Here is a 57,671-nt window from a genome sequence, read left to right as displayed (position 1 = left end):
TTTATAGCTTTTGGTTAAGCCTGAAACATAAATGCCTGCGCCTGCATTTAGGGCAATCATATTCGCGGCTTTATCACCGAGTGCAGATTTGTTTTTACCTAAAGCATCTTTGATCAATTTTAGACTTTCAGCAGCACTATCTACAGATAGACCCGTTAAGGTTTGCGACTCGATATCTACGGCTTCCGGCTGAATTTCCCATTCAGTGACTTCGCCATCTTTGAGTTCAGCAACATAAGTACTTGATGCAAGGCTAATTTCATCTAAACCGTCTTTTGAATGCACCACCAAGACATGTTCTGCACCGAGTTGTTTTAAAACTTCAGCCATAGGACGACATAATTCTGTAGAGAAAACACCAATCACAAAACGTTTTACGCCGGCCGGATTCGTAAGCGGGCCAAGTAGGTTGAAAATACTACGGAAGCCCAATTCTTTACGTGGACCAGCAGCATATTTCATGGCTTTATGATGATTAGGTGCAAAGAGGAAACCAACGCCCATTTCACGAATACAACGTTCAGTTTGCTGCATGTTCAGGTCAAGGTTAATTCCAGCTTGTTCTAAAAGATCAGAAGAGCCTGATTTTGATGAAACACCACGACCGCCATGTTTAGCAATGGTTGCACCTGCTGCTGCAATGACAAAACTAGACGCAGTAGAAACGTTAAATAAGTTTTGACCATCACCACCTGTACCAACGATATCCACCAAATGTGGCAGATCACTGACATCGATTTTGATCGCAAACTCACGCATTACACGTGCTGCGGCAGTGATTTCATCAATACTTTCACCTTTTTGGCGTAAGCCCATCATGAGTGCGCCAATTTGCGCATCGGTCGCTTCACCTTGCATGATGGTACGCATCACTTCTTCCATTTGAGGTTGAGTGAGTTCAATATTTTTAGTGATGTTATTTAAAGCTTGTTGAATATTCATAATATTTTTTGCACTCGATTAAGCGTAAATTTCTAAGAAGTTTTTAAAGATTTGATGGCCATGTTCACTAAGAATTGATTCAGGGTGAAACTGCACGCCTTCGACAGGCAATGTCTTATGTTTTACGCCCATGATTTCTTCCATCGTGCCATCTTCTTCATTGGTCCAGCAGGTCACTTCTAAACATTCAGGCAAAGTCGCTTGATCAATCACCAAAGAGTGATAACGCGTTGCTGAAAATGGCGAAGGGAGGTTGCTGAAAATGCCTTGATCGCTGTGATACATGTCAGATAAACGACCGTGCATCACTTTTTTAGCGCGAATAATATCGCCGCCAAAAGCTTGTCCTATGGCTTGGTGGCCTAAACACACACCGAGTAAAGGAATTTTTCCCGCAAAGTGTTGAATCGCAGGAATTGAAATACCTGCTTCACTTGGCGAACAAGGGCCAGGACCAATGACTAAATACTTCGGTTGCCATCGCTCGATATCTTCCAATGTCACGGCATCGTTACGTACAACTTTTACTTCCTGATTTAACTCGCCAAAATATTGGACGATGTTGTAGGTAAAAGAGTCATAATTGTCGATCATCAAAAGCATGAGCGTATTAACCTTTGAAATTTATGCACTTAACTGTGCTTAGAATAGTCCGAAATGATTCTAAATAGTTGTATATTGACCCAAATATCGTGTGGATATTTTAAATAGAAAAATAGTGAAATATTTAGAATGCAGCCAATCATAGCAAATATTATTCAATTTCTGCTGAACAATTTCGCCAAAGTTCATCGCAACTGAAATCATTTCAGCAAATTATCGACTTATAAATTTAGGATTTAAGTTGAACAAAGCAATAGGCTGAATTTAAGTGTTTAAAATGTGTTCAATTGATATTTTAAAAAGATCTGCTTACTGTCGTTAAAAATTGCAATTCAGGCTCTAGCTGGAAAAATATGAACCGTTTTGAAGCAAAATCACCAAAATGGAGCACAATTAATGCAAAGGTAGATTGATCAAAATTAAAACAAAATGGTTAAATCTACTTCAAAAAAAGAGTGCTTTAAGGGCTCAAAAAACCTAAATATCGATCATGAATATAGTTATCACGCTGGTATTTTTCCATCTAGAACTAGCTAAACCATTAGTTTCTATCGTATTTAAATTCGACCTTAAAGCTTGAATAAAATCCTAATAATTTTATCGTTGAAAGCGATTAATCATTTTGGTGCATACTGGTGCAAAACCAAGTTGCACTATTTTGATACACCTGCGAGAAGTTTTTAAACAAAAGTGATGAAGAGTGGCTGAATATGGTGCATTTACTGTTACACACAGTATAATAGTCGAAAAGCAAGGAGCTAAAATCTTCTATTCTGATAAGGAATTCAGTATTTTAGCTTAGCTTTTAAAAGTTGGTACGGTAATTGCTTAATAACTACCAACTACTAACACGCACTTCAGTGTGCACAAAAAAATCATCGGAGCAAAATGAGCATGGCGAACAAGGTCCTTCAACTCATCCAAGAAAGTGGCGCAAAATGGGTCGATTTTCGCTTTACTGATACTAAGGGTAAAGAACAACACGTAACTTACCCAGCAGATTCAATCGACGAAGATACGTTTGAAGATGGCAAAATGTTTGATGGTTCTTCAATTGCTGGTTGGAAAGGCATTGAAGCATCTGACATGATCTTACGTCCAGATGCAGAAACTGGTTTTATCGACCCGTTCTTTGCAGAAGCTACAGTTGTTGTGACTTGTGACGTTATCGAACCTTCAACTGGTCAAGGTTATGAACGTGACCCACGCTCTATTGCTCGCCGTGCGGAAGAATACCTAAAATCAACTGGTATTGGTGATACTGCTTTCTTTGGTCCAGAACCAGAATTCTTCGTTTTTGACGAAGTAAAATGGGACATCGATATGTCTGGCGCGCGCCACACATTAATCGCTGAAGAAGCTGCTTGGTCTACTGGTAAAGATTACGAAGCGGGTAACTCTGGTCACCGTCCACGTGTGAAAGGTGGTTACTTCCCAGTTCCTCCTGTAGATTCTTCACAAGATATGCGTGCAGATATGTGTGCAAAAATTGAAGACATCATGGGCCCAGGTCGTGTAGAAGTACATCACCACGAAGTTGCATCTTGCCAGCTTGAAATCGGTGTAAGCTTCAACACTATGGTTCGCAAAGCGGACGAAGTTCAACAGTTCAAATATGCTGTTTGGAACGTTGCTCACCAATATGCTAAAACTGCTACGTTTATGCCTAAACCAATGGTTGGTGATAACGGTTCAGGTATGCACGTTCACATGTCGATCTCTAAAGATGGCAAGAACTTGTTTGCTGGTGATGAATACGCTGGTCTTTCAGAAATGGCGTTGTACTTCATTGGTGGTGTGATCAAACACGCTCGTTCATTGAACGCAATCACAAACCCATCAACTAACTCGTACAAACGTTTAGTTCCACATTTCGAAGCACCGATTATGCTTGCTTACTCAGCACGTAACCGTTCAGCTTCTATCCGTATTCCTTACGTTTCTAGCCCTAAAGGCAAACGTATCGAAGCACGTTTCCCAGATCCAATGATGAACCCGTACTTAGGTTTCGCTGCGCTTCTTATGGCTGGTCTTGACGGTATTCAAAACAAGATCCACCCAGGTGAAGCTGCTGACAAGAACTTGTACGACCTTCCTCCTGAAGAAGAAGCTAAAATCCCTACAGTGGCTCATAGCTTAGATATGGCGCTTGAAGCTCTTGCAGCTGACCATGATTACCTTCTTAAAGGTGGCGTGTTCACTAAAGAAATGCTTGATGCCTACATCGAACTTAAAACTGAAGAAGTTCGTCGTCTTAACACGACTACTCACCCAGTTGAATTCGACATGTACTACAGCTTGTAATTCTGTACAGAATTTCACTGTAAAAAGACCCGCCTTGTGCGGGTTTTTTTATGGGATGGATTAAGATAAGGCAAAGAGTTGAATGAATATCTAAACATGGCAAAACCACGTAAAAAACATACCGGTTTTTTCCCTTGGATTGATCCAGCAGATCAGGCAAAGGGATTTAAACTTAACTTCTCAGAAGTGACTTATTTGGAAGTGGGGCGGACCGTTGAAGGTTATAAGCAGGCTCAATTTATCGAGCTGAAAAACCCAGAGCTGGCATTGGAGTTTCATTACCCTGAAAGTTTTTATATTACAACCGAAGGGTTGGTTTTAATAAAAACGCCGCAAGGCAAGTTTGAAGCCATTGCCAAGACAGATAACTTTTAATCCAACACTAAAACTTGATCTAAAAATTGACCTGAAACACAGCAGGTCATTTTTTATAGTGCTTTAAGTGATTTGCTAACCGTCATTGCAAACCATGCTGTTTTAAATTGTCACCTTCATAAGGCGCATCTTCGGCGGGGTAGCGCAGCTGTGTAATTCCTTGAGTTTTGGCAATGGACCAAATTACACTTTCACCCGCAGGGATATTTTGGCTGTGCTGCGTATATAAGGGATCTTGCAGGGCGTCTGCTGCTGAAATAAAAGTCCAGCCATGCTGCTGAAAAGCAGTAATGACATCCTTTAAAAATGCGGCATTAATAGCATTCACATGTAAAAGTAAAACATGCTGTGGCGAACGATTTATGGTGGGCTGGGCAAGTTGGTCATAATAATCTGCTCGGTGAAGCAGGTGAGCAATATATGCTTGTTTCAGACGTTCTAATTTGTCCTGATCTTGCTGTTTGGCATAGTCGAGATATTTTTGGTTATAAAACCAGTCACTGGCATCTATACTGACTCCGCCAATGCTGTATTTATGCTGTGCTAGCCATAGATAGACAGCATCACGCTTTTTAGCGCTATTACCTTCTTTTAAAAAAGGATACCGGTAAATACGTGTGTAATTCGGCAGCGTTTTTAGCACTGTATCCGCCTGTTCAATGCTGTGCAGATAATCTTTTAATGTGACATTTTCTTTATTCAGGTTTTGGTGCAGTGCACTATGTTTGCCAATCAGATGGCCGGATTGTCCCCACGCTTGAATTAGTTGCTTACCTTGATAATCACCAATTTTAATCAGGCTCGGAAAAACAATACTTTTGATTTTTTGATCATGCAGATGCTTTAAAATTTGAGCATTGATTTGTTCCGCTTGTGCGTTAAACGCTGGATTTAATCCATCATCAAAACTGAGTGCAATAGATTTTGCTTGAACCGTGATATTGGCACAAAGTAAAACGAAAAAAATAAAAACATGTAGCGGGTAAAATGGAAACATTATGCTTGTGTAATTTAGTGGTTATCCACGACATCATACTGTGTATGTGAGGTTTGTGTTGATTGCATATGTAATGAAGTGCTTAAGCTGTTTTGGTTTTGCTCATTTTACTTAAAACAAGCTATTGGTCATGAAAAACGATGTTGAGTTGGTTACACTAATGATTCGCTATACTCAGCAAATGGTTAAAGGGAAATGAAATATGCAGCGTCAAGCATGCGAAATGCGGGATAAAAGGATGTCTCCTGAATTAAGAACATGGTTGTATGCTTCGGGTTCATTAACCCAACAATTAACAGATTTTGCCCAAGGTGTATTTAAAGTTGAGCCGAGTATTGAGCAATTTCAACGTATGACGCTTCAAGATGCACGGTGGCTACAAATGCCAATACAGCACACAGCTTGGGTACGTGAAAGTTATTTATATGGCTGTGAAGCTGAGCCGTGGGTCAAGGCAAAAAGTATATTTCCAATCCTTAGCATACAAGGGCGTGCGCGGATTTTTCAGCATATTGGTAAAAAACCCATCGGACATTTTTTATTTCAGCGTACCAATCCGAAGTGTGAGCGGCGTGTATTGTGGCTAGACGATGGTTGGACACGTCAGAGCTGTTATACTTGGCATGGTTGTAAATTTATAGTTCAGGAAACTTTTTTAGCGAGTTTTGAGCAATATTTGCAGAAATAACATTACCAGATGAAGGATAGTCATGGCCGTGGTGCAACAGATTACTTGGCAGCAGCGTTTAGAAGCTTATTACTATTTATGTCGCTTCGATAAGCCAATTGGCACGGAACTGGTTTTTTGGCCAACCATGTGGGCACTGTGGATTGCCAATCAAGGAACACCGCAATTCAGTATTTTGATTCCCATGATTTTGGGCACGATATTTATGCGTGCAGCAGGTTGTGCGATTAATGACTTTGCTGACCGTAAAGTCGATGGTGCTGTGGAAAGAACCAAACATCGTCCTTTAGCCACTGGAGTGATTAGTGCTAAAGAAGCCATATATGTGTTCTTGATCTTGGTACTTGCTAGCGCATGTATGTTGTTCTTTTTACCGATAGAAACTTTTTATTGGTCCTTTGGTGCATTGTTTTTAGCGTTCATTTATCCCTTTATGAAACGCTACACGCATCTGCCACAAGTATTTTTAGGCGCGGCATTTTCATGGTCGATTCCTATGGCTTACACCGCTGTGGGGCAAACACCTGATTTGACTTGCTGGTTATTGTACTTTGGTAATTTGGCGTGGACCGTTGCATATGACACACAATATGCCATTACTGACCGTGAATATGATTTGAAAATTGGTGTGAAATCAACTGCGATTTTATTTGGTAAATATGATATAGAAATCATTTCTTTATTACAGGCGCTAAGCAGTGTACTGATTGGTTCTGCGTTGTATTTAGAAGATCTCTTGATGCCATTTGGTTTAGTTGCAATGTTGGCTGTGGCTGCCGATTTTATTTACCAGTGGGCTAAAACCAAAGGCCGTGATCCTCAGTTATGTTTTTGGGCGTTTCGCCATAACCGTTGGGTAGGGCTTATGATTTTTATTGGAATTTTCATGGCACTGACGCTTTAATGTCATTGATCTGAAACTGTTTAAAATGAGCTAAAGCATCCTATTTGGGTGCTTTTTTTTATGCATTAATAAAAAGGCATGTAGTTTCATGCTTAAAGAATAATGATTAAAAAGGATATTTTATGAAACGTTCAAAAATAGCATTAGCTCTGACAGTTGCAGTTTCTATGCTGTCTTTAACCGCGTGTAATGACGATGATAATGACTCATCATCTTCGAATCAAAAATCAACATTTGTATCTGAAGCAAATTATGCTTTAGATACTGTAGACAATACATCGTCCATTAAAGTCATGACGTATAACATGACCAATGTGCAGGGGAAAGCCGCAACAGCAACGGCCTTAGTATTATTTCCAAAAGCTACACAACCTAAAGATGGGTATCGTGTTGTGGTATGGGAGCATGGAACAGTCGGGGCGGGAGATGAATGTGCGCCAAGTAAAAATGTAATTCATCCACGTTTTAAAATTCTGGCTAACACGCTTATGGCGGCAGGTTATGTAATTGTGGCACCAGACTATGAAGGTTTAGGTACGAAGGGGGTGCATCCATACCTCAATTTATCGAGTGCGGCAAATTCGGCACTTACTGCGGTTAAAGCGGCAAAAGAACATTATGGTAATCAACTCAATGGTCAGTGGATGTCGATCGGTCAATCGCAAGGTGGTCATGCATCCTTAGGGACGGCGGAATTTGCAAATACGGATGCAAACTATAAAGGGGCAGTGGCAGCCGCACCTGCATCGAGTTTGGGCACGATTATTAAGATTTATTTAGATCCAAAACTAAATGTTGATGCAAATGGTCAACCTAAAGCCCATGGAATGAATAGATTGGATGAAAAATTAGCACAAGTGCGTTATGCACTCAGTATAGGGCAGCTTTCAGAGGTTCAAGCACAAGTGTTAATCAGTCAAATTGCAGATGGTTATGCTGAGCTTTTGGCATATGCTGCATTGACCAGTTCGGGTATTAAGGCCTATGAGCCAAATTATGATTTAAAAAATATCTTTACTGCTGATGCAGGTATTATTGCAGAAAAAGCCTATGGACGTACAGGGGATGATGGTGCATGTTTAAGTTATGCCGATCCAAATGGTGCAGATGGTTTGCAAGAACAGTTTAAAGCAGCTGTGATTGAATTCTTAAGAGATCCAACGCATACGGTTTCACAGTACGGCATTGATTTGAATAAAATCGATACCGACCCAGTTGTTCAGAAATTTTTAAATGATAATCAGCCAGCGACAAATATAACTGCAGCTAAAGTGATTAAAGCCCCTGTTTATATTATTCAAGGTGCAAATGATCAGGCAGTTATTCCTGTGGTTACGCAAGCGCTATTTGCAAATATGAAAACGCAAGCGACGAAGTATTTTCCAGAGGCAAATTATGCTGAAGGTTATCAATTAGACGTTGTACCAAATGCAAGTCATACACAGGCGATTATCTGTAGAAATGCGCAAGCGGTCGAATTTATTCAAGCTAAAATGTCTGCAGGTACAGGTATCGATTTAACCAATGAACAAAAAGATGCGAGCCAGAGTCCACATTGTACAGGTGTAGCCGCTTCAAGCTAAGTTTTTCAATAATAAAAAAGGAGCATGTCTCCTTTTTTATTGCATATTGGATTGTTAATCATTAAATCCTTGAAAATGAGAGGCATAGTTAGTTCGAGCAAAGAATGTTATGAAGACTTGAGCGAAATTTGTTTTTTGCTATATTGGGCGTCGAATTATTTATGTAAATGAAAGAATCGTTATGTCTGAAGTTAAGCCAAAACCCAATACCAAAAAGATGATCATTCTGATGGCACTCGGGCTGTTGATTCCTATATTTTTGGTTAGTATGGCTTTTCTTGCAGTCAATAGTGATGCCAAAAACCAAGAAAAATATAAGCAACAACAAGCTGAAATGATTGAACGCATTAAAGCAAAAGAAGCACAAGATGAGGCTTTGGCTGCCGAGGCGGACCAAGCAGTATCAGAAGTGTTGGTTACTCAAGAGTCAAATGCTCAATAAAATTCAGCTTACATTGTGGATGTGAATGTAATGCGCATTCACTCACCGTAATAGTTTTAATGAAGTATTTATAACTATTTGCTTACATCATGCCTGAGCGTATGAACTGTTGGAATGCTGGTGTAGCGGATGACACGGTAGCCAGCTTCTTCAAGCATTGCATCTCGTTCAGCATCTTCTTGCTCTTTACCTATATGGCTTGGGTCATCCAGTTCGATAATCACTAGTACATTGTAAGTTTGGTCGAGTATGACAAAATCAGTGACTTTTCGATTAAATCTATTCCTAATTTTATAATTTTGATTGGTGATCAGTGCGCTAAAAGCCACTTGGGCTAAAATGTGGTCGTTCGGAAATGCTTCATTTAAACGATGAAACATCTTACTTTCAAAGGCAGTGATTACACGACGTGGGAAAAACTTTTGTTTGCTTTTAAACAGTCTGGGAAAGACTAAGCAGACAAGGGCAAAAGTTGCCATGCAACCAATAATAAAAAATATGAACTGACTGAGATCTAGCACGGAATAAACTACATATATGAAAAAAGCCCACGTCATAATGCGTGGGCTTTTTAGAATTTGGCTCTCCAACCTGGGCTCGAACCAGGGACCTGCGGATTAACAGTCCGTCGCTCTACCGACTGAGCTATTGGAGAATCTGCACGCATTCTATGGGGCAAATGCAGTGAGGTCAAGTCAGAATTGCAAAAAATAAGGAAATTTAGGCTGAATGTATTAAATATAAACACCTTTAATATAAAGCGTTTTTAAAACTTAAGCTTTGACTATTCTTTCTAATGTAGATGGAGAGGTGGGTGAATAGTTTTTGTTATTGAGTAAGTTATTCTTATTTTAAAAAGAAAAGTCAGAGCGTAAAAAAAGCCCACGACATAATGCGTGGGCTTTTAGAATTTGGCTCTCCAACCTGGGCTCGAACCAGGGACCTGCGGATTAACAGTCCGTCGCTCTACCGACTGAGCTATTGGAGAATCTGAAACGGATTCTAAAGATGTATGGCAGGGTGGTCAAGCCTGATTTAAATAAAATACAGAAAAATCAAATTAAGTGTTTTAAAAATAGCCTAATCAGACAACTTGGTACATATACGGATACTTTTAGGAAAGCAAAAACAAAAAAGTATGTATGCTTTGCTTAAACAGTAGGCAATAAAAAACCCACTTCGTAATGAGTGGGTTTTTAGAATCTGGCTCTTCCACCTGGGCTCGAACCAGGGACCTGCGGATTAACAGTCCGTCGCTCTACCGACTGAGCTATGGAAGAATAGATGGCTCTCCAACCTGGGCTCGAACCAGGGACCTGCGGATTAACAGTCCGTCGCTCTACCGACTGAGCTATTGGAGAATCTGATGCGCATTTTAGGGATGAATTTTAAAGTGGTCAAGCAGATTTGATGAAATGACTATTTGAATGTTTTTTTATTGTTCAAGTCTAGAAATTTTTTCTTAAATAGCGGTTATTTTTGAAGTTTTTTATATCATCTAGGTTGCTGATTTGCTTTATCGTCAAATTTTGTAGATTTAAATTTTTAAGCGTAGTTATACGTTTCTCTTGATCTAAAGGAATTATAATTTGGAATAATAAATATATTTCTAAAATTTGATGGTTTGCGAAGGTATCTAAATGAAATTTAGAAAAAGACATAACAGGTTTAATGGTGTTTTGGAGTAGATTAAAAAGATTTTGATTGTGTTTGAATACAATCCTTAATAAATATTCATTACCGACAGGTAATAGTTTGTAGTGACTTTTTGTGTTGTTAATGGATATGCTTTCTAGTTGATCATAGTTAAACTGAATTTTCATTATATAAAGTTGAATTATACAATGACTTTCGAAAAATCTAATTTGTGGCAGTCCATTTTTGATGATAAGTAAAATTAAGACGAATTCCATAATTGATAATCCAGTCAATATTAGTGCTGAATTAAAGCTATATTTAATAGATTCTTGAACATAAGAGTAACTCACATACTGGATTATAGTGATAAAGATAAACATCACTAATATTTTGGTATATTTTGCTTTTATGATTAGTAATGGCTCTTGATTCATTCTTTTGTGTAGTATTGTTTGTTGTGGCAGTATGATATTTAAAGCATAAAAAATCACCCTAAAAGGGTGATTTTTTTGACTTTTGAATAAGTTTTAAAACTTATTTTTCAACGCCAGCAGCTTGACCTGCATATTTAGCGTTTGCATAGTCCCAGTTCACTAGGCTTTCTAAGAAAGTAGAGATGTATTTAGGACGAGCGTTACGGAAGTCGATGTAGTAAGCATGTTCCCAAACGTCGATAGTCAACACTGCAACTTTACCGTGAGCAAGTGGAGTGTCAGCATTTGAAGTTTTAAGGATAGAAAGGTTGCCGTTTACTTCGTCAGCAACTAACCAAGCCCAACCTGAACCGAACTGAGTTGCAGCAGCATTTGCAAATTCTTCAGCGAATTTTTCGTAAGAACCGAAAGCTTCGTCAATTTTAGCAGCCAATGCGCCAGTAGCTTTACCACCACCGTTTTTAGCCATACAGTTCCAGTAGAACGTGTGGTTCCAAACTTGAGCTGCATTGTTGAATACGCCTGCTTTAGAAGCATCGCCTTTAACTGCAGTGATGATTTCTTCTAAAGATTTGCCTTCAAGATCAGTACCAGCGATTAGGTTGTTAAGATTAACAACATAAGTATTGTGGTGTTTGTCGTGATGGTATTCTAAAGTTTCTTTACTGATGTGCGGAGCAAGATCTTCGTAACCGTAAGGTAACGCTGGTAAAGTAATCGTTGTCATGTTTTCAATTCCTTGCATTTTGCTGGGTTTTGACATTAAGTGCCGTTATTGTAATAGATTCTTGCAGTAAAATGCGCATTGCTTATAAATAACAATACAGAATAAAGCCTGAAAATATACGTATAAGGACTGAGCCAAAGACCAGGACGATTTAAATTAAATCGGGTTGTTTAATTCGAAATAACTATACTCAATATTGAACTGTTCTGAAATAGCTTTTGCGAGTCGTTGTACACCATATCTTTCAGTTGCATGATGTCCGCAGGCATAATAATGCACATTTAATTCTTCAGCTTCGTAAAAAGTACGTTCACTCACTTCACCTGAAATGTACGCATCACAATCTAATGCAGCGGCTTTGCCAATAAAGTCTTGTGCGCCACCCGTACACAAACCAATTTTTTGAATAGAGGGTTTATCTGCCGGTAGGTGAATGACATTAAATCCTAATTTTTCAGAAACAAAGTCTTTAAACGCCGCTGGAGTCATTGCTTGTTTTAAATAGCCAACATTGCCAATAGGATTGCGTTCAGTAGGACCTAAAGCTTCAATATTTTCCAATTCGAGCAAATCAGCTATCGCTGCATTATTACCTAAAGTAGGGTGACTATCTAAAGGTAAGTGATAACCAACGAGTGAAATATCGTTTTTGATCAGGCTTTTGATGCGTTTGCCGCGCATACCAGTGATTGGGTAAGCTTCACCTTTCCAAAAATAACCATGGTGTACCAATAGCAAATCAGCTTTTGCTGCGATTGCGGCTTCAATCGCTGTTTGTGACGCGGTAACTGCACATAAAATTTTATGCACTTCTGCTGAGCCTTCAATTTGCAAGCCATTGGGAGCATAGTCCTTAAATTCATGTGCTTTGAGTGTGCTGTCACACCACTGAATAATTTCACTTAACTGAGCCATATACTGTCCAAAATCTCAAAAAGATGCATCAAAATTTACGATTGTTTAAATTGTAACTAAAGAATCACAAATCTCTGTGTTTATTTTTAAGTTTGTTGAAAATATTACATTACAATACGATATAAATTATTTAGCCATCAATGAATTATAAAATTTAGAGGATATAGACGTGCGTCGGACCTTTACATGGTTACCTTGGGTATTATTAATACTTGTGATCATCGGTTTCTTTACATGGCAACAGGTTCAAAAACCTAAAGCACCCATTGCCCCAGATGGGGTTAAAATGCCTGCAGAAAAGGTTGAGCCCCTCATTGATACGTCGCGTACAGGCGGTGTAGTTTCGTATAGTGCTGCGGTAAAAGTTGCTGCGCCAGCGGTTGTCAATATTTTCACTACGCAAAAAGTGAAACAATTGGATCATCCTTTATTAAATGATCCGGTTTACCGTGAGTTTTTTGGTAATCAACTTCCAGATCAAACTAATCAAAACGAAAATAGTTTAGGTTCAGGTGTGATTGTTCGTCCAGATGGCTATATTTTGACGAATAACCACGTGATCGCACAGGCCGATCAGATCGTTGTGGCTTTACATGATGGTCGTCGTGCTGAAGCGAAAGTTGTGGGTACAGACCCAGATACAGACCTAGCTGTGATTAAGATTGAAATGAGTCAATTACCGGTTTTGCCATTTAAGCTAAGTGGCAATGAAGTCGGTGATGTCGTCCTAGCGATTGGTAACCCTTTTGGCGTAGGTCAGACGGTTACACAAGGGATTATCTCAGCTACAGGTCGTTCAGATTTGGGAATCAACACTTACGAAGACTTTATTCAAACAGATGCGGCGATCAACCCCGGTAACTCTGGTGGTGCTTTAATTGATGTTGCAGGGAACTTAATTGGTGTAAATACCGCGATCTTCTCGCAGTCAGGTGGCTCTTTGGGGATTGGTTTTGCCATTCCTGCAAAAGTGTGCCAACAAGTGCTGAACGCTATTTTAAAAGATGGGCGAGTGGTACGTGGTTGGTTAGGTATTAGTTTACTTCCAATTAAACAAGAAAATATTTTAGATCCACGTGTGAATGGTGTGATTGTTGCAGATGTCATTCGTAATGGACCTGCAGCACAAGCAGGTTTAAAACGTGGTGATAAAATCATGAAAGTGAATAATGAGCTGATTACCTCGACCTCACATTTAATCAATTACGTTGCACAGCAAGCGCCATTGAGCACTATGCAAATTGATATTGAGCGAGATGGTAAGGCGATGACATTGCCGGTACAAGTAGGAGAGCGTAAACCGCAAACTCAAAACAGTGACTCGCAATATATTCCATTACCACGTTAGTATAGAAAATCCCTCTTCCTGAGGGATTTTTTTTGAGTTCCTTTTTTGCACATCGCTTTTAAGTGCATCGTTTGGGCCAAACAATGCGCTTTGAAATTGAAATATCAATTACAAAAATGCATTGCACGCTTTGCTGAATTTGGCTTAATTTATAAGCAATAATAATTAGATAAGCGTATAAGAATATGAGCTTTTTACCCGCAGAATATGCCAAAGTTTTATCCAGTCAAGCCAATTTAGATATCGCCTTATATAAGACACGTTTGGCTTTGCTGATTGAGGAAAATGCCAAACAGGGGAATACCGCCGTATTTACGGTTTTACCCAAGCATTTAGCTTTAGAAGAGATTCGAAGTTTATCTGCTGAGCTTACAGAATTGGGATATCAAGTTCGATTTGAAGTGAATGAATTCTTCTATAATTTTAATGTCTACTGGATTTGATTCGGGATTCACTGCATTTAAGGTCGTAAGTTAAAAACAAGATGAAACCCTTTAGAAAACCACGATAATCGCAGTTTTCTAAAGCCGTTTTATAACGCAGTATCTTATTCAGATTTTTGATAGTCGTTAATCACTTCAAGCGCTGCACGAAAGGCTTCTTGAGTTGCTGGTGCGCCACAATATGGCAAACTATGAAGTAACACTTCCTGAATTTCATCTACAGTCGCCCCATTATTTAAAGCCCCTCGGACATGACCTTTGAGTTCTGTCGGACTTTTTTGTGCAGTTAAAAAGGCAATGGTAATCAGTGAGCGATATTTGCGGGGTAAAACACCTTCGCGTTGCCAAGTTGAACCCCATGCATGCTCATTAATCCAATCTTGCAAAGGTTGAGTAAATGGCACGGTATTATCTTGCGCACGTTTGACGAAACTTTCACCCATAACTTCAGTACGAACTTTTAAGCCATTTTCATAATCTTGTTGTGACATGTAGCAAACCCTCTGTGATGTAATTTTGCAATACAGCCTATACCTTTGACTCTGCGATACCATTGGCTGATGGTCGTATAAAAAAGCCATCCCATTGTTTAACAGTGGAATGGCTTTTATTTTGAGAAATAAAGCTTAAAAGCGATGCAGAAGCTGATTAATAACGCAGGAAGGCTTCTGGTTCATCATCGGTGTGTTGTTGCTTTTTCACTTCTGGTGTAACGGTTAAATGTGGATTGGATAACTCAAGTTCGTGGATGAGCTGCATGTCAAATACATCTGTGAGCATGCTGTCATAACGTTGAATGTTGTAAGTGCTGAGCTGTTCAGCTTCAGAGGCTGTAATGAATTTTTGTGCAATTGCATCGGCTATATGTGCTTCAAAAGTTAAACCTTTGAATTGGCCTTTAGATTCAGCTTTTTTAAATTGGTTCCACAGCGGTTCAATTTTCAACAATTGTAAAAAGGCATTTTCCATACGACCAGAAACTTCATCTGCTGCTGTGCTGTAATACACGTGCTTTTTCAGTTCTTGGCGGAAAGTATTGTCTAGCATCATTTGAGTGGCAACTTCACGTTTTAAGCGGTCTGTCGGTTTAGCAACAACTCGTCCAAACGGAAAGCAGATGATTTTTACTACACTTGCCGCTAGTCGCATTGGGAAGTTATCAAATAAGCCATGGAATGCTTCTTCGACATTGTACAAAGCTTTATCTAATGCAAGTTGCGCATGTAATTGTTCAGCTTCACTTCTTTGACCTTGTTCATAATATTTAAGAATAGCCGTTGCTATAAATAAATAAGAGTGAATGTCTGCAAGTCGGCCCGAAAGCATTTCTTTACGTTTAATATCGCCGGCTAAAAGGCCAAGACACATATCTCCAGTCAGCGCGAAATCGGCACTGAATCGATTAATTTTTTTATAGTAGGGGCGGCTAAATTCATCTGCTGAAGCAGGTGAGTCTGATGGGCCACCTGTGAACGCATAAGCAAAGGCGCGTGCAGTTCGGTTAAAGGTATAGCCTAAGTGCTTAAAGAGCATTTCATTGAATGTATTGAGTGCAGCGTTTTTATCTTCGGCTTGAAGTAATTGTAGCTCTTCAAATAAATATGGATGGCACCGCATGGAGCCTTGTCCAAAAATCATCAGAGAGCGACTTAGAATATTGGCACCTTCGACAGTAATTGACACAGGAATGGCCTGATAATTCAAAGCTAAAAAATTACGAGGTCCCATTTGCACGGCACGTCCACCGACGATGTCCATGCCATGATTCACCACTTTCCGCATGGTTTCAGTGGCATAGTATTTGGCCATTGCAGTCATTACAGCAGGTTTGCCGCCTTGGTTTAAACCACAAGTCACCAAATAGCGAAATGCTTCAAGCATATAAGCATCTGATGCGATATCACTCGAAGCTTCTTGTACACCTTCAAAATTACCTACAGAAATTTTAAACTGCTGACGAACTTTGGCAAATGCACCAACATTTAAATATGCCATTTCTCCGGCTGCCGTTGACAAAGCTGGGAGTGAAATGCCACGACCAACCGCTAAACATTCCATCAGCATACGCCAGCCTTTGCCGGCATTTTCAATCCCACCAATGATCCAGTCTAAGGGAATAAAGACATCTTTACCTTCAACTGTCCCATTCATAAATGGTGAGCCTGGATTATGACGAGGGCCTGTAATGACACCGTCATGACTCGCCGGTAGCAGCGCGCAGGTGATGCCATATTCCGTTTTATTTTTATCTCTCAATAAGCCATCTGGATCGTAAAGTTTAAATGCCAGACCAATGACGGTAGCAATTGGTGCAAGAGTAATCCAGCGTTTGGAGAAGTTCATGTTTAAGCCGAGCACCTGTTGTCCCTCAAAAGTGCCATAACAGACGACACCTGTATCTGGAATAGCGCCTGCATCTGAACCGGCTTCAGGGCTGGTGAGTCCAAAACATGGAATTTCTTCACCTTTGGCAAGGCCAGGGAGGTATCGATCTTTTTGTGCTTCGGTACCATAGTGTAGAAGCAATTCCCCTGGTCCAAGCGAGTTGGGCACCATACAACTGACTGCGGCAGTCAGTGAGCGGGATGCAATCTTGCTCATGACACGGCTTTGTGCAAATGAACTAAATTCACGTCCTCCATACGATTTTGGAATCACCAGTCCTAAGAAACCATTATCTTTAATGAATTGCCAAGCTTCTGGTGGGAGGTCTTTATGTTTATGGTGAATATCCCACTCGTTGAGCATGCTACAAAGTTGCTCAACTTCATTATCAATGAAAGATTGTTCTTCAGCACTGAGCTGAGGATAGGGATAAGCCTCAAATTTTTTCCAATCAGGCGCGCCCATAAATAGCTCTTTTTCCCACCAACTGGTTCCTGCATCCAATGCTTCACGTTCCGTAGTACTCATACTCGGCATCGCATTTGCTAAGGATTTATAGGCAGGTTTGGTGAGCAGATTGAGTCTCAGTGGGTCAATCAGCACGATTAAACTTAAAGCAATTAGAGGGATGCCAAGTATTAATGACCATGGGCTTAAAAAGGCGAGTGCAATTGAAACGAATATCAGTGTTATTGCGCCTACAGCTCGTGAAAGTTCAAAGAAAAAAACGGCCCAAAGAGCAAAAATAAAGAGTACGGCACTGAGTATAAATAGCATTTGTTATGGCTCCAGTGACAAGGGCCAGAGCGTTATGCGTTTAAAACAGCCTACATGCGTTTAAAATGATCTCATCTTTTGTCTTTCTGATTTTAAAGTGCATGAGACTGTCAAAATGGCATCACTCGGCTGGTGAGTATGATTGGACAATTGCGCGAATATAATGAAAGCGCAAATAAAGTGTTATCAATAGATTGATTAATAAATGATCACAACACAATCCCTATCGGGCAAAGAAATGTCACATTACGTAAACTTGGATAATTCGATATATTGGATGAATATTGGATACTGTTTAAGGAACACACAATTTTCGAAAGATGTTATATTGGGAAACGAATTGGGCTTAGTGTGAAAGCCACAAAAAAAGCCCTCAATCAATGAGGGCTTTTAATTTGCGATGTTTTAAATCTTAGTGTAATTAGGCTTCAATCGCTTGAACTGCAATTTTCTTTGCAGGATCAGTTTTACGACGTACCGCAGGCACTGGCTCACCATAGTATTGACGGTCAGCAAAGTAACTTGAACGGACCATTGGTGCAGCCCAAATGTTTTTGAAACCAAGCTTTTGGCCATGTGCAGTGTAACGCTCAAATTCTTCTGGGCTTACAAAACGGTCAATAGGGGCATGTTCTTTAGAGGGCTGTAAGTACTGACCAATGGTGACATAGTCAACATCATGTGCTTTTAAGTCGTCTAATAACGCGATCACTTCTTCTTCAGTTTCACCAATACCGACCATCAAACCACATTTAGTTGGTACATCTGGGCAGTATTCTTTAAACATTTTTAATAAGTTTAGAGAGTGTTGGTAGTCAGAACCTGGACGCATTGCTTTATACAAACGTGGCACAGTTTCAATGTTGTGGTTAAACACATCAGGAGGGCACTCCGTCATGATACGAAGGGCAACATCCATACGACCACGGAAGTCAGGAACTAGAATTTCCAAAAGTGTTTTTGGGCTCAAGTTTCGAGCTTCTTTAATACAGTCAACAAAGTGCTGTGCGCCGCCATCAACTAGGTCATCACGGTCGACCGACGTAATTACGGCATATTTCAAACCTAGATTGGCAATGGTTTCTGCCATGTGACGTGGTTCATCTGGGTCAAGAGCATTGGGACGACCATGCGCAACGTCGCAGAATGGGCAACGACGAGTACAGATATCGCCCATAATCATAAAGGTTGCAGTACCGCCACCGAAACATTCAGGTAAGTTCGGGCAAGCCGCTTCTTCACACACGGTATGTAATTTTTGTGCGCGTAAAGTTGTTTTAATACGTTGAACTTCATCAGGGGCAGCCATTTTGACCCGAATCCAGTCAGGCTTACGAGGCGTTTCAACCGTTGGCACGACCTTCACAGGTATGCGAGCGACTTTTTCTGCGCCACGAAGTTTTACACCCTGTACAGGTTTACGGTTCTCAGACATATTCAACTTTTCCACTGTTTTTGACGAGGAGATATTCAAAAAATTAGCTCGATCATTATAGCGGACTTGAGCTTAAATAGGGGGAAAACGATATTCATATAATAAATGTGGTTATCACATAATATATGTGAGCTAAATATCCAAAAAAGTTAGGATATACGTCATAATACAGCCTAGATTAAAGAATATTTGTAAAGGAGCGTTGAATGCCACGTAAGAAAGAGGTCGTTAGTGGAACTTTCGTGAAATACGATGCGGTAGTTCTGGGTTCTGGCCCTGCGGGTGAAGGCGCTGCAATGAAACTTGCTAAATCAGGTAAGCGAGTTGCAATTGTAGATATGCGTGAACAGCTTGGTGGTAACTGTACCCATGTAGGAACAATTCCAAGTAAAGCATTACGTCAGACCGTTTCAAGCATTTTACGTTACCAACGTGACCCTATGTTCCAAAAAGTCGGTGAATGGAAACAGTTCACGATGAAACAGGTGTTACGTAATGCGCATAAAGTGATTCAACAACAAGTTGAAACGCATTCACGTTTTTATGACCGTAATAAAATTGATATTTTCCACGGCCGTGCGTATATCCAAGATCAAAACACTGTTTTGATTTTTAGCAATGAAGGTATGACGGAAACTTTAGTATTCCAGCAATTAGTGATTGCGACAGGTTCACGTCCTTACCGTCCTGCTGCTTTAGACTTTAATCATCCTCGCGTATTTGATTCAGACAAAATTTTGGATCTGGATTATTCAATCCAAAAAATCATCATTTATGGTGCAGGTGTGATTGGTTGTGAATATGCGTCTATCTTTATTGGTTTAGACCATAAAGTAGACTTGATCAATACACAGCACAAATTACTCAGCTATTTAGACGATGAAATCTCAGATGCATTGTCATATCGTTTACGTGAGCAGGGTGTACTGATTCGCCACAACGAGCAGATTGATCATCTTGAAACACATGATGATCACGTGGTTCTTCACTTGCAAAGTGGTAAGAAAATTAAAGCGGATGCGATTTTGTGGTGTAACGGCCGTTCTGGTAATACCGATGGTTTAGGCCTAGAAAATGTAGGTATCAAACCAAACAGCCGTGGTCAATTAACTGTGAATGATCAATATCAAACTGAAGTAGAGAATATCTTTGCTGCGGGTGATGTAATCGGTTGGCCTTCACTTGCATCTGCTGCATATGACCAAGGTCGTTGTGCCGGTTCTAACATGAGCGGTGAAGAAGGAATTGCACCTGTAACGGATATTCCTACGGGTATTTATACCATTCCTGAAATTTCTTCGATTGGTAAAACTGAACAACAGTTAACAGAAGAAAAAATTCCGTATGAAGTGGGTCAGGCATCTTTCCGTCATTTGGCACGTGCGCAAATTACGGGCGACACCGTGGGTGAGCTTAAAATCTTGTTCCATCGTGATACTTTAGAAATTTTAGGTGTTCATTGCTTCGGTAATAATGCTGCGGAAATTATCCACATTGGTCAGGCCGTGATGAATAGCCCGAACAATACGATTAAATATTTCGTAGAAACCACATTTAACTATCCGACTATGGCGGAAGCGTACCGTGTTGCAACATTGAATGGTATGAACCGCTTATTCTAAGGTTGAATTGAACTTAGAATGTGCAATAAAAAACCCGTGAGTTTCGGCTTGCGGGTTTTTTATTGGTAGAATAAAGTGCATACAAAATATACAGTCAATAAACTCATTATCATCAGCATTTCCAACTCATTTTAGGTAGCTTATGACGATCCGTTCAGTGACCATTCAAGGTTTTCGATCTATTCATCATATGAATCTGACCTTATCGCGTCTGAATATTGTCAGTGGTCCGAATGGTTGTGGTAAATCCAATCTATATAAAGCTGTACGTCTCCTGCATGAAGCTGCAAATGGCCAATTATCCCAAGCTATTGCAAATGAGGGCGGGATTCAAAAAATCATGTGGGCAGGTGGTCACCGTGCGGGTGATCGATCGAAAGACCCTAAGCGCATGAAGCTTGCAGTGGAGATGGAGCATTATGAATATCAACTTGAAATAGGTTTTCCTGAACCGCTCATCACCTTGTTTGCACTCGATCCTTTGGTCAAAGTAGAAGGGATTTGGTTAAGCGGCTATCAACGTCGAAAAATGAGTGAGTTGTTGGAAAGAACCAACCAAGCGGCATTTCTTAAAAATGTTGATGAAGAACGGATTGCTTATCCGATGGCATTAACACCAGAAGAGTCGGTGTTTGGACAATTGTCCGATCCACACTTATATCCCGAAGTTTCACAAGTGCGTGAGACCATGAAAAACTGGCGTTTTTATCATGAGTTTTCTGTCAGTGGAAATTCACCGATCCGTGTCCCACAGGTGGGCATTCGTTCGCCAGTTTTAGCGCATGATGGTACAAATTTAGCTGCGGCTTTTGAAACCTTGCGTGAGCGTGGTAACAGTGAAACCTTGTTTGAAGTACTAGAAAAAGCCTTTCCGCAGACCCAATTTTATGTGCAGGAAATGGGTGGGCGCTTTCAAATGATGATGCAAAAGCAAGGGATCTTAAGACCTTTGGAAAGTGCCGAATTTTCAGATGGGACTTTACGGTTTTTGTGTTTAGCTGTGGCTTTATTGAGTCCAAGACCCCCAAATTTTATGGCACTGAATGAGCCAGAAAATAGCTTACATCCCGATTTATTACCTGCCTTGGCGATGCTGATTGCCGAAGCAAGTCGCTATACGCAGCTTTGGTTGACCACACATTCCAATGAACTGGTTGAAATGATCAAACAGTATAGTGATGTGCAGCATTATCAACTGGATCAGGTCGAGGGGAAAACTGTGGTCAAGGGCGCAAGCTTAATCGATGAGGATTAATTTACTCCTTGAGTTCTAGTTTTTTTTGCTTAAGTTTAAAAAGGCAGAAAAGTTAAAAAAGCGTAATAGCCGATAAAACTGCTTATTAAGCTGAACCAAACTGGCAGTTTGCTGCGAAGTAAAGCAATAACGACGGCAACAAATATAAAGTCTGTCCATTGAATGATGTATTTTTGGCTCATTTGAAATAGTAGACACAGTAATAAACCAACGACAGCCGCATTGATTATTTTTAAGGTGCCAAAAAGCATCGGGTATTTCATCAATTTATTCCAAAACGGTAATAAGCCAAACAATAATAAAAATGATGGTAAAAATATCGCTAACGTCGCGAGTGCGGCATTCAAGATTGGCACATCGGTCATGGGTAAAAGTGTGCCGAGATAGGCGGCGAAACTAAACAAAGGTCCCGGCATGAGTTGTGCAAGGGCATAGCCTAAGTCAAAATTTTCATTACTGATCAGTCCTGTAGAGACAAAGTCCTGATGTAAAAATGGCAAAATAATATGTCCACCACCAAAGACGAGGGATGCTGTGCGGTAGAAGCTTTCTAAGCTGAAAGCCAATATATTGCTATGTTGTATATCGAAGAATGGCAGAACGAAAAAAGGGCTGATAAAGGCGAGAAGCCATAGCCAAGAGGTGCAAGTATTTTCATGTGCATTCCGGCTAAAATTATCATGTTTGGGTGGAAATGTTTCGGCGATATTTGGCTTTTGGCTGTGTAATTGATTTGACGATAAAACTAAACCGATAATTGCAGCGCATAAAATCACCAAAACTTGATTTAAAGAAAATTGAAAGAAATAAATAAAAAATGCAGCTAAAAGCATGACTAGATACTGAAATTTTGTTTTACAGAAGCTTCGCATCATTTGCCAAAATGCCCATGCAACAACGGCTAGTACAATTAACTGAATAACATGAAAGAATAAAGTTGAGAGTTGATTACTGAGTTTTATACTTAAAGTGGCCGCGGCACACATCAGCAGGGCTGAAGGTAAAGTAAATCCTAACCATGCAAAACAAGCACCTTGATAGCGGTTGAGTTGAAATCCAATTGCCATGCCGAGCTGGCTACTGGTTGGGCCTGGAAGGACTTGAGTCAAGGCAAGCAAATGCGCATATTCATGCTCCGTTATCCATTTTTCTTGTTTCACAAAATATTGAAAAAACAACACTAAATGCGCAGCAGGTCCACCAAATGCAATACACCCTAATCTTAAAAAGGTGAGAAAGATGACAAGGTTTCGTTGTGGTATGGACTGGCTCATGCGTTACCAATATTAAAAATCGAAATAAGGTTATGAATTTCTAAAGGATAAAATCTTGAATGTTAAAAGATTTTAAAGGTCGATTATTGCAGGAGCATGTAAGTCCTGCTTCAAATATATTCTGAAGCACTTTGCAGAGAAAACGATAATTGGATAAAGTGACATAGTACTGTCCCACATACACATGGCATCGGTTTCTGCCGCTGATTAGCATCAGCATTTACACATAAAATATTTTGTCTAAAAATGACTTCTCCAAAATCAGACACCTTATCAGAAATTTTGAGTGCCTTATTTAAGTGGTTGATGAGTGGCATTGCATCGTTACTTTCAATCATGGCATTTGCAGATGATCAGCTACCTGCTACACAACCATTAGCAAGTTATGCAGATCAAAACAGTTGGCAGGACATTCAGCCCTATCTACCTAAAGAATACCATTTAACCGAAACGCAGCGCCCTAAAGAAGAGTGGTGGAATTGGCAGGGTCATACTGTTCACTTAGATACCTATCGAAATCCACAGGCAAAAGTGAAGGTGATTCTGTTTCATGGTGTAGGAACAAATGGTCGACAAATGTCGATGATTTTGGGGCATCCTTTGGCACAGCGTGGCTATGAAACTATCGCTATTGATATGCCCGGTTATGGCCTCACCCAAGTCAAAAAGGGCTCAAAAATTCGTTATGATGATTGGGTTCAAGCAGGCAATGACCTCATTGAAGCTGAGCTACAAAAAGATCATCGTCCTATCGTTTTGTATGGGCTCAGTGCTGGTGGTATGTTGACCTATCACGTGGCGGCAAAGAATAAAAAGGTCAAAGGCATCGTCGGGATGACCTTTTTAGACACTTCAAATCAAACCGTGCGTGATCAAGTCTCTTTAAATAAATTTATGAGCCGCGTGGGCAGTCCAATGACTCATGTGACAGCACATACACCATTATCAGCATTGCCAATGCCGATGCGTTGGGTAAGTAAAATGCACCGTTTGGTGAATAATGAGGCGGCATTGCAGGTCTTTATAAAAGATAAAACGTCAGCTGGGAATAGTGTATCGGTTAAATTTCTAGATTCGTATTTATATTATAAAAATGATACGCCACCGGAGCAGTTTAATGTCTGCCCAATTCTACTGACGCAGCCTGAACAAGACCGCTGGACACCTTTGGCTTTAAGCCAGCCATTTTTAGCACGGATTCATCAAGTTCCAGTCGATGTCGTCATGTTAAAAAACGCAGGACATTATCCTTTGGAACAACCGGGACTTGATCAAATGGTCAATGCAATCGATGCGTTTTATCAAAAAGTCACGCAATAATCTGTTGAAAGCGTGATGCGTAATTCATACCAACATAGATATAAAAAACCGCTAGAAGGCGGTTTTTTTATTGGGACTTTATCGTGGAAATATTTAAGCAAAATGACCATGTTGAAAATCATAAAATGCCTGACGTATTTCATCTTCAGTATTCATTACGAATGGTCCATGTGCCGCAATAGGTTCATTTAAAGCTTCGCCACTTAAAATAAGCAGTTTGGTTGCTTCAAAAGATTTAAGTTTCAAGGACGATACTTGGTCACTGACATATAAAGTCTGTTTCGCATCAAAGCGTTGACCTTCAATTTCGATCGCGCCACTTAATACAAAAATCATGTTATTCCACTGTGGGTTGAATGAAAATTCCTGTTCAGCATTTGCATTCAAGCGCACATCCAACACATTCATCGGGCTAAAGGTTTCAGCTGCACCCATTGTGTCTTCAAATTGGCCAGCAATGACGCGTACCACGCCTGCATTTTGTGCAAGCTTTACTTCAGCAATATTGGCTGTAGTCAGTTCTTGATAGCGAGGTTCAGTCATTTTGGCATGACTAGGTAAATTGACCCAAAGTTGTACCATGTCTAAATTTCCGCCTGTTTTGGCAAAATCTTTAGAATGGTGCTCTTCATGCATAATGCCTCGACCTGCGGTCATCCATTGCACTTCGTCTTTGGCAATACTGCCGTGATTTCCTTTAGAGTCAAAATGCTCCAATTCACCTTCATAAACAATGGTCACTGTTTCAAAGCCACGGTGTGGATGTGATCCAACACCACGTTGATAGTGACTTGGAGAGAAATGATATTGGCCGGTATAGCCCATAACGAGGAATGGACTGGTTTGATTGCCCATTTCTTGCATAGGGAGCATAGAGTTTGTTGGGAAGCCATCGCCCACCCAAGTCCTACGATCACTATGATAAACACGTTTGATTGAATTCATAATTCAGCCCTCAATTTAATGCTTCTGTGATCTATTATTGAGGTATAGTGAGGGAATGACTGGGCGAAAAACTCAACAGATTATTCTAAAAATGAAACAATCATGCAAAATTTAAATGACTATTACTACTTGGTGCAAGTGGTGAAATACCAAGGTTATACCAAAGCCAGTGAAGCATTGGGTATTACAAAGTCTAAGCTATCACGCCGTATTACAGAGTTAGAGACCCGTTTGGGTGTACGTCTGATTCAACGTAATACGCGAAAATTTACAGTAACTGAAATAGGACAACAGTTCTATTTGCATTGCTTAAAAATTTTAGAGGAAGTCAGCGAAACGGAAAACTTTGTGCTTAGTACGTTGAATGACCAACTCTGTGGCCAAATTAAAATCTCTTGTCCTGTGGCTTTGGTGGAAATGCCTGTTGCCAAAATGGTCACTGATTTTATGCAGCAATATCCAGACATTAGTGTGCATCTGATGGCGACCAATCATCGGGTTGATGTGATTGAGGAAGGCGTAGATTTAGCCATTCGTGTGCGTAATATGCCTTTATTGGATAGTGATTTGATCGTTCGAGATTTAGATGCTTGGGATCATGTTTTGGTGGCATCGCCACAACTTTTCTTCGAGCGTGAAATTCCACAGCAATTGGCTGAGATTCAAAATTTTCCGTGTATTGGTTTTGACCGACCTAAACATTTTTGGGATTTCCGACATCGTGAAAAAAGTGAAACCCAACAAATTGAATTTCATCCACGCTTAAGAACTGACAGTTTTAGTGCGATGATTTCTGCTGCTCTTTCTGGCGTAGGAATCGCATCTTTGCCCAAAGTGTTTGTACGTGATGCTTTAAAAAGTGGTGAGTTAATAGGGCTATTTCCTGAATGGCAATTGCCGCAAGGGGCCATCCATGTTGCCTACGCGACACGACAAGGCATGCTGCCGGGTGTGCGTGCGATGTTAGACCATTTGATTTCAGGTTTTAAGGCCTTAGATATAGATCATCCGTAATTTGAGCAGTGTTCTTATTGTTTTCATATTCTAATTATTTTGGGTTATTGCTCAAACACGGATTTTGCTGTTTTATTTATTTTTTATTGTTGGCATGAAGTTCAACATTAGTATGGTCGTCCTCCTGCTAAGCTAATTCGCTTTAATAAGCGGCGTTGGTCTGAAGGGAAAGGGCGGCGTGAGTGTAATGTCGCTTGGTTATCCCAAAATACAATGTCACCTTCTTCCCATTGATGTTCATATCGAAACTCAGGTTTCAATAAATGTTCACGTAAAGATGCAATCAATTCACTGCCTGACTGATCATCGTAGTGAACCAATTCCACTTCAGATCGTTCATTTAACCACAGCCCTTTACGGCCACTTTCTGGATGGGTACGTACAAGCGGATGTGGATAAGCATGTCCAACAATCGGGTGGTCTTTGAAACGATATAGCGGTGTAGCGCCATATCCCGTTGTGCCTTTATTATTTTTGGCACGGACAAATGGGTTATAGGTAATGAGTTGAAGTTGGTCTAAATGTTTTTGTGTCGCTTCATCTAAAGCTTCATAGGCTTTAATAGTGTTATACCATGAGGTTTGTCCACCGTCTTGTGGCAGTTCAATGGCATAGAGTAATGAACCAAATGATGGCAGTGGAGTCCACTGATGGTCTGCATGCGCAGCCAATTCACCATGTCCAGTATAGTCTCCTTTACCGACTGCATTTGACACAGGTACGACGTCTGGTGGTGTACCGGTATCATCTTGTGACGCCAGCACAGGAATATCTGCATCGGGACGGAAGATTGAACCGAAGTAACTTGCAAACGCGAGATACTGTAAATCATCTAGACTTTGATGTTTGAAAATTAAAATCAAGTGTTCTGCCAACGCTTGTTTTAAACGGTAGATGGTTTCCCCAGACTGTGCTTTACGCGCATCTAAACCATAAACCACAGCCCCCAAAGCTTGGTCATGTTGCGCTTCAATACGAATTTCATTGCCATCTTGAAATTGTTCTGCTTGATGCCAACGTGGAGCATCATGGATGGCTTGTGAAAGTTGAGTTAATGCGGTCATTTCATAAGTTCTCAAATTGTTCTTTATTGAGACTTAATCTATGGAAGAAAGCGCAGGATGGAAAATTAAAAAATAAGCTAAGTTTATGAAAAAACGTATGATTAATACTAATATGCTGAAAATGCAGCTTTTATTGAATCGTGTAGAAAATAGCTAAAAAACTGCTGTTGTAGTGTTGATAAAACAGCAGTTTGAATTGGAATTATTGCTTCAATACGTCTTTAATGTGCACAAAACGCTTGGTTAAAGTATTCGAATAATTCAGGCGTTTGGCTCCATAAGCCGATGGACAATGCCAACAAGGCCAGAATACTGATGCCAATACTGAGCCGGAACCACAGTGTTGAATTAGTCATGAATGACACTTTCCTCATTAACCATGAAATGTACCAATACTCCAAAAATACTCAGGACAATCGAAAAAATCCAAATGGCATTATAGTTACCGGTTATATCGTGGTTCACACCACCCAACCAACCACCAAAAAATGAACCGACTTGATGAGTAAAGAATACGATACCACTTAGCATACTGAGATATTTAACGCCAAACATATTGGCTACAATACCGTTGGTGAGCGGTACGGTAGAAAGCCATAGTAGACCCATAATGACGCCAAATGCATAGATTGTCCATGTGCTTAAAGGCAGCAAAAGAAAGGCAATAATGGCAATGCCACGTAAACCATACAGTCCCATTAACAGCTTTGGTTTGGAATATTTGCCACCGAGCCAACCTGCTGTGTAGGTGCCGACAATATTAAACAGTCCAACGAGCGCTAGGAAAATAGTGCCTGTAGTGGCATTAAAGCCATGATCGATTAAATATCCCGGAAGATGGATGCCAATAAACACCACTTGGAAGCCACAGACAAAGAAACCGAGTGCTAGAAACCAAAAGGGTTTATGCTCCCAAGCCAATTGCAAAATTTGTTTAAAAGTCAGAGAGGCTTCATGCGTATTGGTTGCATTTGGTGCAACATACATTGGTGCTTTTAGCATCCAAGCTAAAGGAATAATAAGTGCAATTAAAATGGCGCTGACCACCAAAGCTGAAGACCAACCAAATTTTTGCAGTAACAGTAACGTAGAGGGCAGCATAATGAACTGACCAAAAGAACCTGCGGCACTGGCAATACCCATGGCTAAACTACGTTTGTCTGGATGCGCTGCACGACCTACGGCAGAAAGTAATACTGGAAATGAAGTGGCTGAGAGAGCCAAACCCAGGATTAAACCTGCGCTTAAATTAAGCAGTAAACCGGTAGAGCTGACGGCCATGAGTAATAGTCCGAGGGCATATAATGCACCCCCGACGGCGACCACGATCTTACTGCCATATTTATCTGCAAAAGCCCCAGTAATCGGCTGCACAGCACCCCAAATTAAGTTTTGCATGGCAATGGCAAGGCTAAATACGTTATGTCCCCAACCAAATTCATCACTCATCGGCACGAGATAGAGGCCAAATGCATGACGCACCCCTAAAGACAATGCCAAAATAATTGCACTGCCAATGAGCATGTAAATCAGGGGCTTCGAGAAACGAGTATCAGACATACAGCAGTCTACATTCTTTAAATTTAATCCAATGGTATTCGAATAAACGCAGAGTTGCGATTAAATTTAATTCACCAAACAATAAATTTTTTTTATAGGTAACTATGGATGAATAAAGGAAATTGACACAGCGGAAATTCAAAAGTGTCTAAAAGAGTTAGAAAAGGTATCTCAGAATAAAAGACCATATAAAAGCCAATAAAAAAGACGACCGTAGTCGTCTTTTATATATGTTATTTATTAGAAACGCATACCGATACCTGCATACGCAAGAATTGGATTTACTTCAATATCAGCTTTAGATTTGATCAGTTCACCATGTGTGGCATCTGTAACGGTAATGGTGGTTTCATTTTGTAGGTGTGCATAGCTAACAGAACCTACAGCAAACCATTTGTCATTGAAGTCATAAGTAAAACCAGCTGTCACAACAGGAGCAAAAGCATCAGAAGCTTCTAACTCAACTTTTGGCTTAGCTTTACTTGGTTTACCGTCAAGTGCGGCACCAGCATTGCCTTCTTTAATATTGGCAATCATATGTCCAGCAGCAATCAGGTCTTTTTCTGTACGTGGATTAATTTCTAGTTCATTAAAGTATGCATACATTACGCCTAGACCCACATAGGGACGGAATTTATTGACGCCAGTTTTACCGAAGTGATATTGGATTTCTGCAGCGGGGGTCCATGCACGAGCAGATGCCGCTGGGCCGTAGGCTTCTAAATCTGTAATCAGCAAACTATTCTTCATTGCGATTTCAGGTAGGTCGATAATACCTAACTCAGGTGTCGCAATAGCTGCAAATGGCGCATAAATTTTTCCTTTGCCGTTTAGGTCTACCTCAGGTGGGATACCGGCTTTCATTTCTAAAGAAATGTTATCAGTAAAGAAATAGTTGGTCATGATGCCTAGTGTGGTTACATCATCGGCTTCAAGGCCAGTACCTTGGTTATCCCAACTTTGTAGGCCATTAATTTCAGCAGTACCGCTTAGCCCTGCTGGTAAGGTACTCGTACCTAATTTATCGAGCAAACCGACAAACCAAGTAGAAATGTTTGGATCCATAGCAGGATCCATATTGGCTTTTACTGCGTCAATTGAAATATCACCAACTTTGGCTGTTTCACCATTTTTTACTGATGTATCAACATGGAATGGCTGTGCTTTACCTTGTGGCATAACATGTAGAGCACCAACAGAGACAGAAAAACGTTTGAAGCCATCGCCATCTTTTAAACTAAAATATGGTGAGTCTGCATGACTGAGCATAGGTAGGGCAGCCATAGAAGCAGCAATGCACAATACACTTTTTTTCATTTTAAAGGACTCCATGTCCGTAAATTGATAATAATTTTTCTAAGTGCCCATTATTCAAAATTAGTGCGTAAAAAATGTTATAGAAAACAAGAATAAACGTAATAATCCTGTAACATTCTTGATGATTTGTATTATTTGAAGGCTTTAATTAGGTATTTGTGTAAAAAAATCGAACATTTTTGAAATTTAGAAATGGTTCTATCTATTTGTAAATATTCAATATTTATTGACATAATTGACAGTGTGTTGGTTGATTTGGGTCAGTAAAATAGTTTAAAACAACCATATTCAAAGCACTTTTTTGTGCTGTTGTCCTATATAGATATAAGTCATAGTTCATCGTTGAGTCGTTATATGTCAATCGTGGTTAATCTCTCAAAGCCTTTTACACCAAAACCATTTTTTTTGTACAATAGCGCCAGATTCAATTGAGTTATTCGTATGAGTACGCAAAACCCTCCCAAGAAAAAGGCTTTAGTCAATTTGCCTTTTCCGATTAAAAAAGCTGAAGATAATGCTTCGGATGAAATCTTTGAAGATATGCGTCCAAAACCTCAGCGTTATGCTGACCGTACTTGGATGCCACCACGCGGTACACGTCGTTCGATGGGTAAGCGTTAAAAGATTTAAATAAAAAAGCCATGGTTCAAACCATGGCTTTTTTATTGCAAATTATTGATGTTAATTGCGTATTTCAGACTGAATTCTTCGGTCTTTATTGAGATAATACTTTTTCTTCTGACGATACATGTCTAGATCGGCACGTTTGAGCATATCTTCCATTCGCTCATTCAGCTCATTGGTGGCAAAGCCAATTGATATACTCATCGGTTGATTTGAATAAAATTGGTTATCGACCAATAACAACTCATTCAAACTTTGTAAGCAGTTTTGCAGCGCTGCATCATCTGCACCCGGTAATAGAATGACAAATTCATCACCGCCAATGCGCGAAGCAGAATAGGGCGTATGCTGAATAAGTTGGTTTAAAATGTTGCCCAGACGTCTGAGGATACTGTCACCAGCATCGTGCCCAATACTGTCATTGAGTTCTTTTAGTCCATTTAAATCAATAAAAATACAAGAAACAGGACGTAATTGATTGCGTTCGAGACGCTTGAGTTCTGCTATATAAAATGAACGATTATAGAGTTTGGTCAGTACGTCGTGTTTACCTAAATACTCAAGATAATTTTCAGCCTTTTTACGTGCAGTAATATCGGTTAAGGCAACCTGCACGGTGCTCCAATCATCAAGATAATCGGGAAATACAGTAAATTGTAGTAAGACGTGGCGAATACTGCCATCAAGTGCATAATTTATAGCTTCACGTTGATGATGTAAATTACCATTCCAAAGTTCAATCAACTGTTCTTTAAATGTTTGAAGCATCTCTTTGGCAAATACTTTATGTACATTTTTGAGCAATATTTCTTTGTTCGGAGCGCCAAATAAATCAAGGGTGGCCTGATTAACATCAACGATCAGTATTTCTTTAATGCACTCTTGTACAAAATCGGGATGAACATCCAAAAAAGTGACAAAGTCTTCGATTTCTAAAGCGCGTAGCTGATCTAATTTGATTTTAATCCGGCTAAAATCTTCGACCCAAAGTGAGGTTGGAGAATAATGAAAACGCGCTTCTGCCAAATGACGACTTTGTTCTTGTAAACGGCAAGCTTCAGTATAAGAGGTGATATCTTCAGTCGTAATTAAAACGGCAGATAAATCCTGCTCATGACTCGGTAGCACGATGCCTTTGAGTTGAATGTCTAGGCGTTGTCCATTGAGCGTATAGTTCACGGCAGAATGGGAAAAATGTGTTTCACCATTCCATAATGCAACCAATTCTCTAATGTGTGTTTGACAGATCTCCGCCTGAAAAACTAAATCAAGGTTTTGACATAAATGTTCAAAGTCACGTGCTTGATACAGTTCTAGTGTTTTTGTGTTGACCTGTAAGATTTTTATTTTTCTCGCACATTGCAAAATACGAGATTCATCTTGTTGAAGAAAAGTGGAGAGATCCTGCACACCTTGCTGACGCCAGAGATCAAATTGTTTTTTGACTTCACTGTAATCTTCAAGCCACATGGCAATGGGGGATAGCTCAAAAAAAAGAGAATCTAGCATGTCTATTTTATGTGCTCGTCATTCTTTATGATAATGTCAGCAAGTAGTATAAGACGAAAAAAATGATATTAAAATAATGTGATATGTAAAATAATTTTTATTTTTAATGTGACTTAAGTCGCTAAAAACCATTAGTCAACCGTAGAAAAAAAGCCAATATGGACATTGGCTTTTTGGGTGTTTCAAATGTGGTAAAAAGAGCCTTTAGCGGCTGGCTTTACGGGCTTTATTTTCAGGCTTTGGTGCAGCAATTTCACGTTCAGCTTTCCAAACATCGATGAAATCTTTTTCATTGATATTGTACAGTTCAAGTAGGGCTAAAATAACGCCGCCAAACATCATCGGGCCTTCAGAATTACTTTGAAACTCAAATATTTTCCCATTCAGCGCATGCAAAATATCTTCAATTTCAAAAATACGGTCACGACCATTACTGTCTGTTGGGTACATTTGGGTATTCAGGACAATTTTCGCAAGACTTTTTTCATTATCCGTTAAGGCCAGTACATCGACCAACTCATCTGTTGAAGGCGCGAAAATAACCGAATCTCGATAAATCGTATGTAAAAGTTTCGAGGTCAGTTTGGGTAATGCTTTTTCAACAAATGGACGGAAAGAAATTGGAAAAATCACATTGCTGGAAATCCCCTTAAACATGGGAGCAATTTCTTCAACTTTATAGCCAGCGACACCACAACCGATCGAGGTAATGAAGTATTTAGTCTTCGGATGATTCTTGGTATAGATTTTAAAATCATCGACATAGTGTTGAATTTGTGACAACGGCATTTGTTGTAAATGCTCATTCATCGTTGGAATAGCAAAACTTTGACCAGCCCATCCACGACCAATACCATTCATTGCACCAAAATGCTCTAGGGCAGTACTCGCTGCACCGCCAGTATGTTGACCTGCCATATTGCTGCCAAAAACAAAAATGGTATCTTCAGCTAAGTTTTTAACAATACTTTCGTCATGATATTGGTAAGTCATAAAGTTTGATCTGTGGCGTCCTTTTGTTCATGTTGCAGGTGAAATTTAGCTAGGTCAAGTATCTATCTGGGTTAAATGAACGCTTTATCTATGAGTTTTTTTAGAGCCAAGAGTTTCCTCAAGAAAAACATGCGAAATCAGGCGAATTATTTTTCAAACATGAGAAAAATCTATGGGTTTATGTTGAATTATAATTTTACAGTCCGTACACGCCTCTGGTATTTACATAAATTTAGCGTTGTTTTGTGCAACTTTGCCCTCATAATAAAGCCCTATAAAAACTGTTGAAGAAGAGTGTGATGCAGGAACAGCCTTTTGAACTGGTAACACAATATCAGCCCGCAGGTGATCAGCCTCAAGCGATTGAGAAATTGGTGAAGGGGATTGAAAAAGGAATGCATGATCAGTTGCTCTTAGGGGTAACAGGTTCAGGTAAAACCTATACCATGGCAAATGTGATAGCACGCACGCAACGTCCAACGATTATTATGGCGCATAATAAAACTTTGGCTGCGCAGCTTTATGGCGAGTTTAAAGCCTTCTTTCCGCATAATGCCGTGGAATACTTCGTCAGTTATTATGACTATTATCAACCCGAAGCCTATGTGCCATCTTCAGATACTTTTATTGAAAAAGATTCATCGATTAATGATCACATTGACCAAATGCGTCTTTCGGCAACACGGGCATTATTAGAGCGACGTGATGCAATTATCGTAGCGTCAGTTTCAGCTATTTATGGTCTGGGTGATCCCAATGCTTATATGAGTATGCTTCTGCATATCGTGGAAGGTGATCGTATCAGCCGTGATGACATCATTCGTCGTTTGGTGGAAATGCAATACACCCGAAATGAACTCGAATTTTTACGGGGCACATACCGTATTCGTGGTGAAATTATTGATATTTTTCCTGCTGAATCTGATCAAAATGCCATTCGAATAGAGTTATTTGATGATGAAGTTGATTCAGTTCGATGGTTTGATCCATTGACGGGCAGAATGGTGCGTAAAGTGCCACGGATTACGATTTACCCAAAAAGCCATTATGTAACACCTAAAGATAATTTACAGCGTGCAATTGGAACGATTCGTGAAGAACTCGCAGAACGACTAGGATTCTTTCGTGCAAATGATAAATTACTCGAAGCACAGCGTATCGAACAACGTACACGTTATGATTTAGAGATGATGCAGCAGCTTGGCTATACCAATGGTATTGAAAACTACTCACGGCATTTGTCAGGTCGTCCCTCAGGTGAAGCACCTCCGACTTTGTTTGATTATGTACCTGATGATGCTTTATTAATCATTGATGAATCGCACGTTACCGTTCCGCAAATTGGGGCTATGTATAAAGGTGACCGTTCACGTAAAGAAAATTTGGTCAATTACGGTTTTCGTTTACCAAGTGCGCTTGATAACCGGCCAATGAAATTTGAAGAATGGGAGCGGATTATTCCTTCGACCATTTATGTCAGTGCAACGCCTGCACATTATGAAATGGAAAAGTCTGAACAAGTCGTTGAGCAAGTGGTTCGACCCACAGGTTTGGTCGACCCTGAAATTGAAATTCGTCCAGTGTTAACGCAAGTGGATGATGTATTGTCAGAAATTAATAATCGTAAAAACTTAAATGAGCGTGTATTGGTTACGACATTAACCAAACGTATGGCAGAAGATTTAACTTCATATTTGAAAGAATATGGTATTAAGGTCGCTTATTTACATTCTGATATTGACACTGTTGAACGAACTAAAATTATTCATGAATTGCGTTCAGGTGTATACGATGCAATTGTTGGGATTAACTTGCTGCGTGAAGGCTTAGATATGCCAGAGGTGTCTTTAGTCGCCATCTTAGATGCTGACAAAGAGGGGTTTTTACGTTCTGAGCGTTCTTTGATTCAAACCATTGGTCGTGCAGCGCGTAACTTAAACGGTAAAGCGATTTTATATGCAGATCGGATGACCGACTCCATGCAAAAAGCCATTGATGAAACGGATCGTCGTCGTAATTTACAAATTGCATTTAACCTTGAACATGGCATTACGCCACGCAGTGCAGTGCGTCAAAACGTCAATGATATTGATACAGGTGAAGTGCTGACAGATGATGAAATCGATGCAAAAATTTCAGATCAGGCCAAGGCATTAACTGCAGATGAACGTCATTTGATGTCTGATCCAAAACTTTTAGCAAAACATATGAACAAGCTGGAAAAAGAAATGCTGAAAGCATCGAAAGATTTGCAGTTTGAACAAGCTGCTCGATTACGTGATGAAATCTTGCGTTTAAAAGCACAGATGATTTCATAATTTTGTTAGACAAGATGCGGCATATTGTCTGAATTACATACATAATTCAGACAAGAAAATGATTTTTAGAGCAATTTTTTCCGCTAGAGTAAAAACACGAGAGAAAGAATTACTTAATTTTCATCGAATGTTTTGCATCGAAATGAGGCATAAAATGACAACAACGAATCTTCCGAAAGCTGGTTTTAAGCTCGCAAAAATTGCACTTGGTGCAGCAGTGTTAATTGGTTTGGGTGCAGCCACAATGGCCTATGCACAGACGAAACCTTTACAGACTGTGGAAAAAGTCGAGCTCGATCGTTATTTAGGTATGTGGTATGAAGTTGCTCGTAAGCCTTTAGTCTTTCAAAAAAGCTGTGACCGTGATGTTACCGCGGTCTATACCTTAAATGAAAACGGCAATATTAATGTCAATAATCGCTGTGTATCGAAAGATGGCACCAAGAAGCAATCAATAGGCGAGGCATTTGTACAAAATGCACCGTTTAACACGAAATTAAAAGTTAGTTTCTTACCAGAAGCCATTCGTTGGTTGCCTGTGGGGCGTGGTGATTATTGGGTACTCAAAGCCGATGAAGACTATCAAACAGTTTTGGTGGGTGAGCCACGTCGTAAATATATGTGGGTTCTTTCTCGTTCGGCTCATCCAGATCAGGAAGTGATTCAGGAATATCTAAATTATGCTCAATCTGTCGGTTATGACTTATCAGATATTATTCATACCAAGCAGACAGTGAAACCTAAAACCTAAATAATTGAACAAATGCTAAAAAACCATGCCTGTGCATGGTTTTTTATTTGCTAGAATGTCCAGGTGAGAAGCTTGATTGATCAAGCAAAATATCAAGATTATGTAGTCATTTTGACTGGAGTGAAAGATGTATAAAGGCGTTGCATTGTCTGTATTGGCATCGGTCACTTTCGGTATTTTGTATTTCTTTACCATCTTTTTAAAACCTCTAGATAGCGAGCAAACTTTTGCATGGCGCATGTTAGCGACCTTGCCATTTTTAACCTTATTTATGTGGTGGATGAAAGATTTAAACAAAGTTAGTGAAATTTTTTGGCGAGTGGTTAAGCAGCCGATCTTTCTCATTTGGTTAATCATTAGTTCATTTTTATGTACTACACAGCTTTGGTTGTTTTTGTGGGGACCAATTAATGGCCGAGGGCTAGAAGTATCTTTAGGGTATTTTCTATTGCCCTTAGTGATGGTTCTGGTTGGATGTGTACTGTATAAAGAAAAGCTGTCTAAATGGCAGATGGCTGCCGTGGCACTGGCAATTTTAGGGGTCGGCCACGAAATTTGGCGTATTGGCAGTATCGCGTGGGAAACTGTCTATGTCGCTGTGGCTTATCCGATTTATTTCTTTTTACGTCGTACCTTTAAAACCGATCATTTGGGTGGTTTTTGGTGGGATCTTTGCTTAATTTTGCCTGTAGCCTGTTATTTAGGATTTATTCATAGCGATAGTTTAGCGCTGATGTCGTTATTCCCGTATCTGATTTTGGCGGTTTTAGGACTCGGGTTTTTGAGTGCGCTTGGCTTAGGTAGCTATATGTTGGCGAGTCGTTATTTGCCATTTGTGATTTTTGGTTTGTTGAGTTATTTAGAACCCGTGTTGTTAGCTTTTGCATCCATCGCATTGGGGGAGCGAGTAGAAGCCGAAGAATGGCTGACCTATATTCCAATTTGGGGTGCGGTATTGTTATTGGTGATAGAAGGTGTTTTGCATCTGTTTAAACAAAAGCAAAATGAACGTGCGCTAGCAAAAAATGTAAAAGCGTTAAATGATCGAATCGATTCTTAGACTGAAAATATTGGTACGGTAAATTGATCAGTTCACAATTAACACTTGCTGTTTTTTAAGAAAATCTTAAACTTAGAAAACTAAAACACGCCATGATTCAATTTATTGTTTAGGAAGAACAGCATTGAATGATGGTGTACAAAAATATTTATTTTAGATAAAAATAAACTGAAATCGATAAAAGATCGATTAAAGAACCAAGATACAGGAAGCACTCAGTGGTTGTCCCATTTCATCAAAGCGCTAAACTTTTACAGCTAGAGCCTGTGTTGGATCAGCATTGGCGGAGTATTGTATCTGAAGTATGCACTGATCTTGATCAATCCAATTTAGCACAGATACAGCAGGTGTTATCGCAAAAAGGTATTCGTTGGGAGTCTTCATCACAGTCGTATCAAAGAGATGTACCGATGAATTTGGGCATGCTGATGAAAGTACTAAAATATGATGTCATGCGTGAGCATGCACAGTATTTGGCAACACAGCTCGAAGAACTTCGAACATTGACAATGAGTATTCAAGTTGCGCAAAAATTAGAAGAAAACCTAGCCTATATCAATAAAATAGATGCCGAAGAAGATTTTGAATTACAGCATGAAAAAAACGTATTACATCGGCATTTCATTTTAAATGCTGCACAAATCATCCGTGAAATGGATTTGATTGCGCCGAGTGATGCACGTGAACTCACTGCCCAGCAAGTCAAAATTTTCTTGATCGAAATTTTCTTAAAGTCACATATGTTGGGGCAATTTTTTGATGCCACTATCCCGAAATCGTCTGAGATTTGGCAACATCCGATTTTTAAATACTATTTAAAGCGTGAACAAAAAACGAGATATTTACAAATCGTACAAACATCTGAGTTTATTTATATTTTGTCACCTGATTTAGATTGGACGACGCAGTATTCAGCAACGCGGTTTTTATCGACAAAGCACAATGATGCCTTAGCAGACGACGTTTTTGATGGGGTGGCCATAGATTTAAATACTGCTTTAGAGAATCAGCAAATAGACGAATTAAAAATTCAAGTCTCTAAGCTGGCATCTATTGCAGGTTTTATACATTTAGATCTGCAAAATTTAATGCAGCAACTACATATACGGGTAGATAAGCATCTACTTTTAATGCTGCATGTAGAGGATGCCACTCAATTAGTGACGGTTTTACCTACTTTTGAGCAGCAGTTCAATACATTGATCTTGAAGCCATTGCATCAGACTGTTCAATATCAACTGAGTGAGCAGATACAGCATGATTTTTTATTTTTCCATAGCATGCAAATATCTCAGAAGCTCATCACGAGTCTAAACGTCTTAAGTAGCTGCCCGAAGTTTGAGGCGAGTTTGGAGTTAAAACGACTGCGACTTCAACTACAGGCTTGGCAGGTGCTTTTGTTGAAACGGCGTGCTCAAATTTTTCATGTTCAAAACGAAGATGAGTGGGAATTACATCATCAGCAGTCACAGCAAATTCATACGGCGCTGAAGGCGATCTTGCAGCCGGTCGATGATCAACAGAAGATCTTTGCTACAGACGCAACTGTAGAAAATACGGGTACCCATGGCGCGCATGCGCATGTTGGATTTTCCAAACGCATGACGAAAACAGGGGAGTATGAAAGCCTTGAAGCCGATGCTTTAAAAGCGCAGCAGCAAAAAAAGCGCCAGACTTATATGCAGGTTTTAATGTTGCTGAAGGAACATGCTTCACAGCTCGTCAATCTTGATTTTGAGCCATGTGAAAATGCCTTAAACGTGCGATCTTTTAGTGATCAGAGATATTTTGCGATTAGTGCTGGTGAGAATAGTTTAAATGCACTACCGAAAATATTAGAGCTGAGTGTAAATTTCTTTGATTTTAATCTGGAAAAGTTTGCTGATAATCTGAAAAATTAACTGAATTTTAAATATAGATCTGACTTTAAATAATTTTAGGCAGTAACATTAGAGGCGTAATTTAATTCAAATAAAAGAACGATACGCTGTAATGTCATCCGCAATTGTCTGAGACAGGGTTACTTCTAATAAAAAATGTTTTTGCGATACTTTGAATAAATTGACGGTAGTGAACGAGTTTTGCGGTGAGGAGCATTGCTCCGCAAGATGGTTTCCTTATGAAGCACGCTTCTCATTTTGCCAAATGAGAAACAACGTTTCGTAAGAGTACCTCCGACTGAAGGCTAAACCCTTTATTCAAACTTTAGATGTAAGACTCCGTCGAATAGTCTTAAAAATCATTTAAAAATGTGAAATTATTATTACGAGCTTAACATCAGTAAAAATACTATAAATTGAGCAAAATAAAAAAACACCGCAATTTGAAAAATATAATTATTCGTTCATCTTAGAGCTAAATGTGCTGAGATCTGGTTGATAAAACTACATTTGAAATTTTGTGAAAAAAATCTGCGAAAAAGTCCGTTTTTCAACTTTCGGCTATAAAATCATAATACTAATCATGATTATTTTGAAAATTGATAGTGAATATATAACAAAATAACCTTGTCGAAATCTGCTTTTAGATTCATTAATTTTCAGTTTTCCATTACAATTGTGGGGTTTTGAAATTTATGCTTAGATTTACAATTAATTAGAGGACGTATCTGTGAGCAAAGACACTATCGTTGCCCTACATGCAGAGCACCAAGGTCGCTGGAAAAACCGTGAAGAAATCGCGGAACGTATGATTGCCCTAGTGGGTCAGTTATATCGTGAAAAAAACATCGTAGCTACAGTATACGGTCGTTCTTTAATTAACCGTTCGGTTATCCAAATTCTTAAAGCGCATCGTCGTACTCGCGTACTTGACGTTGAACTTTCAGTTGTGAACACTTTCCCAATTCTTGAAGCTTTGGCAAAAATCGAAAACATCGGTACTGCTGAAATTGATCTTGGCAAACTTGCTGTTGAGTTCAAAGAAAAAGGCGGTGATGTTGACGCATTCGTTGCTGACGCTGTTAAATCACTTGAAGGCAATGCAACTAACGTTGAAAACCGTGATGTTGTACTTTACGGTTTCGGTCGTATTGGTCGTATCCTTGCACGTTTGATGATCAGCCAATCTGGTTTAGGCCGTGGTCTTAACCTTAAAGCAATCGTTGTTCGTAAATCATCTGACGGTGACTTAGAAAAACGTGCGTCTTTGTTACGTCGTGACTCTATTCATGGTCCATTCGCAGGTACAATTTCTGTTGATGAAGAAAACGAAGCAATCATTGCTAACGGTAACTTCATCAAAGTGATCTATGCGTCTAACCCATCTGAAGTTGATTACACTGCTTACGGTATTAACAATGCACTTGTAATCGATAACACAGGTAAATGGCGTGATTCTGAAGGTCTTGCACAGCACCTTAAATGCGCTGGCGCTGCACGTGTAATTCTAACTGCACCTGGTAAAGGTGACATGAAGAACGTTGTATACGGTGTGAACCAAGCTGACATCCTTGATGAAGATACAATCATCTCTGCTGCAAGCTGTACAACAAACGCGATCACACCAACACTTAAAGTGTTAAACGACAAGTACACAGTGATCAATGGTCACGTTGAAACAGTTCACTCGTTCACGAATGACCAGAACTTAATCGACAACTACCATAAAGCTGACCGTCGTGGTCGTGCTGCTACTTTAAACATGGTAATCACTGAAACAGGTGCTGCTAAAGCAGTTGCTAAAGCACTTCCTGCTCTTCAAGGTAAATTGACTGGTAACTCAGTACGTGTACCTACTCCAAACGTATCTCTTGCAATTTTGAACCTTACTTTGGGTCAAGATGTTGACCGTGAAGAAGTGAATGAATACATTCGCCAAATTTCAATCAACTCTAACCTTCAAGGTCAAATCGGTTATACAAACTCAACTGAAGTTGTATCGTCTGACTTTATCGGTTCACGTACTGCTGGTGTGTTTGACGCTCAAGCGACAATCGCTTCTGGTAACCGTTTAACTGCTTATGTTTGGTACGATAATGAAGTGGGTTATAGCTGCCAAGTATTGCGTATTGCTGAGCAAATGGGCGGCGTAAGCTATCCAAAAGTTCCTGCTGAAACTAATGCTTAATTAGTTCACGCTGTAAAAAAAGGGCCTCATTTGAGGCTCTTTTTTTATCTAAAGAGTATGGGTTAAAAACTTAAGGCATAGATGACGAATGGATTGATCAAAAGCATCAAAAGTTCTTGTTTTTTCTGCCACTGTTAGATGAGTGTGAGTCATTTATAATGAAAAGCTGACTAAAATGTTCAAGTTTTAAGTTGATGAAATTATTAAAGAATTAAATACAAAAAATTGCAAACTGGTTTGTATAATGTGTTCAAAATGAGACTGTAAAAAATAAAAAGCAAAAGGAATTTAGTTTGCAAGCAAAGCACATGCTCAGTGGATTGGCATTTATTGTGTTTGCTGCGCTCTGTGGTGTACTTATCGCCATTTGGGTGTTTAAGCACTTTAATATTTATATCCCGCTAGAAAATCAGAACGTCAATATTGACCTGCAAGAGCCGTTACAAGCCGAAGTCAAAATTCATGATGCCTTGGATGTGGACGTGACAGGGCGGGTGAATGCTGAAATTCCGATACATGAAAATTTAAATATTCCCTTAACTCAAACGCTGACACCACGGGTGTATTTTGATAATCAAGTCCCAATCAAGACCACGATTCCAGTACGTGAAACTTTGAAAGTGAATCAAAACCTTCCTGTGAATACCAAAGTGAAAGTTAAAGTCATGGGGCAGGATGTGACTTTGCCACTCAAAGGTGATATCCCGATACAATTGGATATTCCAGTGAATATGAATGTGCCTTTGGAGCAAAAAGTACATTTAAAATTTGATGCGCCAGTCAAAACCGTGCTGAAAGAAAACCTACATATTCCACTGAATGCAAATTTAAAAACCAACATTCCTATTGAAGGTAATTTGAATGTTCCAATTAAAACGGCATTAAAAGCGACAGTGGATGTGCAAAATACGTTGCCCGTTCAAATTAAAAAGGGTGAATTGGTGATTCCACTAAAAACAATGCGACTCAATAGAGAGCATGCCAAAACTGAAGCGATAGCTCAGGAGTAAGTCATGTGGATATTTCAATCGGCGAAGCGCATCATTTTGAGTTTTATCGCAGTTGCGTTATTGGTTGCGCTGCTATTTTGGTTGTATTTAAATATTTATGCGTCGATGCAAGTACGTGCAAAAAATGCTGATATTCAATTGTCGCATTCACTACCCACCAAAATTTCCGTTGGCAATTATTTGCAAACGCAGTCTATTGGGACGTTGGATACGCAGATTGCTTTAGATCGGAAGCTGCAACTACCCTTGAAGGGAAAATATCTGGCAGATTTGCAGTTTAGTGTAGAGGTTCCCATCTCTGTGGATATTGATTATTCCACCAATATTCAAATTAACCAGACGATGCCACTTGAGGCGACCACAGATTTGGTGATTAAAAATAAACTCGTGCCGAAATTTCCGTTAAAAATGGATATTCCTGTCAAGTTAGATGTGCCTTTTCATTTGAAAAGAACCTATAACATTCCTATTCGAATAAATTTTAATGGTCCAGTGTATTTTGAGTTTAATGAAAAAGTCGATTTGCATGTGGTACATCAGTTTGCACCACAACTCAAACTCAATGACCCGATGACCATGCGAAAAATCGCAACCTTTAATGCCACGATGTATAACGCAGAGCGAAATACCAAGGCAAATTTAGATATGAATATGGATTTGCCGATAAAAAATGTACATCCATAAGCGTGATTCAACTCAAAAAAAAGCCCAAATCAATTCGGGCTTTTTTGTTGGTTTGATCTTATTTTAAAGCAGCTTCAACAGCACTACGTAGAGAAGTGGTTGGGTGACCGAGTAACTGTTCCAAGTCCTTACGATCACTTTGCATTGCACCGTCAATGCTGTTGATATCAGCATCGACGATCACATCTACAAGACCAGCAGGTAAGCCAGCTTGTAATAGGCCTTGTGTGTAGTCTTCTGCAGTTAAATTTTGATAGTGAACATTTTGACCTGAAACTTGCTGTAGGGTTTCAGCAAGCTGTGCCAAGGTGAAACTGTCTGAGCTTGCAAGTTCATAGGTTTTATTCTCATGACCAGAGCTTGTAAGTACTTTTGCAGCTGCTTCGGCATAGTCAGCACGGGTCGCTGCATTAATTTTTCCATCCTTTGCTGCACCAAATAAGGTACCTGTTTCAACCACATGCCCAGCAGCAGCAAGATAGTTTTCGACATACCAGTTATTTCGTAAGAAGGTATAGCTTAAACCACTAGCTTGAATCAGACTTTCTGTTTCACGATGCTCTTGAGATAAACCCAATGGCGATGTATCGGCACGTAACAGGCTGGTATAAGCAATATATGGAACTTTTGCTTCTACAACAGCATCAATTACGGCTTTGTGTTGTGGAGTACGACGACCAATTTCATTGGCAGAAATGAGTAATAATTTATCGACACCTTGTAGTGCAGGAACCAGTGTATCTGGTTGATCATAGTCAAAATGACGAAGTTCGATGCCTTGAGCTTGTAGAGATGCTGCTTTTTCTGGTGAGCGAACTAAAGCGATGATGTTTTCGGCCGCGGTTTCTTTCAATAAAAATTGAAGGACCAATTGGCCTAGTTGACCTGTTGCACCTGTAATTGCGATTTTCATATTTAAACCCTCTGATTGTTGAATAAATAATCTTGATGGTTGAATCTTAATCTGCTAACTTACTAAATGTAAGTACGTACCAAAAAGTAAGTTAGTGACTTTGAGGAAAGATTTAATGAACACATACGCTACAAGTAAATTATTAGGTCAAGTTTTATCCACGGACTGTCCTTCTCGAGAAATATTGGAACATCTCACCAATAAATGGTCAGTATTAGTTTTGCGTTGTTTGACTGAAGGGGTACACCGTTTTAGTGAACTTAGGCAGCGGATCGAAGGGGTGAGCGAAAAGATGCTGGCTCAAACGCTGAAAATGCTCGAGCAAGATGGTTTTATCTTACGGACAGTCTATCCAGTCGTGCCACCCAAAGTTGAATATCAACTGACTTTAATGGGCTCGCAGGCTGCAGAAAAATTAATGCATCTGATTGGTTGGGTTGAACGAACCTTGCCTGAAATTATTGAAGCCAAGGAAAATGCACGTAAATAGCTTTCAGAAATGGGGAGTGAAATTCGTTTGCCATTTATCAAAGGTATTTTGATGATGAGCTAAAGATTTTCGAGCGAGGTGCGGATTTTCCTAAAAATTTGCATCAGCACCAAGATGAATGAAATTTATAGTATTGCTGAATAATATTGTTCGAGAAATTCTTTAAAATATGGCAGAATAAGCGGTTTTAAAGTTTTTAGAGGATTGGCAAACATGCGCTTTGTTGATGAAGCAGTCATTACCGTAGAGGCTGGCGACGGTGGCAATGGCGTAGCCAGTTTTCGCCGTGAAAAATTCGTACCATTTGGTGGTCCAGATGGTGGTGATGGTGGTCGTGGCGGTAACGTATACGTTCAAGCCGACAACGACACAAGTACCCTAGTAGATTATCGTTATACACGTAAATTCCGTGCAGAACGTGCTAAAAATGGTCGTGGAGCGAACTGCTCAGGCCGTGGCGGTGAAGATACCGTATTGCTCGTTCCAGTGGGCACAACAATTGTAGATACAGAATCTGGCGATATCATCGGCGACTTAGTGGCTGACGGTCAGCGTGTGTTAGTGGCAGCAGGTGGTGAAGGTGGTTTGGGGAATACTCACTTCAAATCTTCAACCAACCGTTCTCCACGTAAATGTACACACGGCTCAAAAGGCGAATATCGTGAAATTCGTCTTGAATTAAAAGTACTCGCAGACGTTGGTTTGTTGGGTATGCCAAATGCAGGTAAATCAACCTTTATCCGTGCAGTTTCAGCAGCAAAACCAAAAGTTGCAGATTATCCATTTACCACTATGGTGCCAAACCTAGGTGTGGTTGATGCCGATAGTCACCGTTCATTTGTAATGGCGGATATTCCAGGTCTAATCGAAGGTGCGGCAGAAGGTGCAGGTCTAGGTATTCGATTCCTGAAACACTTGGCACGTACACGTATTTTATTACACATCGTAGATGTTCAACCGATTGATGGTTCTGACCCTGCGTACAATGCAAAAGCAATTTTGGAAGAGTTGAAAAAATTCTCCCCAACGCTTTCAAAATTACCTGTTGTATTGGTACTCAATAAAGTAGACCAATTGGCGGCTGAAACGCGTGATGAATGGTGTGATCACATTCTCGAAGAGTTGCAGTGGAAAGGCCCTGTATTCAAAACTTCAGGTTTAACATTTGAAGGTACTAAAGACGTTGTGTACTACCTGATGGATCAAATTGAAGAACAGCGCGAACGAGAAACTGAAGATCCTGAATATGCTGCAGAAGTTAAAGCGTTCCGTGATCAGCTTGAAGCTGAAACACGTGAGCAAACGCTTGCTGCGAAAGAAGCATATCGTGAAATGCGTCGTCAACAACGTCTGGCAGGTCAAGGTGAAGACTTTGATGATGAATTTGAAGACGGTGATGATGAGGCAGAATCGTACTACGTACGTTAATTGCTGAATAAGTGTCAAAGCAAACAAGTCTGAGGACAAGATGATAGAAGTGGTAGATGGGCAACGTCAGCTCAAGGGTTGTAAACGTATCGTTGTTAAAATCGGATCATCACTACTCACAGCAAACGGAAAAGGGTTAGATCTGGATGCAATCTCGCATTGGGCGGGACAAATTGCAGAACTACACAATGCAGGGCACGAGATCATTCTTGTGTCTTCCGGTGCTGTGGCTGAAGGGATGGTTCGAATGAATCTGGACAGCCGACCCACAGATCTACCCAGTCTTCAGGCTTGCGCAGCCATTGGACAAATGGGTTTAATACATACTTGGTCAAGCGTTTTAGAACAATGTTCTATTCGTACAGCTCAAGTTTTATTAACCCATGATGATTTGGCTGACCGTCGTCGTTATTTAAACTCTTGTGATGCCTTGCAGCATTTGATTGATTGGCGTGTGATTCCTGTGATCAATGAAAATGACACAGTGTCGACTGACGAAATCCGCTTTGGCGATAACGATACTTTAGCTGCGATGGTGGCTGGACAGGTTCATGCAGACCTCTTGGTGATTCTAACTGACCAAGAAGGCATGTTCGACTCTGACCCTCGTTCCAATCCAGACGCAAAACTGTTTCATACAGTACGCGCAATGGATGAATCATTATTCGATATGGCTGGTGGCGGCGGTAAATTCGGTCGTGGCGGTATGTTGACCAAAGTTCGTGCGGCACGTTTAGCAGCCAAGTCTGGTTGTCCAACAGTCATTGCGAGCGGCGATAGCGATAATGTGCTTTCACGTGTGATGGCAGGTGAATTACTAGGTACCTTATTCATTACGGACAATGACCGTGTGACAGCCCATCAACAATGGTTAGCTGCACATTTACAAACAGCGGGTCGTTTAGTAATTGATGATGGCGCAGTCAAAGCCATTCGTGATAATCACCGCAGTTTATTACCTGTCGGTGTGAAAGCTGTTGAAGGGCATTTCGAACGTGGTGATGTGGTGGAATGTGTCGATACACAAGGTCATCGTGTTGCCGTCGGTCGTGTAAACTTCAGTTCACGTTCGGCAGAAATCGTCAAAGGTTTGGCCTCAGATAAAGTTCATCAAGTTTTAGGGGAAGCCCGATCACTTGAAATGATCCATCGCAATCATATGGCTATTTATTAGTAAAAACATGCACTTACTTGCAGTGTATAAAACACTATGAAAGTGATTGAAAATCAATATTTTTATATCATTTTGTACTGTTAGGCAATAACAAGTAATTTCATTGAAACACCGTACACATGGAGGTTAAACTGGAGGCTAAATCAGTCTAACCTCTTTTTTTATGTGGTTCTAACCTCCATAGGTGTGCAATGCTTACTAAACAACAGATTGAAGCCATAAAACCAAAAGAAAAGCTGTTTAAAATCAGTGATGGCGACATGCTTTATATATTCACCTCTCCAACTGGAAAGAAAGTCTGGAAGGTGCTTTATACGCTTGATGGGAAAAAAGGGACTATCACAATAGGCGAGTATCCGCTTATCTCTATTAAAGAAGCACGATTGAAACGTGATGAAATAAAAATCATGCTGGCCAGTGGCATAAGTCCAGGTCAGAAAAAGAAAGAAGAAAAGCAAAAGCAGCTTGAAGGCATGAGCTTTAGAGAGTTGATTGAATCTTATAGGGATGTTGTAGCTCCCACTCATAAAGGATATATACAGGAAGTTGCTTCTCTCAACTTATTTATCAGGTTATTTCCTAAACTTATGCAGAAGCCAGTTAGCCAGGTGGATCAGCTCAATATGATTGAGTTGAGAAATGAACGCCTGAAGATGGTCAAGGCTGCAACAGTTAAGAGAGATTTAGGCTTGCTGGGTAGTGTGTTCAAATATGCACGACAGGAGCTTCGTATCATCACAGGTTCGCCATTGACTGATATTTCAAAACCAAGCGAATCAGATCATAGGGACAGGCGCATCTCTCAGAATGAAATAGATCAGATTCTAAAAGCATTCAGTTATCACCCAACATTCCAACCAGTGAATAAAAAACAACAGACCGCCTGGGCATTCTTATTTGCTATCGAAACGGCAATGAGAGCCAGCGAAATCGTTGGTATGAAATGGATGAATATCACTGATGATTATGTGCTTTTGCCTGATACAAAAAACGGTAGTTCGCGGAAGGTTCCGCTCTCCATGAAAGCAAAAGAATTGTTGGAGTTGATGAAGGGAATCCATGAAGAAACAGTTTGTACTCTCACAAGTGCAAATACTTTATCGAGCTACTTTTGGCAGGTCGTTACTGAAAAACTAAAAATTGAAGATTTAAATTTCCACGATACCAGGCATGAGGCCACCACAAGGCTATCCCAAAAGCTACCAGTTCAAGACTTGGCAAAAGTCACAGGACATAAAGATTTAAAAACGCTGATGAAGTATTACAACCCAACTGCTACAGAGCTGGCGAATAAAATTAATGGGGTGGGGTGATGGCTAAAAAAAGAGAAAAACAATGTGATGGCGGTGTTTTGAATACCTCTATATCTGAGCAGAGCTTATATTTATTTGATGGCTTGAATATTGATAAGCAATCTTTTTTGGATGATGTTGGCATAATTCTAGGTAGATCAAAACTAGATATTCAGGTCAGAGAAACAAGGAATTCAGCGCAGGAGGATGTTATCCACCTTGAGAAAATGGAGAGATTAATTAAAAATTTAGTTGATGAAATTAACCTAACATCATTAAATCAAAATGCTTATATGCTTGAAGCCTGGTACAAGATGGGGCTAAGTAGCTTACTTGATGAAGAATTAAAATCCTCATTAATTAAATATCAATGCTCAATTATTTACTCAAAAGAAGAAATCAAAAAATATTCTAATTTAAAGGGAAGAAATACAAATCATATTGAGGCTAATCTTATCTGCACAATAAATTTTCTTTTTGAAAAGTGTAAAACTGGCAAGGTTAAGGCTGAAGATAAATATAGTTTTATTAGTGATTTTTTACGGTTAAATCAAATACCAACAGTACCAAAAGATATTGATAAGATTAGAAAAATTATAAGTAAAAATAAAAACAGGTAGTTATTCAACTTAAAGAGGCTGATTTTCTGCCCTGATGCACAAATCTTAGAAAAACGACACTGCACCTATGCAATAACGCATAACGTAATAGAAAGGTGCAGTATGCAAACACGCGAACAATTCTATCGAGCTAAACAAATCGCTTCAGCTCCAGCTACTCCCGAAAAAATCCACGTTTATAAGACTGGCGAAAATGCTGGAAAAACCCGAAAACTAAATGCCAAGCCAGCACGACAAGGCATTTTGCCAATCTCAGAAAAAACTCTATGGACTTGGACGCGTGAAGGTAAATTTCCGCAGCCGATCCGCATGGGTGGCAATGTCACTGTCTGGAGAGCTTCAGACGTTCAGAAATGGATTGAGGAGCAATCAGCATGAACAGCACTCAATTAAAACAAGTCCTGGCACACCTCAAGCAAGGCAAAACTATCTCCCAGGCTGAAGCTATCGACCTTTTTAACTGCTACCGCCTGAGCGCAATTATTCAGCGTTTACGGTGTGCAGGTTACGACATTGTGACCCACTACGAGCGCAATAATTCAGGCATTGGCCGACATGCACGGTATGAGCTTATTAAAGAGGTGGCGGCATGAAAGATATTGTATTGGCTTCATATCGCACTAACACCGAGGCAGATATTGAGGCGGATTTAATCGTAAACAATGATGCTTGTAGTTTTATCGAACTAATCACTGTAGGTGGTGGAGTTCAGGCCATTGATGAAGGTATCGAGCAGCTCATGCAAAACCATCAAGCTACTGGCGTTGTGGCGTTACATGGTGAAAGCCTGAAACAGCTCATTGATGCTTTTTTAAGTGAGGTCGGCCATGAAAACCAATCATAAGCACTATCTGAAATCACTTGTTGAATACATGAAGCCACTGGCAGCAGAAAGCCACTATTTTAAAAACTTCAAATTATCCCAGCAGCACCAGGGCATTAAAGGCGGGAAAAAATGAAACTATTTGAAAAATTCACATTGCAAAGACCTGATCATATTGGTTATAGTTCTCTTGCTTTGAGCAAAATCTCAAAGTTAGCTTTGGTCGGCTATATTTCAAAAGGCGCATATAGTCCGCTTCGGGCTTTTTTTATGCGTAATATCTCTATGCGTTCGCATGTTATGGCGGAGCTGGAGGGGGACACTTTCGAGTGTGCTGGTAACCTTTTGAGCCAGTCGACCAACCCCTTTCAGCTTTGCCACCATAATTACTTGGTCGTAATTGGCAGAGCTCCAAAATCAAAAGGAGCGCATTCTCATGCCTAATCAAATCAATAAAACAGCTCAAAACTTTTTAGAAAATTCTCAAGTGATTATTGAATCACTGGAAGGTACATTACTTCGCCTATATGTGAGCTATGACCAGCACGATATATCCGATGCCAAAGCAAAGGCGATGCTTGAAGTATGCGAAACGCTGGCAAATGCTGCTTTAGAAGATATTGAAAGCGCAAGCGCAAAAACAATACTAGACATCTCAATGATTGTTAGCCTTGCTACTGGCATTTTATACACGCTTGAAGAACTGGCGCATTTAAACCTAGCAAAAGGCCATACAGCAGCAGCTATAAACGGATTAACTCTAGTTTGTAGCACATTAAATGAATTGCTAGAAACTGCGGTGAATTATGTGATGAAAGGGGGTGCAGTATGAATGCAAAAATCCCTTGTGATAAAACTATAGATATGTTTGGCGGTGCTGCTCCCTTAGCAGTCAGCACCGATCCAGTGACAGGTAATATAACTGAATATCATTCGATTGAAGATTTTACGACAGGCTGTATTGATGAGCGCAATCTCAAAGTTAAGCCTGAGAGTTATATTTACTCTAAATTGCCGGATTATAACTGCGAAGAATGTGAAGCACTCCCCTTGGTTAATCCTAATGAATTGACTGAAGTCATAGGGTATGGAATCAGAGGCACAGCTAAAAAGTACGATATTAGTCAGACACCATGCAAAGAGATTGATTCTAAAAAAATATCATTCTCTATTGGTAGAGCTGGAATATTCGCAAGCAACACAAATAATAAATATATGCCGTATGTTCTAGGTACAGACAATATAGATTTATTTGTGAAACTTGCTAAGGCTGGGGAGGCCGTTGTGCTTCATAAAGATATTGATGCAGCGTATCAGATTATAAACAATGGTATGCCTGAAACAATATTTAAAATGATGGTGGGCTTTAATCTATCTCAACAGAATCAGGATTTATTTGTTCAGGTGAATGATAGTTTTAAAACACTTCCACCAAATCAGATAAAGCAATTTTTCCTTGATAAAAAACAGCAGATCGAAAAATCAATCGAATCTGACCTAATCGCACAGCCTCAAGTTGAGGAGATGCCAGTGGATCGGAGAGCTGAAAAGCTGGATAACTGGCAAGCTCCAATAAACCTGAGAAATGACACTCTCATTCAATCAAAACCTTATCCTATTGATGAGCTACCGGAAGTCGTGAGGAATGCAATTCTTGCAACCGCTGAATATGTGCAAGCTCCAATTGCAATGGCTGCTCAATGTGTTTTAGCCAGTATTTCATTTTTAGCACAAGGTAAGGTTAATGCACCCAAAGAAACCAACAGGGAGGGTATGCCAGCCTCCTTATTCTTTTTAACGGAAGGCGGTAGCGGTGGACGTAAATCATCATGTCAAAAGTTGGTTGAATTGCCTATTAGAGAGCATGAGCGACAGCAGTATGAGGAATACAGAAAAAATTTAGAGGATTGGAATGCGAGATCAAAAACAGTTGAATCCAAAGAGTTCGCGCAGTGGGCTTTAGATAATCCAAGACCAACCGATCCGACCAGTATTTTCTCCGACATTACTATTGAAACCTTGACCAAGTTTTATATTAAAGGAATTGTGAAAAATGCTTCATTGAGTAGCGATGAGGCTGGACAGTTCTTTGATGGTCACACAATGAAGGGCGACACGGCCAAAAGTGCGTTAGGTGCATTTACCAAACTATTTGATGATGGCTATTGTCAGAGAAACCGCGCTTCATCTGATGACAACGGAACGGCCTATGATGTTCGCCTAACCTTCAACCTACTTGGGCAACGTGCTGTACTGGCTGGAGCTTTAAACGATCCGACATTAAGAGGACAGGGCTTTTTGCCTCGATTCATTTTAACTGCTCCAGAGAGTATTGCTGGGCAGCGGACGCATACAGTTGAATTTAGACAAAAGCTAAAAAATTCACACAATGACCCTCGATTAACTAAATTTTGGAATCGTTGTAGAGATATTTTAAAAGATGAGCTACCGGTTCTTTTGAATGAATCGGGAGAAGTTCCGTACTTTCCAGTTATGCAGCTATCCAGTGAAGCCGAGTTGCTGGAGCTTGAATTTTACAATGAGTGTGAGATTTTGCAGGGTAGCGGAAAACAGTTTGAATTTATGCAGCCTTTTGCCAGTCGTGCAAATGAGCTTGCCAGACGTTTAGGTGCTGTCCTGGCTTACTTTGAAAACAAGTCTGAAATTGATTCTGAAATCATGCAGGCAGCTTGTGCCGTTATTAGACATTCTTTGTCTGAGTGGTTCCGATATTCAGATATTGAAGTGGCTGATGAAAGTGATTCTGAGAAGCTGATCAAGTACCTTTTAACCAAATGCAAAAAGGACAAAACCAACCGATTGCAAAGAACGGTAGCAATGAAAGGCGCACCACTTCAAATAAGAAAAGCGAAGGAATTTGATCCTTGTTTGAATGAGCTGATTGAGTTTAATTATGTGCGACTGGTGACAATTAACCGCTCCAATTACATTGAATTAAATCCGGCATTGCTGAAATAGTTGCGATTTTGCGATTTATGGCTGAAACCCTTATGGCATAAGGTTATCCATGTCGCAAAGGGTGTGCGATTCCAATGCGGAGTATGCGAAATGATCCGATATACTCCGCACATGTCGCATACGAATCGCAAGAGCAATGCGAAGCGGAAAGATAGACAGGGCAAGGCTTGCAAGGAAAAATCGCAAAATCGCATAATTTGCAGAGAGTTCACAAAACAATGACACAAAAAAAGGTCCCTAATGCGAGTCGGGGACCTTTTTCGTTACAGCAAATCAATTTCAACAGCTCAATAACATTTTAAGAGATAGATATTTAGAGGACATCATTCCTCCAAAAAATGCTTTGATGATTTACTATACATAACTTATTTATATGATTCAAACTAAAATATATTAATAATAAAAAATAATGTATTAATTTAATTTAAATAACTTAAAGTTTGACATTGTGCTAAATGATGGCTAGTGTTGGTAACAAGTTACTAACAAAAGAATTTAGGGGGCTTGAGTGAATCAGGCGAATAAAAGCAGTTTAAGAGTTCGGAAGAAACGCCAGCTTGATGCTGCAAAGGTGAAGTTTTTTGATGAGCATGGCGGAGCGATTCTGTTAGCACTTCAAACAGCCAACCATGCAAAAGAAAGCGAGATTAAGCAATTAAAGTCAGAAGCCGTTGAGCGCGAACGGATCATGAAGGAGCAGGCTGAATTGAATGCCCTCATGGATGCTGCTTTATATGTAAATGCTCGTTTACGTGAAATTAAACAAATGTTTGAAGGTGAAAAGAAATGACAGATTTATCTCAAATCGAAATTTTAGCCAAAGAGTTTAAAAACCAGGTTGATGCTATTAAGGGCGATACGGCAGAACTAAAGGCCGTTGTTCTGGAATTAGAGCAAAAGGGCGCACGTCGTCAAGGTGGTAGTTTGTTTGAAGAAAAGTCAGGAAGTAAGGCACTTAAAAAGATTATTGAATCTGACCAGGTGAAGTCCTACCGTGACAAACAGGCAAGCGCGGTTACAGTCACAAGTAATTTTGAGATTAAAGCACTCACTACTGAAGGCTTGGGAATTGTTGGTTCCACTGGATATGACACCCAAGCGCAGCGCGACCCAGAGGCGATCCGCTTTATTCAGAAGCCGACTACGCTTATTGATGCCTTGCGAGTGATTCCAGTATCGAGTGCCTCGTATGAATATGTAAAATTAAAATCCACATATGAAAATGCAGCAGACTATCAGACGCTAGAAGGTGATACCAAAGCCGAGCAATCAATTCCAACTGAGGCGAAATCGGTAACGCATCGTACAATTGCAGTGACCACAATTGTTTCTAATCAAGTTATTTCGGACAATAACAGTTTACAGGCTACAATTATCTCCCTCTTGGGTGGTGGTGTGCTGCAAAAGTTAGAGCGTGAAATTGTACAAGGTGATGGCACTGGCTCAAGTATTGAAGGCTTTGCAAAACACGCGAAAGCACATGAAGCTGAAGCAGGGACCTTGCTGGTTGATGCAATCGGTGAAGCGCGAGCAGAAGCCAAAGAAGCAGGATTGCAGCCAAGTGTTGTAGTTGTGAATCCAGTAACACTGCAACAGATGGTAGGCGTGAAGCAAGATGGTGGCGGTTATGTTCTATCAAGCAACGGCCTCCCTGGCTTGTCGGATATGTGGACGCTACGAATTATCGAAAGTGCAGCTTGTCCGCGCGATGAGGCTTATGTGCTGGACATGGAGCAAATCGCAGTCCTAGACCGTGAACAGCTTACAATCAAGATTGATGATATGACCCTAATGGATCAGAACATGACCCGAATCCGTGTGGAGCTACGAGCATCGTTTGCAAACTTCATTGATGGTGCAATCGTGAAGGTGACAGTAGCAGCTCCAGTGGGTCCGTAAATCAAACTGTAATATAGAAAAAGGGGCGTTATAGCCTCTTTTTTTTATTTAGGATAGAACAATGGCAAAACTACCAACATTAAAACCAAGATTACAGACATTAAAGACAAGCCAGCCCATAAGCAATGTGACTGCCAATAAGCGAAATCGTGGCAGATCATGGCGCAAGTTACGATTAGAAGTTTTATTAAGAGATAAATATACATGCCAGCACTGCGGACTGGTCAGCATAAGTTTAGAAGTGGACCATACGATCCCGTTGTTTTTAGGTGGAACGGATGCAATGAGTAATTTAAAAAGTTTATGTGTGGATTGCCACAAGGTTAAAACCAGTCAGGAGAATACAGTGGGTGGGGGCTTTTGATTGTTAAAATGAAGCCTATTTTACGGATACCGCGCCCTCCACATTCGCAAAAAAAACTGCCTTTTTAGGAATGTTTACCGATGGAGCTAACCAAGAAAAAACAGAAATTTATTGAAGGTATCAGGCAAGGCATGAATCAAAAGGAGGCTGCTATTTATGCCGGATGTCCTGAAAAATCAGCAAAGCAGCAAGGTTATAGGCTGATGCAAGATATACAGGTGAAGTTTTACCTGGAGAGAGATATACAACCTAAAAATATTAACATTCCAGAGATTATTAACAATTCAACCGATCCGCTTGAGTTGCTCAGTCAATTTATGAATGATGAGCTGGTGGATATGCACACCAGATTAGAGATAGCTATATTTTTACTGCCTTATTTCCACTCAAAACACGCCTGAATTGACTATTTATTAAACTTGATGTATTCGCGTACGCGCGCGCACAAGGGTGCTAATTTTTGGTTTTAGGGCTTAAAATCCCAATAGAATTAAGATGAGTTTAGCAGGCCGGTTCCTTATCTTTGATGTGCTGAAGAACAACAACCCCCCCCGATGGTCAAGATGACCATACCTGAGCCACCACATAGGGGAGTAGCTTATTTAAAAACCTGAAATCCTCAACTTCGGCAATGCACACGCGACTGGATGCACGTATCTGCAATCGAAAGTATTTCGTGATTTTTTAGAGTGTGGGAGGTTAGGCTGGAGGTTAAAATTTAATACCTAAAATAAAATATAATAAAAACATAATGTTAAGCATTGAATAAATCGCAATCATATGGCGATTTACTAAATTGAAAATCAAAATCCTGCTTCCGAGCGGGATTTTTTATGGCATGCCATTTGAATATAACGATAAAAATAGTAATAAGACGAGAAGAATATGAGCGAAATTCAATATTTAAACATTCAAGATCTAAAAGATGAGCAGGCTCAACTGTGTGAATTATTGGCACAATGTGTGCAAGATGGTGCATCACTGGGTTTTTTTAGCTAAAGAATCTAAGTCGCACTATGATGAATATTGGTCTGCTGTGACAAAGGATATTCAAAAGCATAAAACCTTTTTGTGGACGGCGCTACAAAGCGGTGAAATTGTGGGCACAGTACAATTGGTTCGTGCCACCAAAGCCAATGCACTGCATCGTGCTGAGATTGAAAAACTTATGGTGCATCCAAAGGTACGTCAGCAAGGCATTGCTCACCAACTATTCACACTTGCAGAAGATAAAGCAAAACACTTGAACTTGAAATTACTTGTACTTGATACGCGTACAGGCGATGCCTCTGAAAAGCTATATGAAAAATTTAACTTTATAAAAGCTGGGATCATTCCGCAATTTGCATTGAGCCATACAGGTACAATAGATTCAACGACATTATTTTATAAATTATTAGTTTAAGTTGAAACGGATGGATATTTTAGACCAAAACTCCTGCACAGATGCAGGAGTTTTTCATTAAAGGTTCTTTTGATTAACTCGTTTAGAGAGTTCTTCCGCACTTTCAACTCGTTCAGAATAGCGATCTGTGAGGTAGGCAGATTGACCACGTGTGAGTAGGGTAAATTTGTATAATTCCTCCATCACATCGACAATGCGAATGTAATAGGAGGAAGGTTTCATGCGATCATTTTCATCAAACTCTAAAAATGCTTTTGCAACGGAAGATTGATTTGGAATCGTGATCATCCGCATCCAACGCCCAAGGATGCGCATTTGGTTAACAGCATTAAAAGATTGCGAACCACCACTGACTTGCATTAACGCCAGCGTTTTACCTTGAGTAGCACGAATGGCACCTGCCGCTAAAGGAATCCAATCAATTTGTGCTTTCAATATAGAGCTCATCGCACCATGTCGTTCTGGCGAACACCAAACCATGCCTTCTGACCATGTAAGCAATTCATGTAATTCCTGAACTTTGGGATGTGATGTTTCAGCATCTTCAGGCAGAGGAAGACCTTTAGGATGAAAGATTTTGACTTCTGCACCAAAATGTTCAAGGATTCGACCCGCCTCCAATACCGTTAGGCGGCTAAATGAGCGTTCACGGTTAGAGCCATATAGCAGCAGAATGCGTGGCGGATGTTCAAGTGCTTTAGCTTGAACTTGTTCAAAACGCGGTGTTTCAAGTAGATCTATAGCCAAATCCTAAAAACTATAGAACAATAGAGATATGGGATATTCAAAAGATTTTAAAGATAAAGTCATAGAAATTATGATTCGAGATGAAATGTCTGTGCGAAAAGCAGCACAGCATTTTAACATCTGTATACAGACGATTCAGAACTGGAAAAAGTCCACTACAAACAAACCTATTCCTGGCCGTCCAGCTAAAATTAGCAGAGAGCAAATAT

General features: G+C 40.0%; 57 protein-coding genes and 4 tRNA genes (1 of these 61 running past the window's edge). 38 read left to right on the top strand and 23 right to left on the bottom strand.

The annotated features are described in order from the left end of the window. Together trpD and FTV03_RS06170 are read right to left on the bottom strand one after the other, a co-directional pair. Nucleotides 1-942, bottom strand: partial view of an anthranilate phosphoribosyltransferase gene (gene trpD, locus FTV03_RS06175; RefSeq protein WP_168379163.1) — the 5' portion only. 105 nt of this gene lie to the left of the window's left edge; only the first 942 of its 1,047 coding nucleotides appear in the window; it begins with the start codon at nt 940-942; the stop codon falls past the left edge of the window. An 18-nt stretch (nt 943-960) separates the two neighbouring features. Then, on the bottom strand, nt 961-1,545 hold the full coding sequence (locus FTV03_RS06170; RefSeq protein ID WP_078190263.1) for an aminodeoxychorismate/anthranilate synthase component II: 585 nt from the start codon (nt 1,543-1,545) through the stop codon (nt 961-963). A gap of 888 nt (nt 1,546-2,433) precedes the next feature. Here FTV03_RS06170 and glnA point away from each other — a divergent pair. Beyond that, complete coding sequence (glnA, locus tag FTV03_RS06165) at nt 2,434-3,849, top strand: type I glutamate--ammonia ligase (protein ID WP_171262625.1); 1,416 nt, start codon at nt 2,434-2,436, stop codon at nt 3,847-3,849. A 96-nt stretch (nt 3,850-3,945) separates the two neighbouring features. Further along, on the top strand, nt 3,946-4,224 hold the full coding sequence (locus FTV03_RS06160) for a hypothetical protein (RefSeq protein WP_168379164.1): 279 nt from the start codon (nt 3,946-3,948) through the stop codon (nt 4,222-4,224). 82 nt (nt 4,225-4,306) lie between these two features. On the opposite strand, the gene FTV03_RS06155 is transcribed toward FTV03_RS06160, so the two are convergent. Beyond that, a complete protein-coding gene (locus tag FTV03_RS06155) occupies nt 4,307-5,221 on the bottom strand; it encodes a polysaccharide deacetylase family protein (RefSeq protein WP_180040524.1) in 915 nt (304 codons plus the stop codon). A 202-nt stretch (nt 5,222-5,423) separates the two neighbouring features. Between FTV03_RS06155 and FTV03_RS06150 the strand changes: the two genes are divergently transcribed. The 4 genes from FTV03_RS06150 (at nt 5,424) to FTV03_RS06135 (ending at nt 8,838) form a co-directional block, all read left to right on the top strand. After that, nucleotides 5,424-5,909 (top strand): chorismate lyase, encoded by a 486-nt coding sequence (locus FTV03_RS06150; RefSeq protein WP_111884531.1) that lies wholly within the window; start codon nt 5,424-5,426, stop codon nt 5,907-5,909. 22 nt (nt 5,910-5,931) lie between these two features. Beyond that, nucleotides 5,932-6,813: a 4-hydroxybenzoate octaprenyltransferase gene (gene ubiA, locus FTV03_RS06145; protein ID WP_180040522.1), complete on the top strand. Its 882-nt coding sequence runs from the start codon at nt 5,932-5,934 to the stop codon at nt 6,811-6,813. Between the two features lie 122 nt (nt 6,814-6,935). Continuing rightward, nucleotides 6,936-8,396 carry a S9 family peptidase gene (locus tag FTV03_RS06140; protein WP_180040520.1) on the top strand — a complete coding sequence of 487 codons (1,461 nt, stop codon included), beginning with the start codon at nt 6,936-6,938 and terminating at the stop codon, nt 8,394-8,396. Between the two features lie 181 nt (nt 8,397-8,577). After that, nucleotides 8,578-8,838, top strand: a complete 261-nt coding sequence (locus FTV03_RS06135) for a hypothetical protein (protein WP_180040519.1) — start codon at nt 8,578-8,580, stop codon at nt 8,836-8,838. Nucleotides 8,839-8,912: 74 nt separating this feature from the next. Here FTV03_RS06135 and FTV03_RS06130 read toward each other — a convergent pair whose 3' ends face one another. The 7 genes from FTV03_RS06130 to FTV03_RS06100 all read right to left on the bottom strand — a co-directional run bounded on the left by FTV03_RS06130 (nt 8,913) and on the right by FTV03_RS06100 (nt 12,552). After that, nucleotides 8,913-9,359 carry a DUF2726 domain-containing protein gene (locus tag FTV03_RS06130; RefSeq protein ID WP_180040517.1) on the bottom strand — a complete coding sequence of 149 codons (447 nt, stop codon included), beginning with the start codon at nt 9,357-9,359 and terminating at the stop codon, nt 8,913-8,915. Nucleotides 9,360-9,417: 58 nt separating this feature from the next. Further along, nucleotides 9,418-9,493, bottom strand: a tRNA-Asn gene (locus FTV03_RS06125). 257 nt (nt 9,494-9,750) lie between these two features. Further along, nucleotides 9,751-9,826: transfer RNA gene (locus FTV03_RS06120), tRNA-Asn, on the bottom strand. 216 nt (nt 9,827-10,042) lie between these two features. Next, nucleotides 10,043-10,118: transfer RNA gene (locus tag FTV03_RS06115), tRNA-Asn, on the bottom strand. A 5-nt stretch (nt 10,119-10,123) separates the two neighbouring features. Further along, nucleotides 10,124-10,199, bottom strand: a tRNA-Asn gene (locus FTV03_RS06110). An 811-nt stretch (nt 10,200-11,010) separates the two neighbouring features. Then, nucleotides 11,011-11,637, bottom strand: coding sequence for a superoxide dismutase (locus FTV03_RS06105; RefSeq protein WP_180040515.1), 627 nt, complete (start codon nt 11,635-11,637; stop codon nt 11,011-11,013). Nucleotides 11,638-11,793: 156 nt separating this feature from the next. Beyond that, a complete protein-coding gene (locus tag FTV03_RS06100) occupies nt 11,794-12,552 on the bottom strand; it encodes a Nif3-like dinuclear metal center hexameric protein (protein ID WP_180040513.1) in 759 nt (252 codons plus the stop codon). Between the two features lie 169 nt (nt 12,553-12,721). On the opposite strand from FTV03_RS06100, the gene FTV03_RS06095 reads away from it, so the two are divergent. Next, entirely contained in the window at nt 12,722-13,900 is a 1,179-nt protein-coding gene (locus FTV03_RS06095; RefSeq protein ID WP_078191894.1) for a S1C family serine protease, read from the top strand. A gap of 185 nt (nt 13,901-14,085) precedes the next feature. Then, a complete protein-coding gene (locus tag FTV03_RS06090; protein ID WP_180004813.1) occupies nt 14,086-14,343 on the top strand; it encodes a hypothetical protein in 258 nt (85 codons plus the stop codon). A 104-nt stretch (nt 14,344-14,447) separates the two neighbouring features. On the opposite strand, the gene FTV03_RS06085 is transcribed toward FTV03_RS06090, so the two are convergent. The 3 genes from FTV03_RS06085 to lipA all read right to left on the bottom strand — a co-directional run bounded on the left by FTV03_RS06085 (nt 14,448) and on the right by lipA (nt 18,940). Further along, nucleotides 14,448-14,834 (bottom strand): carboxymuconolactone decarboxylase family protein, encoded by a 387-nt coding sequence (locus FTV03_RS06085; protein ID WP_180040511.1) that lies wholly within the window; start codon nt 14,832-14,834, stop codon nt 14,448-14,450. 157 nt (nt 14,835-14,991) lie between these two features. Then, nucleotides 14,992-17,505 (bottom strand): acyl-CoA dehydrogenase, encoded by a 2,514-nt coding sequence (locus tag FTV03_RS06080; RefSeq protein ID WP_180040509.1) that lies wholly within the window; start codon nt 17,503-17,505, stop codon nt 14,992-14,994. Between the two features lie 421 nt (nt 17,506-17,926). Next, on the bottom strand, nt 17,927-18,940 hold the full coding sequence (gene lipA, locus FTV03_RS06075; RefSeq protein ID WP_180010433.1) for a lipoyl synthase: 1,014 nt from the start codon (nt 18,938-18,940) through the stop codon (nt 17,927-17,929). 206 nt (nt 18,941-19,146) lie between these two features. Here lipA and sthA point away from each other — a divergent pair, with 206 nt between their 5' ends. Continuing rightward, nucleotides 19,147-20,562, top strand: coding sequence for a Si-specific NAD(P)(+) transhydrogenase (gene sthA, locus FTV03_RS06070; RefSeq protein ID WP_078190237.1), 1,416 nt, complete (start codon nt 19,147-19,149; stop codon nt 20,560-20,562). A gap of 142 nt (nt 20,563-20,704) precedes the next feature. Next, nucleotides 20,705-21,817 (top strand): AAA family ATPase, encoded by a 1,113-nt coding sequence (locus FTV03_RS06065; protein WP_180004940.1) that lies wholly within the window; start codon nt 20,705-20,707, stop codon nt 21,815-21,817. 35 nt (nt 21,818-21,852) lie between these two features. Here the strand turns inward: FTV03_RS06065 and chrA are convergent, their stop codons facing one another. Then, nucleotides 21,853-23,091 (bottom strand): chromate efflux transporter, encoded by a 1,239-nt coding sequence (gene chrA / locus FTV03_RS06060; RefSeq protein ID WP_180040507.1) that lies wholly within the window; start codon nt 23,089-23,091, stop codon nt 21,853-21,855. 336 nt (nt 23,092-23,427) lie between these two features. Here chrA and FTV03_RS06055 point away from each other — a divergent pair, with 336 nt between their 5' ends. Next, nucleotides 23,428-24,411 carry an alpha/beta hydrolase gene (locus FTV03_RS06055; protein ID WP_257220698.1) on the top strand — a complete coding sequence of 328 codons (984 nt, stop codon included), beginning with the start codon at nt 23,428-23,430 and terminating at the stop codon, nt 24,409-24,411. Nucleotides 24,412-24,504: 93 nt separating this feature from the next. Here the strand turns inward: FTV03_RS06055 and FTV03_RS06050 are convergent, their stop codons facing one another. Continuing rightward, nucleotides 24,505-25,356: a pirin family protein gene (locus tag FTV03_RS06050; RefSeq protein ID WP_180040503.1), complete on the bottom strand. Its 852-nt coding sequence runs from the start codon at nt 25,354-25,356 to the stop codon at nt 24,505-24,507. A gap of 102 nt (nt 25,357-25,458) precedes the next feature. Between FTV03_RS06050 and FTV03_RS06045 the strand changes: the two genes are divergently transcribed. Further along, nucleotides 25,459-26,370 carry a LysR substrate-binding domain-containing protein gene (locus FTV03_RS06045; RefSeq protein WP_180040501.1) on the top strand — a complete coding sequence of 304 codons (912 nt, stop codon included), beginning with the start codon at nt 25,459-25,461 and terminating at the stop codon, nt 26,368-26,370. A gap of 107 nt (nt 26,371-26,477) precedes the next feature. On the opposite strand, the gene FTV03_RS06040 is transcribed toward FTV03_RS06045, so the two are convergent. From FTV03_RS06040 to FTV03_RS06030, 4 genes are all read right to left on the bottom strand, one after another. Next, nucleotides 26,478-27,434 carry a TauD/TfdA family dioxygenase gene (locus tag FTV03_RS06040; RefSeq protein ID WP_180040499.1) on the bottom strand — a complete coding sequence of 319 codons (957 nt, stop codon included), beginning with the start codon at nt 27,432-27,434 and terminating at the stop codon, nt 26,478-26,480. Nucleotides 27,435-27,655: 221 nt separating this feature from the next. Beyond that, nucleotides 27,656-27,790 (bottom strand): hypothetical protein, encoded by a 135-nt coding sequence (locus FTV03_RS17920; RefSeq protein WP_257220694.1) that lies wholly within the window; start codon nt 27,788-27,790, stop codon nt 27,656-27,658. Next, nucleotides 27,783-28,994, bottom strand: a complete 1,212-nt coding sequence (locus FTV03_RS06035; RefSeq protein ID WP_180004934.1) for an MFS transporter — start codon at nt 28,992-28,994, stop codon at nt 27,783-27,785. The genes FTV03_RS17920 and FTV03_RS06035 overlap by 8 nt, the downstream gene beginning before the upstream one ends. A 240-nt stretch (nt 28,995-29,234) precedes the next feature. Then, nucleotides 29,235-30,311, bottom strand: a complete 1,077-nt coding sequence (locus FTV03_RS06030) for an OmpW family protein (protein WP_180007679.1) — start codon at nt 30,309-30,311, stop codon at nt 29,235-29,237. 441 nt (nt 30,312-30,752) lie between these two features. Here FTV03_RS06030 and FTV03_RS06025 point away from each other — a divergent pair, with 441 nt between their 5' ends. Continuing rightward, a complete protein-coding gene (locus tag FTV03_RS06025) occupies nt 30,753-30,932 on the top strand; it encodes a hypothetical protein (protein WP_078190224.1) in 180 nt (59 codons plus the stop codon). Nucleotides 30,933-30,992: 60 nt separating this feature from the next. Here the strand turns inward: FTV03_RS06025 and FTV03_RS06020 are convergent, their stop codons facing one another. Together FTV03_RS06020 and FTV03_RS06015 are read right to left on the bottom strand one after the other, a co-directional pair. Further along, nucleotides 30,993-32,450 (bottom strand): sensor domain-containing diguanylate cyclase, encoded by a 1,458-nt coding sequence (locus FTV03_RS06020; protein ID WP_180040530.1) that lies wholly within the window; start codon nt 32,448-32,450, stop codon nt 30,993-30,995. A 198-nt stretch (nt 32,451-32,648) separates the two neighbouring features. After that, nucleotides 32,649-33,437: a hypothetical protein gene (locus tag FTV03_RS06015; RefSeq protein ID WP_180040497.1), complete on the bottom strand. Its 789-nt coding sequence runs from the start codon at nt 33,435-33,437 to the stop codon at nt 32,649-32,651. Between the two features lie 296 nt (nt 33,438-33,733). On the opposite strand from FTV03_RS06015, the gene uvrB reads away from it, so the two are divergent. The 7 genes from uvrB to FTV03_RS05980 all read left to right on the top strand — a co-directional run bounded on the left by uvrB (nt 33,734) and on the right by FTV03_RS05980 (nt 43,328). After that, a complete protein-coding gene (uvrB, locus tag FTV03_RS06010) occupies nt 33,734-35,755 on the top strand; it encodes an excinuclease ABC subunit UvrB (protein WP_180040495.1) in 2,022 nt (673 codons plus the stop codon). 154 nt (nt 35,756-35,909) lie between these two features. After that, nucleotides 35,910-36,506: a lipocalin family protein gene (locus FTV03_RS06005; protein ID WP_180040493.1), complete on the top strand. Its 597-nt coding sequence runs from the start codon at nt 35,910-35,912 to the stop codon at nt 36,504-36,506. Nucleotides 36,507-36,633: 127 nt separating this feature from the next. Further along, entirely contained in the window at nt 36,634-37,566 is a 933-nt protein-coding gene (gene rarD, locus FTV03_RS06000; protein ID WP_180040491.1) for an EamA family transporter RarD, read from the top strand. A gap of 218 nt (nt 37,567-37,784) precedes the next feature. Next, nucleotides 37,785-39,467: a hypothetical protein gene (locus FTV03_RS05995; protein ID WP_180040490.1), complete on the top strand. Its 1,683-nt coding sequence runs from the start codon at nt 37,785-37,787 to the stop codon at nt 39,465-39,467. A gap of 709 nt (nt 39,468-40,176) precedes the next feature. Next, on the top strand, nt 40,177-41,634 hold the full coding sequence (locus FTV03_RS05990; protein ID WP_111885541.1) for a glyceraldehyde-3-phosphate dehydrogenase: 1,458 nt from the start codon (nt 40,177-40,179) through the stop codon (nt 41,632-41,634). A gap of 293 nt (nt 41,635-41,927) precedes the next feature. Then, nucleotides 41,928-42,644 (top strand): MFS transporter, encoded by a 717-nt coding sequence (locus FTV03_RS05985; protein ID WP_180040489.1) that lies wholly within the window; start codon nt 41,928-41,930, stop codon nt 42,642-42,644. Between the two features lie 3 nt (nt 42,645-42,647). Further along, nucleotides 42,648-43,328 (top strand): hypothetical protein, encoded by a 681-nt coding sequence (locus tag FTV03_RS05980; protein WP_180040488.1) that lies wholly within the window; start codon nt 42,648-42,650, stop codon nt 43,326-43,328. Between the two features lie 58 nt (nt 43,329-43,386). On the opposite strand, the gene FTV03_RS05975 is transcribed toward FTV03_RS05980, so the two are convergent. Further along, on the bottom strand, nt 43,387-44,241 hold the full coding sequence (locus FTV03_RS05975; RefSeq protein ID WP_180040487.1) for an SDR family oxidoreductase: 855 nt from the start codon (nt 44,239-44,241) through the stop codon (nt 43,387-43,389). Nucleotides 44,242-44,356: 115 nt separating this feature from the next. Between FTV03_RS05975 and FTV03_RS05970 the strand changes: the two genes are divergently transcribed. The 17 genes from FTV03_RS05970 (at nt 44,357) to FTV03_RS05895 (ending at nt 56,715) form a co-directional block, all read left to right on the top strand. Further along, complete coding sequence (locus FTV03_RS05970) at nt 44,357-44,731, top strand: helix-turn-helix domain-containing protein (protein ID WP_180040486.1); 375 nt, start codon at nt 44,357-44,359, stop codon at nt 44,729-44,731. 213 nt (nt 44,732-44,944) lie between these two features. Then, on the top strand, nt 44,945-46,159 hold the full coding sequence (gene cgtA / locus FTV03_RS05965) for an Obg family GTPase CgtA (protein ID WP_078190204.1): 1,215 nt from the start codon (nt 44,945-44,947) through the stop codon (nt 46,157-46,159). Between the two features lie 40 nt (nt 46,160-46,199). Then, nucleotides 46,200-47,333, top strand: coding sequence for a glutamate 5-kinase (gene proB / locus FTV03_RS05960; RefSeq protein WP_180040485.1), 1,134 nt, complete (start codon nt 46,200-46,202; stop codon nt 47,331-47,333). Between the two features lie 191 nt (nt 47,334-47,524). After that, on the top strand, nt 47,525-48,646 hold the full coding sequence (locus FTV03_RS05955) for a site-specific integrase (RefSeq protein WP_180040484.1): 1,122 nt from the start codon (nt 47,525-47,527) through the stop codon (nt 48,644-48,646). Further along, a complete protein-coding gene (locus FTV03_RS05950; RefSeq protein WP_180040482.1) occupies nt 48,646-49,245 on the top strand; it encodes a hypothetical protein in 600 nt (199 codons plus the stop codon). Before FTV03_RS05955 ends, FTV03_RS05950 begins: the two co-directional genes overlap by 1 nt. A gap of 102 nt (nt 49,246-49,347) precedes the next feature. Then, nucleotides 49,348-49,623: an AlpA family transcriptional regulator gene (locus FTV03_RS05945; protein WP_100328749.1), complete on the top strand. Its 276-nt coding sequence runs from the start codon at nt 49,348-49,350 to the stop codon at nt 49,621-49,623. After that, entirely contained in the window at nt 49,620-49,838 is a 219-nt protein-coding gene (locus FTV03_RS05940; protein ID WP_100328748.1) for a helix-turn-helix domain-containing protein, read from the top strand. Before FTV03_RS05945 ends, FTV03_RS05940 begins: the two co-directional genes overlap by 4 nt. After that, nucleotides 49,835-50,089, top strand: a complete 255-nt coding sequence (locus FTV03_RS05935; protein WP_180040480.1) for a hypothetical protein — start codon at nt 49,835-49,837, stop codon at nt 50,087-50,089. Before FTV03_RS05940 ends, FTV03_RS05935 begins: the two co-directional genes overlap by 4 nt. After that, nucleotides 50,073-50,204: a hypothetical protein gene (locus tag FTV03_RS17915; protein ID WP_257220692.1), complete on the top strand. Its 132-nt coding sequence runs from the start codon at nt 50,073-50,075 to the stop codon at nt 50,202-50,204. The genes FTV03_RS05935 and FTV03_RS17915 overlap by 17 nt, the downstream gene beginning before the upstream one ends. Then, the gene (locus tag FTV03_RS05930) at nt 50,201-50,512 is read left to right on the top strand and encodes a hypothetical protein (RefSeq protein ID WP_180040478.1); all 312 of its coding nucleotides are present in this window, start codon (nt 50,201-50,203) and stop codon (nt 50,510-50,512) included. The genes FTV03_RS17915 and FTV03_RS05930 overlap by 4 nt, the downstream gene beginning before the upstream one ends. Then, nucleotides 50,505-50,900 (top strand): hypothetical protein, encoded by a 396-nt coding sequence (locus tag FTV03_RS05925; protein ID WP_180040476.1) that lies wholly within the window; start codon nt 50,505-50,507, stop codon nt 50,898-50,900. The genes FTV03_RS05930 and FTV03_RS05925 overlap by 8 nt, the downstream gene beginning before the upstream one ends. Beyond that, entirely contained in the window at nt 50,897-53,047 is a 2,151-nt protein-coding gene (locus FTV03_RS05920) for a DUF3987 domain-containing protein (protein ID WP_180040474.1), read from the top strand. Before FTV03_RS05925 ends, FTV03_RS05920 begins: the two co-directional genes overlap by 4 nt. Nucleotides 53,048-53,555: 508 nt before the next feature. Next, the gene (locus FTV03_RS05915; protein WP_180025165.1) at nt 53,556-53,837 is read left to right on the top strand and encodes a hypothetical protein; all 282 of its coding nucleotides are present in this window, start codon (nt 53,556-53,558) and stop codon (nt 53,835-53,837) included. Further along, complete coding sequence (locus FTV03_RS05910) at nt 53,834-54,946, top strand: phage major capsid protein (protein ID WP_180040472.1); 1,113 nt, start codon at nt 53,834-53,836, stop codon at nt 54,944-54,946. The genes FTV03_RS05915 and FTV03_RS05910 overlap by 4 nt, the downstream gene beginning before the upstream one ends. A 61-nt stretch (nt 54,947-55,007) precedes the next feature. Further along, the gene (locus FTV03_RS05905) at nt 55,008-55,310 is read left to right on the top strand and encodes an HNH endonuclease (protein WP_180040470.1); all 303 of its coding nucleotides are present in this window, start codon (nt 55,008-55,010) and stop codon (nt 55,308-55,310) included. An 80-nt stretch (nt 55,311-55,390) separates the two neighbouring features. Beyond that, on the top strand, nt 55,391-55,711 hold the full coding sequence (locus FTV03_RS05900) for a terminase small subunit (RefSeq protein WP_180040468.1): 321 nt from the start codon (nt 55,391-55,393) through the stop codon (nt 55,709-55,711). A 569-nt stretch (nt 55,712-56,280) separates the two neighbouring features. Next, nucleotides 56,281-56,715 carry a GNAT family N-acetyltransferase gene (locus FTV03_RS05895; protein WP_180040466.1) on the top strand — a complete coding sequence of 145 codons (435 nt, stop codon included), beginning with the start codon at nt 56,281-56,283 and terminating at the stop codon, nt 56,713-56,715. Nucleotides 56,716-56,772: 57 nt separating this feature from the next. Here the strand turns inward: FTV03_RS05895 and arsH are convergent, their stop codons facing one another. After that, on the bottom strand, nt 56,773-57,462 hold the full coding sequence (arsH, locus tag FTV03_RS05890; protein ID WP_180040464.1) for an arsenical resistance protein ArsH: 690 nt from the start codon (nt 57,460-57,462) through the stop codon (nt 56,773-56,775). A 28-nt stretch (nt 57,463-57,490) separates the two neighbouring features. On the opposite strand from arsH, the gene FTV03_RS05885 reads away from it, so the two are divergent. Continuing rightward, nucleotides 57,491-57,671: helix-turn-helix domain-containing protein (locus FTV03_RS05885; RefSeq protein WP_180040462.1), on the top strand; the 181-nt coding region annotated here is incomplete at its 3' end.

Source organism: Acinetobacter sp. YH12218 (assembly GCF_013417925.1).
GTDB lineage: Bacteria > Pseudomonadota > Gammaproteobacteria > Pseudomonadales > Moraxellaceae > Acinetobacter > Acinetobacter amyesii.
Note: the sequence above shows the minus strand (reverse complement) of the source record. Positions and strands in the feature narration are given on the sequence as shown.

Excerpts from the sequence above, each read along its gene's own strand:
- FTV03_RS06080 (WP_180040509.1), bottom strand. The coding sequence starts at position 17,505 with ATGCTATTTATACTCAGTGCCGTACTCTTTATTTTTGCTCTTTGGGCC.
- FTV03_RS05930 (WP_180040478.1), top strand. The coding sequence starts at position 50,201 with ATGAAACTATTTGAAAAATTCACATTGCAAAGACCTGATCATATTGGT.
- FTV03_RS06085 (WP_180040511.1), bottom strand. The coding sequence starts at position 14,834 with ATGTCACAACAAGATTATGAAAATGGCTTAAAAGTTCGTACTGAAGTT.
- FTV03_RS05945 (WP_100328749.1), top strand. The coding sequence starts at position 49,348 with ATGCAAACACGCGAACAATTCTATCGAGCTAAACAAATCGCTTCAGCT.
- FTV03_RS06025 (WP_078190224.1), top strand. The coding sequence starts at position 30,753 with ATGAGTACGCAAAACCCTCCCAAGAAAAAGGCTTTAGTCAATTTGCCT.
- FTV03_RS06045 (WP_180040501.1), top strand. The coding sequence starts at position 25,459 with ATGCAAAATTTAAATGACTATTACTACTTGGTGCAAGTGGTGAAATAC.
- FTV03_RS06150 (WP_111884531.1), top strand. The coding sequence starts at position 5,424 with ATGCAGCGTCAAGCATGCGAAATGCGGGATAAAAGGATGTCTCCTGAA.
- ubiA (WP_180040522.1), top strand. The coding sequence starts at position 5,932 with ATGGCCGTGGTGCAACAGATTACTTGGCAGCAGCGTTTAGAAGCTTAT.
- FTV03_RS06100 (WP_180040513.1), bottom strand. The coding sequence starts at position 12,552 with ATGGCTCAGTTAAGTGAAATTATTCAGTGGTGTGACAGCACACTCAAA.
- FTV03_RS05970 (WP_180040486.1), top strand. The coding sequence starts at position 44,357 with ATGAACACATACGCTACAAGTAAATTATTAGGTCAAGTTTTATCCACG.
- chrA (WP_180040507.1), bottom strand. The coding sequence starts at position 23,091 with ATGAGCCAGTCCATACCACAACGAAACCTTGTCATCTTTCTCACCTTT.
- FTV03_RS05920 (WP_180040474.1), top strand. The coding sequence starts at position 50,897 with ATGAATGCAAAAATCCCTTGTGATAAAACTATAGATATGTTTGGCGGT.
- FTV03_RS06090 (WP_180004813.1), top strand. The coding sequence starts at position 14,086 with ATGAGCTTTTTACCCGCAGAATATGCCAAAGTTTTATCCAGTCAAGCC.
- FTV03_RS17920 (WP_257220694.1), bottom strand. The coding sequence starts at position 27,790 with ATGACTAATTCAACACTGTGGTTCCGGCTCAGTATTGGCATCAGTATT.
- FTV03_RS05980 (WP_180040488.1), top strand. The coding sequence starts at position 42,648 with ATGTGGATATTTCAATCGGCGAAGCGCATCATTTTGAGTTTTATCGCA.
- FTV03_RS06160 (WP_168379164.1), top strand. The coding sequence starts at position 3,946 with ATGGCAAAACCACGTAAAAAACATACCGGTTTTTTCCCTTGGATTGAT.
- FTV03_RS06170 (WP_078190263.1), bottom strand. The coding sequence starts at position 1,545 with ATGCTTTTGATGATCGACAATTATGACTCTTTTACCTACAACATCGTC.
- FTV03_RS06005 (WP_180040493.1), top strand. The coding sequence starts at position 35,910 with ATGACAACAACGAATCTTCCGAAAGCTGGTTTTAAGCTCGCAAAAATT.
- FTV03_RS05905 (WP_180040470.1), top strand. The coding sequence starts at position 55,008 with ATGGCAAAACTACCAACATTAAAACCAAGATTACAGACATTAAAGACA.
- FTV03_RS06015 (WP_180040497.1), bottom strand. The coding sequence starts at position 33,437 with ATGACTTACCAATATCATGACGAAAGTATTGTTAAAAACTTAGCTGAA.
- sthA (WP_078190237.1), top strand. The coding sequence starts at position 19,147 with ATGCCACGTAAGAAAGAGGTCGTTAGTGGAACTTTCGTGAAATACGAT.
- FTV03_RS05940 (WP_100328748.1), top strand. The coding sequence starts at position 49,620 with ATGAACAGCACTCAATTAAAACAAGTCCTGGCACACCTCAAGCAAGGC.
- FTV03_RS06055 (WP_257220698.1), top strand. The coding sequence starts at position 23,428 with ATGGCATTTGCAGATGATCAGCTACCTGCTACACAACCATTAGCAAGT.
- FTV03_RS05895 (WP_180040466.1), top strand. The coding sequence starts at position 56,281 with ATGGTGCATCACTGGGTTTTTTTAGCTAAAGAATCTAAGTCGCACTAT.
- FTV03_RS05925 (WP_180040476.1), top strand. The coding sequence starts at position 50,505 with ATGCCTAATCAAATCAATAAAACAGCTCAAAACTTTTTAGAAAATTCT.
- FTV03_RS06140 (WP_180040520.1), top strand. The coding sequence starts at position 6,936 with ATGAAACGTTCAAAAATAGCATTAGCTCTGACAGTTGCAGTTTCTATG.
- FTV03_RS06030 (WP_180007679.1), bottom strand. The coding sequence starts at position 30,311 with ATGAAAAAAAGTGTATTGTGCATTGCTGCTTCTATGGCTGCCCTACCT.
- FTV03_RS06050 (WP_180040503.1), bottom strand. The coding sequence starts at position 25,356 with ATGAATTCAATCAAACGTGTTTATCATAGTGATCGTAGGACTTGGGTG.
- FTV03_RS06135 (WP_180040519.1), top strand. The coding sequence starts at position 8,578 with ATGTCTGAAGTTAAGCCAAAACCCAATACCAAAAAGATGATCATTCTG.
- FTV03_RS05910 (WP_180040472.1), top strand. The coding sequence starts at position 53,834 with ATGACAGATTTATCTCAAATCGAAATTTTAGCCAAAGAGTTTAAAAAC.
- rarD (WP_180040491.1), top strand. The coding sequence starts at position 36,634 with ATGTATAAAGGCGTTGCATTGTCTGTATTGGCATCGGTCACTTTCGGT.
- glnA (WP_171262625.1), top strand. The coding sequence starts at position 2,434 with ATGAGCATGGCGAACAAGGTCCTTCAACTCATCCAAGAAAGTGGCGCA.
- FTV03_RS17915 (WP_257220692.1), top strand. The coding sequence starts at position 50,073 with ATGAAAACCAATCATAAGCACTATCTGAAATCACTTGTTGAATACATG.
- FTV03_RS05935 (WP_180040480.1), top strand. The coding sequence starts at position 49,835 with ATGAAAGATATTGTATTGGCTTCATATCGCACTAACACCGAGGCAGAT.
- FTV03_RS06040 (WP_180040499.1), bottom strand. The coding sequence starts at position 27,434 with ATGACCGCATTAACTCAACTTTCACAAGCCATCCATGATGCTCCACGT.
- FTV03_RS06155 (WP_180040524.1), bottom strand. The coding sequence starts at position 5,221 with ATGTTTCCATTTTACCCGCTACATGTTTTTATTTTTTTCGTTTTACTT.
- lipA (WP_180010433.1), bottom strand. The coding sequence starts at position 18,940 with ATGTCTGAGAACCGTAAACCTGTACAGGGTGTAAAACTTCGTGGCGCA.
- FTV03_RS06035 (WP_180004934.1), bottom strand. The coding sequence starts at position 28,994 with ATGTCTGATACTCGTTTCTCGAAGCCCCTGATTTACATGCTCATTGGC.
- FTV03_RS05975 (WP_180040487.1), bottom strand. The coding sequence starts at position 44,241 with ATGAAAATCGCAATTACAGGTGCAACAGGTCAACTAGGCCAATTGGTC.
- FTV03_RS05955 (WP_180040484.1), top strand. The coding sequence starts at position 47,525 with ATGCTTACTAAACAACAGATTGAAGCCATAAAACCAAAAGAAAAGCTG.
- cgtA (WP_078190204.1), top strand. The coding sequence starts at position 44,945 with ATGCGCTTTGTTGATGAAGCAGTCATTACCGTAGAGGCTGGCGACGGT.
- FTV03_RS06105 (WP_180040515.1), bottom strand. The coding sequence starts at position 11,637 with ATGACAACGATTACTTTACCAGCGTTACCTTACGGTTACGAAGATCTT.
- FTV03_RS06065 (WP_180004940.1), top strand. The coding sequence starts at position 20,705 with ATGACGATCCGTTCAGTGACCATTCAAGGTTTTCGATCTATTCATCAT.
- FTV03_RS05950 (WP_180040482.1), top strand. The coding sequence starts at position 48,646 with ATGGCTAAAAAAAGAGAAAAACAATGTGATGGCGGTGTTTTGAATACC.
- FTV03_RS05900 (WP_180040468.1), top strand. The coding sequence starts at position 55,391 with ATGGAGCTAACCAAGAAAAAACAGAAATTTATTGAAGGTATCAGGCAA.
- proB (WP_180040485.1), top strand. The coding sequence starts at position 46,200 with ATGATAGAAGTGGTAGATGGGCAACGTCAGCTCAAGGGTTGTAAACGT.